Genomic DNA, 57671 nt, shown 5'->3' with positions numbered 1-57671 from the left:
GCGACCCGTACTCAGTTAAAATTTATGCGCTTTTGTCGATTGTCACTGATGAAACAGATGCAAAAGCACAGGCTAAGTTTAAAGAATATCAAAGCTATGGAAGCTACGATGGCGCTTTAACATTGCTGTCTGGTTGGTCTGGTGTGGACTTTTCACAATACCAGCCAACGGACAAAGTTGAATATATTCAAACGAATGCCATTCAATCTTTATTAGATTCTTATGTAAATGCAGACCCAGAACGTGTTTGGACCATTGAAGAAATTGCAAACTGGAACAGTTTAGGTGGTAATGGACCTGTGTTAGTGGGTTCAGCAGAAACTGTTTCAGATGCTCTACAACAATGGGTTGAAGATACCGATGTCGATGGCTTTAACTTAGCCTATATTTTGGCTCATCAAACCTTTGCGGATGTGGTCGAATTTATTGTGCCAGAGTTGCAAAAACGTGGGGTATATCAAACCTCATATGCACAAGGAACATTAAGAGAAAAATTATTTGGTGCTGGGCCATATTTGCCTGAAAATCACCGTGGTGCAAAATATCGTAATCTAAAAGAGTTAAAACTTGCTGAGGCGAGTTAATATTTTGGAAAGCCTTTAAATAAATAGCTGGTTAAATACCAGCTTTTATTTTGTCTTTTGATATCGGTTTTACTGCTGAGTTAATAATGAAAAGATAATTCTATAATTTAGATTAAAACATCAGATTAATTTGTTTTTATATGATGTGAATAATCATTATTTTGTTCCTGTTATTAAAATTCAGGAATTATTAAGTGAGCACACAAGAACTCGATCATAACCATCGTTATGAAATTAAATCTCCCGATGATGTTTCACAATTAATTTCCAAATTTGCAGGGAAGGGTAAATCGAATAAAGTTATTTGGTTGGCACTGATTGGGGTGTTTATTGATGCCTACGATTTAACAACGCTGTCTTTCGGTATTGAACAAGTTATCTCAGAGTTTTCTTTAAGCCCTGTCATGACCGGTGTGGTAGCTTCAGCAATTGTCTGCGGAACTATTGTTGGTAACCTGATTGGTGGTTGGCTGACAGATAAAATTGGCCGTTATAGGGTCTTCATGGCAGACATGGTGCTCTTTGTCATTGCTGCAATTGTTGCAGGCTTTGCACCGAATGTATGGGTTTTGATTTTAGCCAGATTTATTATGGGAATTAGTGTTGGTATTGATTTGCCGGTGGCAATGTCATACTTATCTGAGTTTTCCAAATTTAACGGTAGTAGCAACAAGGCAGCGCGTTTAGCTGCATGGTGCCCAATGTGGTATGCCGCTTCTTCGGTCTGTTTTGGTCTAGTTCTGGCGCTTTATTTTCTTTTACCACCTGAACATAGCAACTGGTTATGGCGAGCATCTTTAATTTTTGGAGCAGTGCCAGCGTTACTCATTATTTTTATTCGCGGTAAATATTTAACTGAATCACCAATCTGGCTTGCCAACCAAGGTGATTTAAAAGGGGCAGCTAAAGTTCTACAAGAGTCTTATGCAATTAATGCAGTTGCCACAGTCGAAAAAGTAGAAAGAACGGCTGAAAAGAAAAAGCGTGAGGGTTTTGCGGTTTTATTTAATAAAACCTATTTGCCAAGAACTATTGTGGCAATTGTGATTCATATTTCGGTGGCATTTCAGTACACCACCATTGCATTCTTTTTACCTTCGATTTTGACACGGTTCTTTCATACAGATGTTTTGACGACCATTACTACAACGCTCGGGCTCAATTTACTGTTTGCATTTACGGGTGGGCTATTAGGTGTATTTGTCGCCAGCAGATTTAAATCTCGTCACGTGCTACTCACAGGTTTTTTACTTCAGTTTATTGCCCTCATTGCATTGGCATTAATTGGTGAACCGGGTAATAGCTTTTTACTCTACACCGCTATTGGAATGCTCGGTTTATGGCTTTTTGCTGAAGGTTTTGGGCCAGGTGCGCAAATGATGGTTTATCCAACCATGGCTTATCCTGCTTCAATTCGTGGCGTTGGTGTTGGCTTTAACCGTGCGGTAACTGGTGTTGCTCAGGCAATTGCTTTGTTTGTGTTGCCAATTTGGATGGCGGGTTATAAAACGGATGTTTATCTGATTATTTCTATCTTTGCGTTTATTCCTTTAATTGTAATTGGACTACTGATTAAGTTTGAGCCTACTGCACAAGATGTCGATGTGATTGATGAAAACAGTCCAGAACTTCCACTTAATAATTCACCTGTAATTGATTAGCTAAATCTAAATCTTTAGATAAAAACAAAGGCCAACATGTGTTGGCCTTTATTTTTGAAGTTAGAAGTAATAAGCAAAAATCACAAACGCTTTTTTATTCCATTTATCATTGGTTCCACCAGCCGCAAGGCCTTCACTATCTCCTAAGTATGGGTCATGTTTGCCAACTAGCAACTCGGCTTGTACTGTTAATTTTTGATAGTTAAACGCAATGCCGGGTATAAAGCGGGTTGAGTCTTTAAAGCCATCTTGTTCTTTTCGATAAGAACTATAGTTTAGATAAGGGCGAACTGAGGTAATCGGGCCAAACTGCTGAGGAAATAAATAGCTCAGTTCGGCTGAATAAATCTGACCTTTGGTTGCCGAGTTAAATGAATAATCGAAACCACCCAAAGTTAGATGATCTTTATATTGGGTGTCGGCATTATCAATGTCTTGATAACCAGCCAAAAGCTGTAAATTCCATTGGTTATAATTGGTATTGCTAAAAACTGAATAGACTTGGCGGTCGCCATCTTGTCCTGAACGTTTGTTTTCAATGGTGGAATACCATGCAGAGGCACCAAGTTGGGTAGAGAAATTTTCTTGGCCTAGAACATTTTTAAAGGTGTGGGCACCGCGAACAACAATCGAGTTCTTTTCTTTGGTATTGGTGCCTTGCGGTACTGAGTCATCAGCATTGACAGGGTTGATACTAAATCGACTTGAGTCTTTGCTTTTACCTCTATAGGTGCCACCATCGGTCGGGTAAAAGGCGAGTTGTGCTTCATTGATTCCATCATTGAAGTCATATTTCACCCCTAGGTTGTGTACATCTTCCCAACCTGCACTATTGGCAATGCCTAAATAATAAGTATTTCCCCAAAAGCGACCCAAGCCAAAAGGAACTGGGTTTAAGCCCGCAGTAATTTTACTGTTGTCATTAATTTTATAACCCAACCACGCATCGGTAAGCCAATTGGCATCGCCTAAACGCCCGTAATATTCATAAACCCGATAATCTAGACGGCCTATCCATTTCGGGGAGTTGTAATCTAGCCATAGTACCGCGTCATTAAACGAAAATTTACTGGTAGTGGGATCAGAGTCAAAGTCATAAACATATTTAGCTCGAACAGTACCACTCACTTTAAGTTGACCTTCTTCAGCATTACCAAAGGTAAAGGCTGCATGACTTGAAAGGCTAAATGTAATTAAAGACGCTGTAATTAATGTTTTTTTCAAAAATTGAGAATGTTTAAACAAAAGAATTTTTCTCCTCTTAAAAATAAAAATTAAATTTGCGTCATGTATAAACCAGAAAAAGATTTGTCCAAATCTTAATATTTGCAGAAGTTTTAAGATAAAAAGATAATAAAATCTTAACTTTATATAAAAGAATGAAAATTAATTAGATGCAAAACTCTGGATGCGATAAGCAAAAAATAAAAATGACGAAATGAGTAGGATAAAATAATTAGAGTAGGCATGTTAGGTTTTCCTCATCATGTGTTTTTTGAATATCCTTTTTAATTATTGATATATAAGTATTTTAATTTTATGGCTAATCTGTAAGTTTGGTTGATATTTGCTTTTTACCAAAAGATAAAAACTTATATGAAAAAGTTATTTATCAAAAATAGATAAGCAACTCATATTTTTTTATTTTTCATTATAAAGCCAGCTGCATACCATGAGCTTATATTATTGAAAGATCATGAAATTATGAGCACAAAGACCAAACCGTTGATTATCACGGCAATTGTGGTTGTAGCAATTGTTGCATTTATCGTATGGCAAAATAAGAAAGACAATAATACAAGTGCTTCAGTTCGCGACAGCAAACCTGTCGTAATTGCCTACCAAACAGGGGTGGACCCAAGCAAAGTTGCGCAGGCCAATGGGGAATATGAAAAACATAGCCAACGTAACATTCAATGGAAAAAATTTGATGCGGGTTCAGATGTTGTAAACGCACTTGCTTCAGGCGATGTTGTACTTGGCAATATTGGTTCAAGTCCACTTGCTGCTGCGGCAAGCCGTGATTTACCGATTGAAGTATTCTTAATTACATCAAAACTTGGTGGGTCTGAAGCACTCGTAGTAAGTAATAAATCAGGCATTAAAACTCCTCAAGATTTAATTGGCAAAACCATTGCTGTACCGTTTGTTTCAACCACGCATTACAGTCTTTTGTCTGCACTTAAACATTGGAACATTCCAGAAGATAAAGTAAAAATTATTAACTTGCGTCCACCTGAAATTTCAGCGGCTTGGGAACGTGGTGATATTGACGCTGCCTATGTTTGGGAACCTGCTTTAAGTAAAGCCAAAGCATCTGGTACGGTTTTAACCGACTCAAAACAAGTGGGTGAGTGGGGTGCTCCAACTTATGACTTATGGGTTGTGCGTAAAGACTTTGCAGAGAAAAATCCTGATTTCTTAAAAGCTTTTGTTAAAACTACGCTTGAGCAGCTTGAAAAATACAATCAAGACCCAGCCGCTTACGTTAAAGATGCCGATAACGTGCAAAAAATTGCGCAGCTCACAGGTTCTGATCCAAAAGATATCCCACTTTTATTAAGTGGAAATATTTACCTAGACCATGCTCAGCAAAAACAAACTTTAGATGGTGAATTTGCGCAAAATATTTTTGATACAGCGAAGTTTTTAAAAGGTCAGGGCAAGGTCGATCAACTTAAAGCCGATTATAAAGGCAACGTGAATTCTTCATTTTTGCAGCCTTAAGGAGTTGTCATGAGTGTACTAGAAGCCAAACATATTCATCTGACTTTTCCTAAACAGCAAAAGCCAGTTTTACAAGACATTAACCTAACCATTGAAGAAGGTTCTTTAACCGTGATTTTGGGCGAGTCAGGTTGTGGCAAAACAACTTTGCTTAATATCTTGGCAGGGTTTCAAAAGCCGAGTTCAGGTGATGTGCTTGTAAATCATGAAGTAGTAAATGGACCAGATGTAACCCGCGCTGTCGTGTTTCAGGATCATGCACTCCTTCCTTGGTTGAATGTTGCAGATAATGTTGGCTTCGCTTTGCAGTTAAAAGGTTTAAAACGCGTAGATATCGAAGCACAAGTGAACGCAATTTTAAAAATTGTAGGTTTAAGTCACGTTGAAAAAGCCAATATTTGGGAACTTTCCGGTGGTATGAAACAACGAGTTGGTATTGCCAGAGCTTTGATTAGTCACGCGCCGTTTATTTTATTAGATGAACCTTTTGCCGCATTAGATGCTTTTACACGTGAAAACATGCAGCAGTTAGTGCTCGATTTATGGATTCAACAAAATAAAAGCTTTTTTTTAATTACTCATGACATTGAAGAAGCATTATTGCTCAGCAATCAGTTAGTTCTGATGACAGCGCATCCAGGCAAAATTGTAGAAACTCTACATCTCGATTTTGCTAATCGATATCGTCAGGGCGAGTCTATTCGCTCAATTAAATCGGACCCACAATTTATTCAGCTCAGAGAGCAGCTGTTTGAAAGTTTAAGGGCACAAAAACAAAGCGGTAAGGAGGCGTTAACCACATGAGTACTAAAGATAACGTCTATGAATATGACAAAGCAGGGCTAAAACTTAAGCCAGATGTGCAAACAGAAAATGCTTCATTTCTATCGTCATTTTTTGAGAAGCATCGCACTTTGGCAGTTAGCATAATTAGTGTGGGAAGTGTGGTCGCACTCTGGTTTCTCATTACTGCTTTGCATATCGTACCTGAACTGTTTTTACCGAGCCCACAGGCAGTCTGGCAAAAATTTATATCGGTCAGCCAAGAAGGCTTTATGAAGGCTACTTTGTGGCAACACTTGGCCGCTAGTATCTCTCGTGTGTTTTTGGCTTTGATTGCTGCCGTGGTGATTGGTGTTCCGCTGGGTTTGTGGATGGGGCTGAACAAATGGGTTCGTGCTGTTCTAGATCCTTTGGTTGAATTATTACGTCCAATTCCGCCGTTAGCGTATTTGCCGTTACTTGTTATTTGGTTCGGTATTGGTGAAACCACAAAAGTACTTTTGATTTTCTTCTCGATTTTGGCGCCTGTCATTATTAGTAGCGCGCATGGTGTGTTAAGCCATCAGCTTAATCGTGAGCGTGCAGCATTGTCGCTAGGGGCAAGTCAGACTCAAGTATTTTGGCATGTCATTTTACCAACAGCTTTACCTCATATTATTACCGGTATTCGTATTGGTCTTGGGGTGGGCTGGTCAACATTAGTTGCAGCAGAGTTGGTTGCAGCGGACCGCGGTATTGGTTTTATGGTGCAATCGGCAGCACAGTTCTTAATTACCGATACGGTGATTTTAGGCATTATTGTGATTGCGATTGTCGCAGTTAGTTTTGAGCTGTTTTTACGTTGGTTACAAAAACAGTTTTCTCCTTGGTATGGTCAGCAGTTGTAGTAAAGAAGATGAATACAGTAGTAGCAAACTTAAATATTGAAGTGATCAAGCCTACCATCGGCGCAATTATTCACGATATTGATTTGAATGCGTTGAATGAACAGACAACGCAACAAATCCAGCAGGCTTTGCTTGATCATCAGGTCATTTTTTTTCGAAAGCAACAATTAGCACCGCAAGCACAAGCAGACTTGGCACGCAGTTTTGGTAGCTTACATGTGCACCCGATTTATCCTTCAATTGAAGATGTACCTGAAGTGATGGTGCTCGACAGTTGGAAACAAGACTTGCGTGACAATGAACTTTGGCACACAGATGTGACTTTTAGTAAAAATCCACCTTTAGGTTGTGTGTTGCAAGCTATTAAAATTCCACCTGTAGGCGGTGATACGTTGTGGTCGAGTAATACAGCAGCTTTTAAAGGGCTTCCGCTTGAGTTACAGCAAAAACTACGAGGCTTAACAGCAACCCACGATATCCGTAAGTCTTTTCCGCTTGAACGTTTTGCCCATAACGAAGAAGAGCGTGAAAAGCTGTTGCAAACCTTTAAGCGTAATCCTCCAGTGGTTCATCCAGTGGTGCGTACCCATCCTGTCACAGGCGAGCCTTTGTTGTTTGTAAGTGAGGGCTTTACCACACAAATTAATGAGTTACCTGAACAAGAAAGTGAGCAGTTGCTTAATTTCTTGTTTGAGCATGCGACCCAAGAGCAGTTTCATTTACGCTGGAAATGGCAAGACGGTGACGTCGCGATTTGGGATAACCGTTGCACACAACATAAAGCATTATTTGATTATGGCGATGCCCATCGCATCATGCACCGTGCAACTATTAATGGCGATGTGCCATTTTATAAAGAAGAACAACAGCCAGAGTTAGCAGAGGCTTAATTCCTTTAATTATTCTTTGTTTCAATTCCAACGTAGCATTTTGAGTTGGAATTGAAACAGTAAGTTATCTCTATTGTGTTCCAAAACCCGACAATATACCTGTGTAGTTCTTTACAGGAGGTGAGGCCCAATCACCGACTTTGCTGGTTTTTAAATTTAATTGAACTAGCATTTCAGCTTGTTTAACGGCTGCAGCAACGCCGTCAATAACGATTACGCCTAACTCGTTTTGTAGCTTTAGACACAAATCACTCATACCTGCACATCCTAAAACAATCGCATCGCTTTTATCTTCAGCGAGTGCTTTTTTGCATTCATCTCGTATGGTTCGATAAGCATCTGAGTCAGGAAGCTCCAACTCTTCAACTGCAATGTCACAAGCTCGAACATTTTTGCAAAATGGTGTAGCCCCATAGCGATGAGCCAGATGCCAGCTCATATTCACTGTGCGTTGTAAAGTTGTCACCACACTAAAACCGGTACTGACATAACTTGCAGTTCTCATAGCTGCTTCGGCAATCCCAATCACAGGCGCTGAAGTCATTTCACGGGCAGCATAAAGCGCAGGGTCACCAAAACAGGCAATAATATAGGCATCTACATTTAGCTGTTCACCTTGGCGTATTTCTTCTAACACACCTACTGCACTTAGAGCTTCATCATAATAACTTTCAATTGTTGCAGGGCCCATTTGAGGACTCACTGCAAGAATTTGAGTACCAGAACCTGCGACTATCTTTGCTGATGCAGCAATTTTGTCTGTCATGCTTTGAGTAGTATTGGGATTAATAATTTTAATTTTCATTGTACTTTTACCTTAGTCATTGCTGATTTAGCATGGGCAAGCGGTTGGTTAAGAAATCGGTAAATGACAAAACCGAATCCCATACCGATAAACCATGTGAAATTAGCCAGCCCAGACAGTTGTGGTAAAAGTACGCAGAGAATAGGAATTAATGAAGCTGGAATTAAGGCATAAAAGGCAGAGTGGTTATAACCATTTTTGTACCAATACAAGCCTTTAGTATCTAAGGTATATAAATCATCTACCACGATTTTTTGTTTTTTAACGAGGTAAAAATCGGCGAGCAATACACCAAAAAGTGGGCCGATAAATGCGCCTAAAATATCAATGGTGTAATGGATCACTTGAGGGTTATTAAACAAATTCCATGGTGTAATGAAAATCGAACCAACTGCTGCAATCATTCCACCCATGCGCCAGCTAATTTTGCTCGGTGAAACGTTGGAAAAATCAAAGGCAGGTGAAACAAAGTTAGCGACAATATTAATCCCAATCGTGGCAATCATTAAGGTCAAACTACCTAAAATAACCACAAAAGTATTATCAAGTTTTCCAACCATCTCGACAGGGTCGGTAATGAGCTTACCGTAGACTGGAAGCGTTGCTGCAATACAAACTACAGTAAGTAAAGAAAAGCCTAAGAAATTAATCGGTAGTCCAAGAAAGTTCCCCATTTTAATCGCGTTAAAGCTTTTGCCATAACGAGAGAAGTCACCAAAGTTCAGCATTGGTCCAGAAAAATATGAAACAACGAGAGCAATAGCACCAATCATGACGGGTACAACCGCAAAACCGTCGTATTGAACACCGCTCAAGTTTAAATCAATATTTTGCCATCCAGCTTTCCAGATGAGCCATACTGCCATCGCAAACATCACGATGTAGACAGCTGGACCTGCCCAGTCAATGAATTTACGAATGCTGTCCATGCCAGACCAAAAAACAATCGCTTGAAGTAGCCAAAGCAGCATGAAGCCAACCCATCCTAAATAGGAAAGTCCAAGAAAGCCATAAGTTGAAATATCGGCATAGACCGACCATTCTGGAAAGAACTTTAATATGACCAATAAGAAAGCACTTGATGCCAAATAGGTCTGAATGCCATACCATGCAACAGCAATAAGCCCACGGATAACAGCAGGAATATTTGCACCAAGCACACCGAAGGTTGCGCGGCAAATAACAGGATAGGGCGTACCAGTTTGTTGGCTAGACTTGGCAATCAGGTTTGTAAAAAACTGAACTATGGCAATGCCGATGAGTAAAGATAAAAGTACCTGCCAGCTATTGAGCCCAAGTGCAAAAAGGCTTCCAGCCATGACATAACCGCCGACACTATGAACATCAGACATCCAGAAAGCAAAAATATTATAAGCGCCCCATGTTTGCTTTTTTAAAGGAGCTAAGTCTTGATTTGTCAGTTTTGCATCATAAGAAGGTTTAATTATTACTTCGGTATTATTCATCTTGAACACTCACTTCCCTTATGTTGGGCTGGCACGTTCTTCAGCAGCTTGAAATTCTGGCTAAAAGAATGAAATTAAAATTGTGCACAATGTGATATTTATATTGTGCACAATTTTAATTGAGCAAAAGTTATGCCAAATTTAAGAAGTAGCGCTTATGAGTTATTTAAACTGGTATGAATTTTGGATATGAAGAGACAAATTTATAAAATGAGAAGTGCTTAATTTTTTATAAAAAGTAAGTAAAGTTAGGTGTATAAGTGGATATTTAGAAGTCTAATATTGAATTGTTTAGCTCAACATTAGTGTTTTGGAAATGAGAGCAATATTCCAAAACGCTTAAGTTAAACTTACACTACAGTTATTAGATAAAGTTTTAGAAAGAGGAGGCGTTAATAAAAATGGAGAAATCAATGCCATCAAATGCACCAAAAAAAGCCGTAGAAATGAGCAATGATGAAATTGATGACCATATATATAACGCTATTGTAGATGCTATTTTAAATCGACAACTCGTTCCTGGCGCACGTTTAGTTGAAGCACCTTTGTGTGAGGCATTTGGTGTAACGAGGGGAGTGTTAAGACGTGTTTTCGTGAAACTTGCCCATGATAAGGTTATCGAAATTCAGCCCAATCGTGGGGCACTCATCGCAAAGCATAGCGTTCATGAGACAAAAGAGGTCTTTGAAGCACGCAGCATGCTTGAAATCGCCACTGTAAAAAAGCTCGCTCAAAAGTCACATAACCTAGATTTTAGTGAGCTTCGAGGCTTAGTAGATCAAGAGTCTCATGAGCGTTTAGCTGGCAATTGGGCCGAGTGGATTAAGCTATCGGGGCAATTTCATTTAAAGCTGATTGAAGCAAATCAAAATACGATTATGACCAGTTATTTGCAGACGCTTATTGCAAGGACTTCGTTATTAATTGGCTTATATGAAATTCCCAAACATAATAATTGTTCGGCAGATGAACATCGTGCAATTTTAAATGCCATTGAGCAAGGCGATGAAAAACGAGCCACTCAATTGATGGAAGAGCATTTAGAACACTACGCGACGACATTTGTTGAACAAGACGGCACAGCAACAGCAGAGCAAAATTTATTAAATTTATTTAAAAATAAGAAAATTGAAACCATTTAAACTAACTAAAAAATAATAGGCCATTTCCTATGGAAAAGGCCCAGATTAGTTATTTTATAGGAATGATTTGATGAGTTAAAAAATCAATAAATAGTTTTACTTTCTTCGACAAAATCTTACGGTTTGGCCATGTCACATATAAATGAAGTGGCTGACTGGTGTAGTCCTCCAAACATTTTTGTAATTTACCTTCTTTGTAGTAAGGTTCCGCAATAAACTCTGGAAGAAAGACGATACCGTGATTTTTCAAGCACATATCTAATAATAATTCACCATTATTACAGGTCATGACTGGGAAGCAATTAAAGGACACTTCTTTTTGATCTTTTTGGAAAATCAATTTCTTATGTCGACTATCCTGATAATAAATCAGAAACTTATGTTCTTTAAGTTCTTCTAATGAGTCTGGTAATCCATGCTGATTGAAATACTCAGGTGTCGCATATAGATAGCGCTGATAGGTATTTAATATTTTACTATTTGCTAAGTTTGGAGGAGAGCCATCTACGCGAATGGTTAAATCAAATTTATTATTATTCATGTCTAGTAGTTGATCAGTCATGAATAGATCAATTTTAATACTGGGATATTTCTCAATAAAGTCTGAAATGATATTTTGAAGAAAAATATTGCTAAAAGACATTGGCGTATTGAGCTTGAGTTCGCCTTCTGGGTACTGCTGATTATAGCTAATTTCGTAGGCAGCCCATTCAAACTCACTTAAAATGACTTTGCTATGCTGATAAAACTTTTCTCCACAAGAGGTGAGGTTCATCTGTCTTGTGGTTCGGGTTAACAGTGTAGTTTTTAGGTCATTTTCGAGGTAGCAAACACGTTTGGCCACTAAATCACGTGAGATGTCGAGTGCTCTGGCTGCGCTACTAAAATTCCCATGTTCTACGACACTTACAAAAGTGGAAATACAGTCTAATCGATCCATGGATAAGCAAAAGTTAAAAAAATATATATCAATGATTAAACTATAAAAATTAAAAAGCAATCATTGATTTTATTGTATTCGTACAGCATACAGATTCGTGCTGATTTGCTGTCTATGCTTTTACATTTTTATCTGTTTTGATAATGACCAGTAAGCAATTTTAATGCATTACTCATAAGGAATAATGGAGTTTACCCATGAATAAGTCACTTTTAGAACAACTTTCACCAACAAATTGTCAGGTTATTTTTATTGATCATCAGCCACAAATGGCTTTTGGGGTACAGTCAATAGACCGCCAAGTATTAAAGAATAATACGGTAGGATTAGCAAAAGCAGCTAAAACATTCAATATTCCTGTCACCATTACCACGGTTGAAACTGAAAGCTTTTCTGGTCATACCTATCCAGAACTTTTAGATGTATTTCCAGATGCTCCATTACTAGAACGTACTTCAATGAATTCATGGGATGACCAAAAAGTACGCGATTCGCTTGCAAAAAATAATCGTAAAAAAGTGATTGTTTCAGGCTTATGGACAGAAGTGTGCAATAACACCTTTGCTTTTGGCGCCATGCTTGAAGGCGATTATGAAATTTATATGGTTGCAGATGCTTCTGGTGGTACATCAAAAGAAGCACATGACTATGCCATGCAACGTATGATTCAAGCAGGTGTTGTTCCGGTAACTTGGCAACAAGTATTACTTGAATGGCAACGTGATTGGGCACACCGTGATACGTATGATGCAGTTATGGCAATTGTACGCGAGCATTCTGGTGCTTACGGTATGGGTGTGGACTATGCCTATACGATGGTACATAAGGCGCCTGAACGTACAACATCAAAACACGAAGTACTTGCACCAGTTCCTGCAAAATAAGAAATAGTTGAGTTAAGGGTATTTCGATATTTAAGTTGATTTATTCGATTTTTGACTATATTTGATAAGTGGAAAAGCCATCTGCAACTGTTCGAGGCAGGACAAAATCTGAAAAGATTGTAATTGAACGAGTTTTGCAGATGGCAATGGTTTTGGTTACTTTTCCCGAAAGAAAAGTAACAGAATTAACTCCTCTTATTGGATGTAAAACGGTCAGACTCCGTCGTGTAAAATCAAAAAGAATAATGAAATATATATGTTGCTATACCTTTATTTTTTAGAACGATAATTCACAAGAATGGAGTTCAGAATGACCGAAATAAACCTCATACTCATAAACGGTAAAATCACAACACTAGATCCTCAGAACCCCGAAGTACAAGCAATTGCGATTGCAGACGGTAAAGTCGTACGCACAGGCACAAATGATGAGGTTATGAAGCTCGCAACATCTATAAGCAAAGTCGTAGACTTAAATGGTCGTCGCGTTATACCAGGTCTAAATGACAGTCATCTGCATATTATTCGTGGTGGCTTAAATTACAATATGGAACTGCGCTGGGAAGGTGTGCCATCCGTTGCTGATGCATTACGTTTACTTAAGGAGCAAGCAGATAATACGCCAACTCCACAATGGGTTCGTGTCGTAGGCGGATGGACTGAGTTCCAGTTTGCCGAAAAGCGTTTACCGACTTTAGAAGAAATTAATAAAGCTGCGCCAGATACTCCTGTATTCGTTTTACATTTATATGCCAGTGCTTTGTTGAATCGAGCTGCGCTTGAGGTATTAGGCTTTAACAAAGACACGCCAGACCCACCGGGTGGCAAGATCGTACGAGATGAAAAGGGTGAGCCAACAGGTTTATTGCTGGCAACTCCATCCGCTATGATTTTGTATTCGACCTTAGGTAAAGCACCGAAATTGCCAGTTGAAGACCAAGTCAATTCAACTCGTCATTTCATGCGTGAGTTGAACCGATTAGGTATTACTTCAGCAATTGATGCGGGTGGTGGCGGTCAAAACTATCCTGAAGATTATGATGTAATTAAGCAATTGCACGATCAAAATCAAATGACGGTTCGAATTGCTTATAACCTATTTGCTCAGAAGGCAGGCCAAGAGCTTGATGATTATCGCCGTTGGACCGAAATGACATTTCCAGGTGATGGTGATGAGCTATTTAGAATGAATGGAGCAGGTGAGAACCTGACTTGGTCGGCAGGTGACTTCGAAGATTTCTATGAGCCACGTCCGGATTTACCGGAAAAAATGGAAGGTGAACTCGAAGCCATTGTAGAGCACTTGGCTGAAAAGAAATGGCCATTCCGTATTCATGCAACCTATGATGAAAGTATTAATCGTTTGCTCAATGTCTTTGAGAAAGTAAATTCAAAACAGCCGTTTGCAACTCGATTTATTATTGACCATGCCGAAACTGTATCTGAACGTAATATCGAACGTATTGGTGCGTTGGGTGGTGGTATTGCCATTCAACACCGTATGGCATATCAAGGTGAGATTTTCGTAAAACGCTATGGTGCCGAAGCTGCTCAGGCAACGCCACCAGTTAAGAAAATGTTAGAACTTGGTGTTCCTGTGGGGGCTGGGACAGATGCGACTCGTGTTGCCTCTTATAACCCTTGGGTGTGTTTGTATTGGCTAAGTACGGGTAAAACAGTCGGTGGTTTACCACTCTATGATGAAAAAAATCTATTAGACCGTCAGACAGCACTTAAACTCTGGACTAAAGGTTCGGCTTGGTTCTCAGGTGAAAAAGATGTCAAAGGTTCACTCACAGCAGGGGAACTTGCTGACTTGGTCGTATTGTCCGATGACTACTTCAAAGTGGAAGCAGAAGATATCCAGTGGATTGAGTCTGTACTCACTGTTTTAGGCGGAAAAGTGGTATATGCAGGGGCTGAGTTTAAGCAAGACGATCCGCCATTACCGCCAGCATCTCCAACATGGTCGCCAGTAAAACGCTTTGGTGGTCAGTGGCGTTTATCCGAAAATCGTAATGCACCTTCGAATCAATCATTACAGTCACAAAGTGCATTGTGTGAATGTACTAGCAGTTGTGGCATGCATGGACATAGCCACTCATGGATGCTTGATGTTCCTGTAAATGATAAGGACAAAAAATCTTTCTGGGGTGCACTCGGGTGTTCTTGTTTTGCATTTTAAATAAAACAGTTTGGGAACCTGCCTCGTTAAATGGCTTGCTTCTCTAAGGTATGTACGATGAAAATGTACTTGTTATCTTTGGCTGTAGGGTTGCTCGTTGGTGTCTTATATTACGTTTTAAATGTTAAGTCACCAGCTCCACCTCTTGTTGCATTAGTCGGTTTATTAGGCATGGTAATTGGAGAGCAACTGCTTCCTTTTATCAAATCCTATTTTTAATCCGTTTCATTCAAAAAAAGCTAAATGGTTCCATGCCATTTAGCTTTTTATATTAATAAGTATCTTCAATTACTTTATACGACTGCCTTGTTCATCAATAATCACTTCACCATCTTCTTTTGCAAAATAGCCTAAGTTTTTTGAATCTAAAATGTCGAGCACCACTTCAGAAGGGCGGCAAAGTCGTGTGCCTTTTGGTGTTACCACGAATGGGCGATTAATTAAAATTGGGTACTGCACCATAAAAGCAATTAACTGCTCATCGGTCCAATGAGCTTGTTCCAACTCTAAATCTTTATATGGATCAACATTTTTACGGATTGCTTCACGTACAGTTAAGTTTGAATCCTTAATGAGTTGGATTAGCTCATCTTTACTTGGTGGTGTTTTTAAATATTCAATAATACTGGGTTCAATCCCAGCATGACGAATAAGCGCCAATGTATTGCGTGAGGTTCCACAAGCAGGGTTATGATAGATTTTTACTTGCTCAGTCATGGCGTAAATTCAGCGTTGAATTAAGATATTGCTTTTATATATGGATATCCGTATATTTGCAATAACAAATATATTCTGTTGAAGATATGATCAACCAAGTCGATTTCTTTAAATGTCTATCTGACCAAACTCGGTTAAATATTCTTAAATTAGTTCTAAACAAACAAAATATTTGTGTTTGTGAGCTAACAGAACAGCTTGAGTTGAGCCAACCGAAAATCTCCAGACACTTGGCATTATTAAGAACTCATGGCGTATTACTGGATGAAAGAAAAGGCCAGTGGGTCTATTACAGCTTAAATCCTGATTTACCTGTCTGGGCTTTAGATATTTTAAAGGTGATCGGAAATGATGAGACTAAGACAAGAGTCAAACAACAAGATCAACCTTTCACTACTACAACGTGCTGTGATTAATCTTCCTAGTTTTTTGTCTTAAAAATTTGTTTTTTTAGTATCAGTACTTAGTCAGTTGTATGCATTGAACAACATTAATCAATTCTTTCATCGAGTAGAGCATGACCAAACAAGGGCTTTCCTTTTTAGATCGAAACCTGACGCTGTGGATTTTTATTGCGATGGCTTTAGGCTTAGCGATTGGAGTTTTCTTTCCTCAAGCATCTGTGTCTTTAAACGAATTAAGTGTAGATAACGTTAATATTCCAATTGCGATTGGTTTAATTTTGATGATGTATCCACCTTTAGCAAAGGTTGATTACGCTGCGTTACCAGAAGTATTTAAAGATAAGAAAACCTTAACTTTATCATTGGTACAGAACTGGATTATTGCTCCAGTATTAATGTTTATCCTTGCGATTATTTTCTTACATAGCTATCCAGAGTATATGACTGGCCTCATTTTAATTGGCTTGGCACGTTGTATTGCAATGGTATTGGTCTGGAATGGTTTGGCTTGTGGCGATAACCAATATGTTGCAGCGTTGGTTGCATTTAACAGTATTTTCCAGATCTTATTCTTTAGTACTTATGCATGGCTTTTCTTAACTTTCTTACCGCCTTATTTTGGTGTGGCAGGGCAAGTCATTGATGTGAATTTTTGGACCATCACACATGCGGTTTTGGTGTACTTAGGTATTCCATTCTTAATGGGGTTCTTGACGCGTTTGGTTTTAGTTAAATCAAAAGGGTTAGATTGGTATCAAACTAAATTTTTACCAAAAATCAGCCCGATTAGTTTAATTGCTTTACTTTTTACCATTGTGGCGATGTTTAGTCTAAAAGGTGGTGATGTAGTGAGCTTACCTTTAGATGTATTACGTATTGCGATTCCACTTACGATTTACTTTGTGGTGATGTTCTTTATTAGCTTCTTTATGAGTAAACGTATGGGGAATAATTACCCGCGTACAGCGGCAATTTCATTTACCGCGGCAGGTAATAACTTTGAGTTGGCTTTAGCTGTTGCGATTGCAACTTTTGGTTTAGCGTCACCTGTGGCATTTACTACAGTAATAGGACCATTGGTTGAAGTACCTGTGCTGATTTCATTGGTTTCAGTTTCGCTTTGGTTAAAGAAAAAGTATTACGCTTAAGAGATATAACAAAATTTATTTGATCAAAGTTTTATTAAAGTGCCTTTAGACAGGCACTTTTTTATTGTCTCGTTATTCACATTCAAGTCATCGTTGGCAAAAGTTTTTGCAATAGTTCAATAAAGTTTGAAACTTTCGCTGAATTTTCATTTTCACGTGTAATCAAGTAAATAGGCGCATTCATTTTTATAGAGTCATCAAACTCGCGATATACAATTTCATGTTCCCAAAAGTTATGCATTGAGGCTGGCACAATCGTTATACCAATTCCAGCAGCGACTAAATTTAATGTTGCAGTAGGGCGAGGTGCTTCCTGAATAATGCGTGGACTAAAGCCTGCTTGATAACAGCTATATAAAATATTGTCATATAAACCTTGTCCTGAAGAACGACGGTATAAAACAAAATTTTCATCTGATAAGTCATTTGAGCTAATTTTTTCTTTTTGTGTAAGTGGGTGGCCCATAGGCAATGCCACCATCATTGGCTCATCTAATATATGAAGATGTTTTAACCCGATATCACGGCTGATCGGCGCTCTCAAAAAAGCAATATCAAGTTTCTCGGAGATTAATCGATCTAATTGTTTTTGGCTGCCTGCTTCTTCAAGTTTGGTTTGTACGTTTGGATATATTTCTCGATATGAGCGCAATACTAGTGAAATAAGCGGATGCAAACCTGCTGAACTTGTAAAACCAATATTGAGTTGCCCAGTTTTACCTTGGCTAACATCTTGGACTAATTTGGGGATATGTCTGGCATGTTCTAATAAAAGTTGTGCTTCTTTAAATAAAGCTAAACCCGCTTCTGTTGGTTCAATTCCTCGAGGCTGGCGAATAAGTAATTGTGTACCGAGTTCTTCTTCGAGTTTTTTAAGTAAACGCGTTAAAGGTGGCTGTTGAATAAACAATCGGTTTGCGGCATGTGTAATATTCCTTTCTTCAATTACCACAACAAAGGCATGGAGCTTATGTAAATCGAGCATAGGAATACCTTTATGGTATGGTTAATGAAAATAAAAGCATTTGTAGATATATCACAAAAGTATCATTCTATCTTGGTCAGATAAAGTGAAAAGTAACGAAAATGAACCATGTTGAGATTGCCGTGCAGAAGGAGAGTGTCCCGACCTGCACAGAGTTATTTTTAGGTTTTTTAACATTAGGTTTAATTGGATTCGGTGGCGTGCTGCCTTTAGCCCGTAAAGTTATTGTAGAGCAGAGACAATGGTTAAGCCCTGAAAAATTCACTGAGTTGCTTGGTCTGTGTCAATTTTTACCGGGCGGCAATATTATTAATTTATCGGTTGCGATTGGCATGGAGTTTCGCGGTGTCCGTGGAGCAGTGACCTCCCTCATTGGTCTGATCCTTGCACCTACAATAATTGTTGTACTTTTACATTATGTCTATGAGCAGTTCCAAGACAACCTTATGGTTAAGCATCTTTTTGAAGGGTTAGGAGCAGCAGCAGCAGGGCTTCTGGTGGCAACTGGCTTAAAAATGTTGAAACCATTATTACGTAACCCAATAGCGATGTGTGTTGTCGTGGCAGCAATTGTTAGCATTGCTTTTCTAAAAATCTCTTTGCTTTTAACCATGCTGATTTTGTTGGCACTTTATTCAACTATTATTTGGAGACGTGTGTAATGGGCGCAGTTCTACTTACTTTAGCCATCATTTTTACTCAATTGTCTCTTATTGCATTTGGTGGCGGCAATACAATTTTGCCTGAAATGCAACGCCAAGTGGTTGATATTCACCATTGGATGACGGCACAAGAATTTAGTGCATTATTTGCCATGGCTCAAGCAGCTCCCGGTCCAAACATGATGATTGTACCGTTGGTAGGATGGCATGTAGCAGGGTTGTCAGGTCTACTGGTAACGTCTACTGCTAAATTTTTACCTTCATCAATTATTACTGTGTTTGTAATGAGAGGTTGGTCAAAATTTAAAGATAAGAAATGGCGCCGTGTTTTACAGCTTGCTTTACAGCCTGTCACTGTGGGAACAGTGCTTGCCAGTGCGTGGATTATTTCTGAGGCAGCAGCAATAAATACTTTACTTGTAATTATGGTCGTCATTGCAACTTTATTATCTTTAATTAAAAAAGTTCATCCCTTGCATGTATTGATTGCTGGAGCGGTATTTGGCGTGGTCTTACTTTAGTTTAACCAGTTTGCCGACCTGCGCTGGATGAGTTCAGGTTGGCTTTTTTTGATGAAGAAAATAACAATTAAATCTAAAAAACCGATTAAATCTATAAAAACATACTGTTTTACCTATTTATTGTTTTAACGTACTATGCATCTATTGAAAGAATTTGGATGCATTGGAGCAAAAACAGATGTTAGATCAAAACATTAAAACTCAATTAAAAGCTTATTTAGAACGTTTAGAAAGTCCAATCGAATTAGTTGCTGCTTTAGATGAATCAGATAAAGCTGCTCAAATTAAAGAGTTAGTGACAGAAATCGCTGAGCTTTCTGACAAGGTGACTGCCCGTTTTGATGGTAACAATACACGTCGTCCAAGCTTTGGTGTGGCTAAGGCAGGTGAACAGCCTCGTGTGTTCTTTGCAGGCTTACCGATGGGTCATGAGTTTACGTCTTTGATCTTGGCTCTGTTACAGGTGTCTGGTTATGCACCGAAGGTTTCTGATGAAGTGCTTAACCAGATTAAAGGCCTAAACCTCAAAGCCAACTTTGATGTGTTTGTATCTTTAAGCTGCCATAACTGTCCTGATGTGGTACAGGCGCTCAACCTGATCGCGATTTATAACCCGAACACCACAGCAACCATGATTGATGGTTCATTCTTCCAAGACGAAGTGGAACAACGCAAAATCATGGCTGTACCAATGGTATTCCAAGACAACGAACACATTGGTCAAGGTCGTATGACCCTTGAAGAGATTGTGGCAAAACTTGACACCAACTCAGCTGAAAAAGATGCAGCCGCACTCAATGCCAAAGATGCTTTTGATGTATTGGTGATTGGTGGTGGACCTGCGGGTGCAACAGCTGCAATCTATGCGGCACGTAAAGGTATTAACACAGGTATCGTGGCTGAACGCTTTGGTGGTCAGGTGATGGATACCATGGACATTGAAAACTTCACTTCTGTGCAAAAGACTCAAGGTCCTAAGTTTGCTGCTGAGATGGAAGCACATGTCCGTGAATATGATGTCGATATCATGAACCTGCAACGTGTTAGCAAGATCACAGGTGCCAACCAAACTGAAAATGGTCTGGTTGCGGTAGAACTTGAAAACGGTGCAAAACTTGAATCGAAAACTGTGATCCTTTCTACAGGTGCACGTTGGAGAGAAATGAATGTACCGGGTGAAGCTGAATACCGCACCCGTGGTGTTGCCTACTGCCCACACTGTGATGGTCCATTGTTCAAAGGCAAACGTGTTGCCGTGATTGGTGGTGGTAACTCAGGTGTTGAAGCTGCAATTGACCTTGCAGGGATTGTTGAGCATGTGACTTTGGTTGAGTTCGATACAAAACTTCGTGCTGACCAAGTGTTGCAAAACAAATTACATAGCTTGCCAAACACCACTGTAATTATGAATGCGTTAAGTACAGAAGTGTTAGGTGATGGCTCACAAGTGACTGGTCTTAAATATAAAGACCGTGCCACTGATGAAGAGCATGTGGTAGAGCTTGCAGGGATCTTTGTACAGATTGGTTTACTACCAAACACTGACTTCTTAAAAGACAGTGAAGTTGAGTTAACCAACCGTGGAGAGATCATTGTCAATGACCGCAACGAAACCAATGTTCAAGGTGTATTTGCTGCGGGTGACTGTACCACTGTGCCTTACAAGCAAATCATTATTGCTACCGGTGAAGGTGCTAAAGCATCACTCTCTGCGTTTGATTACATCATTCGTTCTGGGCAGTAAAATCTAGTCTAAAACAAAAGAGCCAAAGGATCACCTTTGGCTCTTTTTTATTTTTATGGTTTATATAAACCGTGTTCGACTAAATGCTCTCGTAAAATACGACGCAATTCTAATACCGCTTGGGGTGTGAGCTGGATTGAATGACCACCCGGAAGAACTTTCTCAGATTTTGCGCCTTCTAAGTGAGCGCTCTTATAAGGAACAATACCATCGGTAATTACATTTGGATCATCGCTCTTGGTAATGTTACCCATAATTGAGTGGAAGACTAATCCTTGGTGTGGGTTAATATTTTCCGTAAGCTCCATAAATTTAGATTGATGACTCAAATCACTTGGACCATTTTGAATCAAACCATTATCAATGTTATTCAAGAAATCTTTAACATCTAAATTTTCAGTGGTGAGTGAAGTGGCAACAGCCGATAAAAATGCACCCGGTAAACGAATAATTTTACGTGCTGCTAACGTAAACCAACGATCTGCATAATCTGTACCTCTGTGAGGCGATGCCAAGAAAATTGCACGATCAAAGTTAGCAATTGAATGCATTTGCAATCGCTCGGTAACCATAGGGTGTTTCTTGAAACGGTTCTGTTGACGTACAGTCATCAGTTTTAAGGCAGGTTTGGTAATATCACCATCACTGACCAGTAAACGGCTAATAATACCGCCCATACTATGACCTACAAGAACAGCATCATGTGCAGCAGGGTCACTTGGGTTTAGCGAACCAAACGCTTGTTTAAGCAGTGCATAAATTTGGAAGCGACTTTCCAAAATTGGCATGTTGGTCGAGTAGAAAACTTGCCAAACCTGATAGTTATCTCTTAAAACAGTATCGCCCATAACATCGTTGGTGAGAGCAATCCATGCCTCGGGGCTACTTGCCAAACCATGTACCAACACAATAATTTTTTTGTTTGGATTATAAGGTTCAAGCATATAGAGGTGCGGCATAGTTAAATGCTGATCACGATCAATCAGACTTAAATAAGCCGCTACGCCTAAGTTATTTTCAGCTAGCCATAAACCATAAGGTGCAGAGAAGTTCGCAGCTAGGGGGTATTGCTTACCTGCGACATTAATATTATCGGTACGATAAGGGTCATAAACTCGAATTACAAATTCTGGGTTATTTAGAATGTCTTGAACAGTTTTAGCATTTTTAGGCTCAGCCACAATCGTTGCTGCTAAATAACGGGCATGGTGAATATTAGGATTCACACCATTTTTATAACTGTAATTGAGTGGATCTAAAATATATTCATTAATGTCTTCTTTTCCTGAACTCGGAAAAACAGCCACAAATTCAGAACCGAAACCATCACGACGGTTGATTGTTCTTAAACCAGAGAAATTTAAGTTATAGCTCGAAATTAATTTCTCTAACTTTTGGCCAGTTAATTGTCTATGAAACTCAAAGTCTATTGAATAAACACTCTTACCAATATGGATTTGTGGTTCTACCACATTTTTTTTCGGGTATCTTAAATCATAAACACTCACCATTTTGGCAATGGCTTGATTATAAAAGTCGCGTATTTGAACTTGTCTGTTATCAAAAATACGGTCAGTCGGCTGACGTTTTGTTGAGAACAAATAGGCATAACTATAACGGATACTCTTGTCGAGTAAGTTCAATTGCTGGTCTAAGCAATCGTCATATTTATTCTGAATCGCTTTTTGTTCATCAGCCGCTTTGTGTTTAGTGAATCGACTAATTTTACACTCGGAAGAATCTGATAAAGCCATCGCTTTTGCCAGATACATTTCGCTTGCAGCAGATAAAAGCTGTTCGTCTAAAATTTGGGGAAGATTTTTAAGCTGATTAACACAGGTGTCAGGGGAGTCTGTACAGGTTTTGGCCTCTTGTCCTGACATAGACAAAACGTTAAGACTTGCTTCACTCAGTTTATCTTGGGTAAGAATACTATTACGTTCATTTGCAATAGTAACGTTGAGAGCTTGTTGCTTAACATTGACCACCTGACATCCGCTCAGAATTGAACCGAGGAGTATGACCGTGAAGAGCGCTGAGTTTCTTTTTCTAACAAACATTATGGTCAAATATGTGGATCAGTAATATGCTGATCATACAAATTTTAAAGTATTTTTCAATTGATCAAATATAAAAAAAGGGCTGTCAAATCAGCCCTTTTTAATAAGCTTATACTCTTACTTTTTTGCAGGTGCAGTTGGGGTAGCTGGTGCCATAGCAGGGTTTGTTAATACTTGCCATACATTCCAACGACCTTGTTTTTCAATTTCTTGAATTAAACGATCTGCAACTTCAGCTTCGTCAGGGTATTTAACCTTGTAATTTTTCAAAGTCTGAATCGCATTTTTCTTTTGTTCCATTGCAATATAGTTATTTGCAGCGGCTAAATATGCTTCTTGAACATTGCCTTTAATGGCTTTGTCTAAGTATGGAATAGCTTCACGTTGACCACCACCTTCAGACAAACCAAAACCAAACCAGAAATTCGCTTCGGCATCGTCTGGGTTAATTTTTAAAAGTCTTTGAGCATATTCTAAAGATCTAGTTGTATGCGCAGTACCTAAATCAAGGTTACGGGCAAGTACGCTTGCTTTAAAAGCACGAATAAGAATATCAAATGACGCATTTGGATTAGCAGCTAATGTATCTAAGCGCTGAGTGACTTCTTTAAGTTTGCTTTCAAAACCTTTACGTTCTTGACGGTCAGTAAAGCGAGGCGGGTAGTGACGAGCTTTACCTTCAACAAGTTGTAAGAAGTCATCAATTTCAGTCACATCAATTTCATTATCGCCCGCTAAAACTGCGTATTTCATTGAACGTTGTGAATTATTGATAGTAGGTACAATTAATTTATTTGTATCTAATGTAAGTGATTTAGTTGGATCGTCCTGACGAGTTACCACCATTTTAGTTACAGGCTGTGCTGCAGCTTCTTTTAAAGCGACTTCAAACGCAGGTGGAGCATCATAATTAAATGGATTTAACGCATAAAATGGAGGAGTAAGCTCTGGTTCCTTGAAAACAAAAGGTTCAATTTTTTGTTCTTTTACAGGTGCCATTGTACACGCTGTTAAACTAGAAGTTGCAAGGATTAAATACGCCAATGGCTTAAAATTCATAGGATCTTCCGTTCATTTTAGTAAAGTCAGATTTGGTACAGCTAAGTCTAGGAAAAGCTAAACCCACTTGCAAGGGTAAGCGTGTTACATTATGAATCAAGAATATTACGTTTTTGATGTCTTGTTTTGTGCACCGCATTCACGACGAACTTCTTCAAGAATTTTTAGCTCTTCATCACTAAAAGGCTGTTCATCTTGGCTTTCTTTTTTGAAAGTTGGGTCAAGTTCAGATAAGCGTTGGCACAAACTATTCATACGTGTTTCATTATGTTGAATACGGTCAAGTAAAACTCGCATTCCTTCTAAAATTGGGTCAGATTGATCAGCAGTAGTCGCATACGGAGCAAAACCAATACTCTGTGCATAATCACGGCGACGTTCTTCATCTTTATCTTTAGTTTTGTCAGCATCTTTATAAATATAGCGAGCAGGGTTTCCAACTGCTGTTACACCAGCAGGGACCGCTTTTGTCACCACAGCATTTGAACCAACTTTAGCACCTTTACCTACTGTAAATGGGCCTAAGATTTTTGCACCAGCCCCTACAACCACGCCATCTTCTAGCGTTGGATGGCGTTTGCCAGTTTTCCATGTGGTACCACCTAAGGTAACACCATGATAAAGCGTTACATCGTCACCAATTTCAGCAGTTTCACCAATCACAACGCCCATACCATGGTCGATAAAGAAGCGTTTACCAATTTTGGCACCAGGATGGATTTCAATACCTGTTGCAAAACGGCTAAATGATGAAACAAAGCGGGCAGTCCCTTTGCAGTCTTTTTTCCAAAGCTCATGTGCAAGTCTGTGCAAGAGCAAGGCGTGAATACCAGGATAAGTGGTGAGTACTTCAAATGTATTTCGTGCAGCAGGATCTCGCGCGAATACAGCCTGTATATCTTCTTTAAGCTGTTTAAGCATTGGATTGATCCTCCTTATCCGATGATGCTTTTTTCCATTTGCCGCTAGTCAGAGCTTGAACTCGACTAAAAATACCGCGAAGTAAATGATATTCCATACGATCTAATTGTATACGACCAAATAAACGACGCAAGCGTAAAGGTAATAAACGAGGATTTTCTGGATCTAAAAATTCAATTTCGGTAAGCATTTTTTCCAAATGAGGGTAAAACTCTTCCATTTGTTGCTGAGTGACTAAAGGCTCATCCCATTGCATGCTTTGGCCTTGGGCAAGTGGCATTTGTCCATCATCAGAAACAGACTCTTTTTGCTCTAATACCGACATGCGAAGTTCGTAACATACGACTTGAATCGCTTGAGCAACGTTAAGTACACCATAGTCCGAGTTTACAGGAATAGTAAGGTGATAGTTTGCTAAAGCTAATTCTTCGTTGGTTAAGCCGCGGTCTTCACGTCCGAAAACGATCGCAATCTGTTGACCTTGTGAAGCTGCCTTAATTGCTTCTTTGGAAGCAGGGCGTACATCAAGCAAAGGCCATGGAATAGTACGACTACGCGCACTTGTTCCAAAAACTAAATGGCAATCTTTAATCGCGTCTTCGAGTGTTTCAACAATTTCAACTTGTTCTAATAAATCTTGTGCACCAGCAGCAAGCGCCTGAATATCTGGATGTGGATAGGTCTTTGGTGAAACCAGAACCAACTTACTCAAGCCCATCGTTTTCATTGCGCGTAAAGCACTGCCAATATTAGCAGGCAAAGTGGTATTGACCATCACAATACGCACTTGTGCTAATTGTTTTGACACGGCGGTGTCGTCAAACAAACTCATAAGATTTCCAGAAATTACGAATATTGAGAAACTTCGCTTTGGTATGAATCCAATGCATCATCAATAGTCATGTCCACAGGAGGTGAGGCAACAGGTTGTGGACGAACAGGTTCTGCTGCTTTAGCTGCCTTAGATTTTACCTGATATTCAATATGAATATTATCTTTACCAAAGTAATCTCTCAGTTTGGTAAGAAGTTCATCTAAAGGAGCGACTTTCCATTGCGGGCCAAGCTGAAGTTCAGCTTGAGCATATGGTTGGTCAATCTGTAGTTGTATTGCAATATGCTGATGCATATCGACATTACAATAAGGCAATAATATATTTTGTAGATCTTTGGCCAAACTTGGTTGCATTAAATCATTGGTTAATTTGATTTGAATACTATTGGCACGTTTTTGTCTGATTTCATTTAAGTTAAATGCTTTGTTTAATCGCCCCATTGGACGATCAAAGCCTTCACGCTCATAAATTTCGCCTTCAAAGACCACTACACGTTCAACTTGAATGATATCTTTAAAGCGTTGGAAACGCTCATGGTTACAGCTTACTTCAATACGTGCTGTTCCATCGTCGAGTACGATAACAACACGGTTTGGGAAGTTGGCTACATCAAGAACAAGACCTGCATAAACAGTCGTTACGCCACGACGAGTTGCTGTAATTTCATTAAGTTTTGCAGGAATAAAGGCTTTGAGTTCTTGACGGTAAACATCAATAGGGTGACCTGTTAAATACAAACCCAGTGTGTCTTTTTCACCCTTAAGACGAACTTCATCGCTCCATGGCTTAACTGGCTTGGCAGGTTTACGTTGAACTTCTTCAACTTCACCAAATAAGTCCATAATGCCGCTTTCACGGTTACTACGTGCTTGTTCAGCAGCTTGTACGGCTTCAGGCAATTGAGCCATTAAACTAGAACGTTCAATACCTAAACAATCTAGCGCACCAGCACGGATAAGTGCCTCTAAAGTTCGTTTATTGATTTTTTTCAAATCAATACGGTGGCAGAAGTCGAATAGGTCGGTATAAGGACCTTGTTGACGACGTGAGTCAATAACAGACTGCATTGCCTGTTCACCAACACCTTTAATTGCACCTAAACCATAAACAATAGTTTTATCATCACTGGCATGGAAATGATAAGTCGACATGTTAACCGATGGAGGTAAGACCTCGAGTCCATTATTTCGACAGTCATCAATCAAAAATACGACACTGTCAGTGTTCTGCATTTCCGATGACATTACTGCTGCCATAAATTCGGCAGGATAGTGGGCTTTTAACCATGCTGTATGGTATGCAACAAGAGCATAAGCAGCTGCGTGCGATTTGTTAAAACCATAGCCTGCGAACTTTTCCATATAGTCGAAGATATGGTTAGCTGTGCTTTCATCAATACCTTTTTGTCCAGCACCCTCAAGGAAGATTTGGCGCTGTTTCACCATTTCTTCAGGTTTCTTTTTACCCATCGCACGGCGGAGCAAGTCAGCGCCACCGAGCGTATAACCCGCACAAATCTGTGCAGTTTGCATTACTTGTTCTTGGTAAACCATAATCCCGTAGGTTGGCTCTAATACGCCTTCAAGCAAAGGATGAAGATATTCAAAATCTCCACCATGCATACGGTGAATAAAGTCAGGAATCAGGTCCATCGGGCCCGGACGATACAAAGACACGAACGCAATAATTTCTTCGAATTTACTTGGACGTGCTTCTTTCAGCATTCGTTTCATACCGACGGATTCAAACTGGAATACCGCGGTTGTATTTGCATCGGCAAAGACAGAATAAGCTTTAGGATCGTCAAGAGGGACGTGAGAAATGTTTAATGGGTCATTGCCACGATTTTTATTAATATTTTGAATAGCATCTTCAATAACCGTTAAGTTACGTAAGCCCAAAAAGTCGAATTTTACGAGACCTGCAGCTTCTACGTCATCTTTATCGTATTGAGCTACACGGTTAGTACCGTCGGCGTCACAAAGTACCGCAGAGAAATCGGTAATTTTACCGGGTGCAATAACAACACCACCGGCATGTTTACCAGTATTTCGGGTAATACCTTCTAACTTTAATGCCATTTCCCAAATTTCACTGGCATCATCATTATCGGGGTTTGAAGGATTGGTGACGATATCTTTAAGCTGAGGTTCCATCTCAATCGCAGTTGCCAAATCTACACCGAGTGGTTTAGTTGGAACCATTTTTGAAATACGGTCAGCTAGACCATACGACTTACCTAAAACACGGGCAACGTCACGAATTGCTCCTTTTGCAGCCATTGTACCGAACGTGGCAATCTGCGAAACCGCTTCACGGCCATAAGTACGTGATACATAGTCAATAACACGGTCACGACCTGCGATACAGAAGTCGACGTCAAAGTCGGGCATCGATACACGTTCTGGGTTTAAGAAACGTTCAAAGAGTAGATCGTAACGAAGAGGGTCAAGGTCGGTAATTTTTAAGCTATATGCAACCAATGAACCAGCACCAGAACCACGGCCCGGGCCTACAGGGACACCATTATTTTTTGCCCATTGAATGAAGTCCATGACGATAAGAAAGTAGCCGGGGAATCCCATTTTAAGAATGATTCCGACTTCATAATCAATTCGCTCATCATAAGGCTTACGGATTTCTGGCCAGTCTTCACCACGTTTTTCAACTGGGTAAAGATAGTTTAAACGCTCTTCCAAACCTTCTTTTGATAAGTGCTCAAAATAGCTGTCGATGGTAAAACCATCAGGAATTGGGTACTCAGGTAAGAAGTAAGTGCCGAGTTTTAAGCTGACATTACAGCGTTTAGCAATATGGTAGGTGTTTTCAATAGCACTTGGGATATCTGAAAATAGCTCGATCATTTCATCTGAGGTTTTGAAATGCTGTTCCGGGCTATATAAACGTGGACGTCGGTCATCTGCTAAAACATAACCATCTGCAATACATACACGTGCTTCGTGTGCTTCGAAGTCTTCTTTTTCAACAAAGTGCACATCGTTATGTGCAACTACACCAATTTTGTATTTAGCTGCAAGTTTGGCAGCTTCTTGAATAAAGTCTTCTTCGCCCGGACGATCAGTACGTGTTAAAGCAAGATAAACACGATCGCCAAATTTCTCGATCCACTCTTCAAGTAACGGTTCAGCTTTTTGTGGGTTAGATGAGCAAAGCATTTGTCCAACATCGCTGTGCTGACCCAGTAAAACAATAATATCTTGGTGTTGTTCTAGAACCCATTCTTTTTGTACGCAAGGGATACTGAGTTGCTGACCTTCAATGAAGCCACGTGAAACAATTTCAGTCATACCTTTCCATCCAACCTCACTCATTGCAAGTAACGTTGCACGATGCTGGGCATCGTTAAGACGGATGGTGCTACCTAAAATAGGTTTAATACCCTTTTTTAGACAAGAGTTATAAAACTTTACAGCAGCATGCAGGTTGGATAAGTCGGTAAGTGCCAGCGCAGGCATTTCATCCTTTACAGCAGCCTTGACCAAGTCGGGTATGCGAACAATCGACTCTGTAATCGAAAATTCTGTGTAAATACCGAGATGAACAAACTGCATAAACCAATCCTTAATGCGACCGAAGCATAGTTTAACACGCAAAGTTCAAACGAAATGCTTAATATTTTGGCAACTGTTATGGATTTTAGTATTTAAACAGAATGTTGAGAACACGAAAGTGGAGGATTGACCAAAGATGGAGTGTATTTTCAAGGAGAGAATTAAGGAGAAAAGAACCAGCCCAAATCAGTTTGGGCTGGTTGAAAAACTTAGTACTGCCAGAACATACGTTGAATTTCTTTAGCATCATTAGTCTTAGTAAGAGCTAAAGCTGCAAGAAGACGTGCTTTTTGTGGGTTTAAGTCATGAGCAGCTACCCAACCATATTTATCATCAGGTTGTTCAGCATTACGTAATACGAAACCTTGTGGTACACGTGATGAACGGATAATTTGAATACCGTCTTTATCATGAAGTTTTTGTAAAGTTGGAACGATATAGTTCGCAACAGAACCGTTACCTGTACCCGCATGGATAATCGCTTTAGCGCCAGCTTTTGCATATGCTTCATAAGCATCAGGAAGCATAGAGTCTGAACCGTAAACGATTTGTACGAGTGGAAGTGCATCACCTTTAATATTTTCAATATTAAATTCTGAAGCATTTGCAAAACGTTTAACAGACTGTCTGAACCAGTATGGTTTACCTTCAACTAATGTACCTAAAGCACCCCATTGGCTAACAAAAGCATTTGTATGAATGTTAATGCCTTTAGTTACATCACGTGCAGCAAAAATAGAGTCGTTCATGAGAACCATAACGCCTTTATTTTTTGCTTCATCAGAAGCTGCTAAAGCAACTGCGCTATAAAGGTTAAGTGGTCCATCTGCTGAAAGTGCAGTTGAAGGACGCATTGAACCAACAACAACAATTGGTTTGTCAGTATGAACAACAAGATTTAAGAAAAATGCTGTTTCTTCTAAAGTATCTGTACCATGAGTAATTACGACACCATTCACAGATGGCTTCTTAACAAGGTCGTTTACTTGACGAGCAATTTGTAATAATTCCTTGTCAGTAATACTTTCAGAAGCAACCTGTAATGCTTGAATGCCGCTTACATTTGCCAAATCTTTGATTTGTGGCACTGCATTGATTAAAGCATCAACTGGAACTTTTGCTGCTGTGTAAGTTGCACTATTTGCTGAGCTTGCACCAGCACCAGCGATTGTACCGCCAGTAGCAACGACAACAACATTGTTTTTTGCGTAAAGTGGGAGAGAGCAGGCCAATAAGCCCATAGCTAAACCGAAAGATTTAACAGTTTTAGTCAACATCGAAAATATCCTTATGAAGTGACGAAGTAGAAGTTTGCTGAATACGCCTGCTTGTCCTAAGCAAAATACATACCATGTAAAACATATTCGCAACTTGTTTGAATAAGAAGCATCCCTGAATATCATTTTGTTTCGACAACAATCATTTAGTCATTGCTCTTATTCAGCGCTAATAAATATCATGAAAAAAATAAAAAATCTATTAAGTTTTTCTAATTTATCTCTCTTTTTTTACTTTTTTATATAAAGATTACAAATGACTTTTTTATTATTATAAAAATAGAAAATAACAGGTGGTTTTGAAGTTTTATTTACCATGTGATAATTTTATATTGTTGATTTTTAATGTTATAGTTAAAATTGTAAATAATATTAAAATTCATATAGTTAAACTCAATAATAATTTCAGCTATTTAATATAAGTAATAAGCAATAAATTGAATTAAAAAGTAAGCAATTGATCTATATTTTTAAAAATATAAATTTTGATTGTTTGGTTTTTATTCTTTTTTTAAGGTTTGGATTTGAGAAATTTAATAGGAGTTAAAATCTATTTTTGAGACTATTATTTAATATAAAAATGTCCGTAAATTTTGATTGTTTAATTTTAGAATAAAAAAAAGAGCAATTTTATTGGTCATATAAAATTGCTCTTTAGTTGGGAGAGTGGGAGAAAAGAGAAACTTAAGCGATCGTTTGTTCTTGTGTTGTTTTAATTAATACAGGTTCTGGTGACTCTTCAATATCAGCAACTTTGTCACCTTCAAGTTTTGCGACGACTGCGGTAGCAATACTATTGCCAACCACATTTGTAGCGGTGCGGCCCATATCTAGGAATTGGTCAATTCCGAGCAATAACAAAATGCCAGCTTCAGGTAAATGGAACATCGTCAGGGTTGCTGAAATCACCACAATAGAAGCTCTCGAAACACCTGCAATACCTTTACTTGTCACCATAAGCGTTAATAAAATTAAGATTTGTTGGGTGAAGCTCAAATCAATATGGTAAGCCTGAGCAATAAAGAGTACTGCAAATGTGGTGTACATCATTGAACCATCTAGGTTAAATGAATAACCTAAAGGTAAAACGAAACTGGTCACTTTTTTAGGCACACCGAACTTATTTAGGGCATCCATAACTTTAGGATAAGCCGATTCGCTCGAAGCTGTAGCAAAAGCAAGTGTTACAGGTTCACGAATTAACTTACCTAAACGGAAGATATCTTTTTTAAGTACGATTGCACCAACAGAGAACAAAATGATCCAAAGTAATAAAAGGCCGAAGTAGAACTCTGCAATTAAAATACCGTAGTCAACAATTAAGCCTAGGCCTTGTACAGTAATTGCAGATGCAATCGCGGCAAACACTGCTACAGGTGCAAATTTCATGACGTAATCAGTAATACGGAACATGATTTTACTGAGTTCATCCGTTAGACGAATAATAACGGAGTCTTTTTCTTTACCCTGATTGACATAAGCAAGTGCTGAACCAAAGAAAATAGCAAATACAAGTACTTGTAAAATATCATTATTCGCCATGGCTTCTGCAATACTGCGCGGGAATACATGGCTTAAGAATGACTGTAGTGTAAAGCCAGTAGTCGCTGGGAGAGTGGCGCTACTGAGTTCTTGAGCTGTTGGTAATACTAAATTTAATGCTGCGCCAGGCTGGAAAAAGTTGACTAAGCCCATACCGATTGCAAGCGATACAAACGACGCAGTAATAAACCAAGTCATTGACTTAAGCGTGATACTACCAATAGAAGTTGATTTACCCATAGATACAATGCCAGACACAATTGTGGCAAATACCAATGGTGCAATAATCATTTTGATGAGACGTAAAAAGATATCTGTGACGATATTAAAATAAGAAGCGATTTGCTTCAGTTGCTCACCTTCGTTAAAGAAGTGGTGACAGATCCAACCCGTCAATACTCCTAATAAAATAGCAACCACAATATACTTGAGCAATTTCTTTTGCTTCATATGAACCTCTATCCTTTGGGTTCAATCATCTTTTAGATGGGCTAGAGATGATTGAAAAGCTTTCCTTGTAAGTTCAGTTCGATCCTTTAACTGATTTCATCTTCCTAAATCTGCATCAGTGTTAACCGAATCGAATATGATGATGTTGTTATGGAAAGGGATTGTTGCTCTATTTTGAAGTAGTGTGAAATGCAAAAAAATATCAACTCATGCATTTTTTGCATAACAGCTAAAATGGAAAATGAGGAAAATTATAATAATTTAATCGAATGGTAAAAAACATGAGTTTATTTTTAATTGGGAACTAATATAAATTAAATTTATTAAAAATTAATGAAAATCAAAATATTGTGTCAGTTTTTAATGATATTTAAATTGGGTCTTATGTATTTTTAAATATATGCATGGATCATATAAAAATCAAAAAGGCATCTAATTTAAGATGCCTTTTTGATTATGCATTTTTTTAACGGCGATTGGCTAAGAAACGACCTAAACGACCAATTGCTTCACGTAATTCATTTTCTGCTGGTAAGAAAACAACACGGAAATGGTCTGGAGTTGGCCAGTTAAAGCCTGTTCCTTGCACTAAAAGTACTTTTTCGGCACGAAGTAAATCTAACATTAACTTTTCATCGTCTTCGATTGGGTAAATATTAGGATCAAGTCGTGGGAAGCAATACATTGCACCTTCTGGTTTAACACAGCTTACACCTGGGATTTCATTTAACATTTCCCAAGCGATATTACGCTGTTCATATAGGCGACCACCCGGGCGGATTAAGTCATTAATAGACTGATAACCACCAAGCGCAGTTTGGATTGCATATTGAGCTTGTACGTTTGCGCATAGACGCATAGACGCCAACATATCTAAGCCTTCAATATAATCTTCTGCACGGCTTTTATCACCTGTAATTGCCATCCATCCTGAACGGAAACCCGCAATACGATAAGCTTTTGATAAACCATTGAATGAAATACATAGCTGATCGCCAGCTAAAGAGGCAACTGAAACGTGCTCAATTCCGTCATAAACAATTTTGTCGTAAATTTCGTCAGCAAATAGAATGAGATCGTATTTCTTGGCAAGAGCCACAATTTGTTCAAGCACGTGACGTGGATATACTGAACCAGTTGGATTATTTGGGTTAATAATCACAATACCACGTGTATTTGAAGTAATTTTACTTTCAATGTCAGCAATATCTGGATACCAGCTATTTTCTTCATCGCATTTATAGTGAATGGCAGTACCACCCGAAAGATTAACGGCTGCTGTCCAAAGCGGATAATCTGGCATTGGAATTAGCATTTCATCGCCATCATCAAGTAAGCCTTGCATCGCCATGACAATCAGTTCAGATACGCCGTTACCAATATACACGTCATTTACGTGCATATTTAGGATACCTTTTTGTTGGTAGTACTGACAGATCGCTTTACGTGCTGGAAAGATACCTTTCGAATCAACATAGCCAATTGCATTTGGTAGGTTTAAAGCAACGTCATTAATAATTTCTTGTGGTGCTTCAAAACCAAATGGAGCAGGGTTGCCGATATTTAGCTTAATGATTTTATGTCCTTGCTCTTCCATTTCATTGGCGGCTCGTAATACAGGTCCGCGAATGTCATAGCAAACATGCTCAAGCTTCGATGATTTTTTAATTTCCCGAGAAGTTGGCATGGATTGGAGAGTAGCAGTATTTTTAGACATAGCTGGATTCACTTTTGCATATCGGTATAAATAACTTTTAAATGTTTTAACTGTTACCAAATTTAGATCATGTTGATCTTTTAGTAGTTCAACAATTCTTTCGTGGGTAAAACCCGATTGCTGATACTGTTTGATAACTGGTAATAGTTGCTGGAAAAGCACACTTTTTTTCTGAGACATGTTTTGTCCTATACAACCGTGCCAAACAAGAATAGCACCATCTTTGCTTCCTTGGAAGGAAATAAAACATAATTTTGCTTACTTTTGTTTTTGTAGTTTGCTTACTTTTTGCTTACTGTTACTTAGATGATTAAATTCCAACAAATTTTACGTTCAGAGACTAGTGTTTTTTTGACGAATGGCGTAAATATAAAACACGATTATCAATTTATGTTTACATCAGAATAAAAGGTGCATGTCATGGGAAAAGTTAATAAAACAGACCGGGAATGGCAAAGAGAGTTATCACCAGAAGAATATCGGATAACACGACAAAAGGGCACTGAACCAGCTTTTACGGGGCAATACTGGAACACTAAGCAACATGGTACCTATGTTTGTCGTTGCTGTGGCGCTGAATTGTTCTCGTCAGATGCAAAATATGATAGTGGTTGCGGTTGGCCAAGTTTCTTTCGTCCAGTAAATGGAACGGTCATTGAAGAACATGAAGATTTAACGCATGGTATGGTCAGAACAGAAATTGTTTGTCATGATTGCGAAGCTCATCTTGGGCATGTTTTTGAAGATGGACCACAGCCGACAGGTTTGCGCTATTGTGTGAACTCGGCATCATTACAACTTAAAACACAAGAAAAAAATGACGAGGAAACTTATCCATGAGTAACATTTATCAGTTTGAAGCTGAATTGTTAGAAGGTGATATTAAGCAATTTTCTGATTACAAAGGTAAAGTTTTATTAATTGTAAATACCGCCAGTAAATGTGGTTTTACTCCACAGTTTGCTGGCCTCGAAAAACTTTATGAAAAATATAAAGATCAAGGTTTAGAAGTTTTAGGTTTTCCCTGCAACCAGTTTGGTGGGCAAGATCCAGGAAATAATAAAGAGATTGGGGCTTTCTGCCAGCGAAACTATGGGGTTAAGTTCCCTATGTTTGCGAAAGTCGATGTAAAAGGGCCTGAAGCGCATGTAATTTTTAGATATTTAACACGTGAAGCTAAAGGGATTTTAGGCAGTAGTACGATTAAATGGAACTTTACCAAGTTTCTGGTCGGTAAAGATGGTTCAGTTTTGAATCGTTATGCACCTACGACTAAACCTGAAGCTTTAGAAGCTGATATTGAAAAAGCATTAGCAGGCTAATTAATTTAATGAATGCTATTCCTCAAACTTTCGAGTTTTGGCAAGATCGGCGAATGCCTTATGTTGAAACTCGAAAGTCGTGTCGTAGCCGGACATGTTATAAGTCTCATAGCCATCCAACATTTTCAATTGGTGCAGTAGACGAGGGGAATAGCATTTTTCAAAGTTCTTTTGGCACTGCTCAAGAGATTTCGGCGGGTACTTTAGTTATTGTACCTGCCCATATTGAACATTCTTGTAACCCTAAGCCAAATGAGGCTTGGAGTTATCAAATGCTGCATCTGGATATAATGTGGTTAAGTCAGTTGTATTCTGAATTTCAACAGCAAGGTTTTGATTTACATCTACCTCAACATAAGCCTCTCATTATAAGGGATGAAACTTTCTATAAAGCTTTTACTGAAATGAATGATGCGCTTTTTGATGAACAAAAGCTAATTCTTGAAAAGGAACAATCACTTCTTGATTGTCTTATCGGCTTGTTGTTGCCGCATTTTATTTTAGAAGAAATACAAAAACCGCAGTACCTATATAAAGATTTTCTAGATTTAGTTGAGGTCGTTACTTCTTCTGAGAGTTTTATTTCTCTTGAAGAACTTGCACAGCAGGTTGGCCTGAGTCGTTATGCAATCATTCGGCTATTTAAAGCAAATGTCGGTCTAACTCCGCATGCATTTCAAATTAATTTAAAGATTAACCAAGCTCGGGAACTCCTTAAACAGGGGATTTCACTTGTAGAGCTGGCTGTTAATTTAGGCTTTAGTGATCAAAGTCATTTTCATAAAGCATTTAAAGCCCATACAGGAGTTACTCCTCGACAGTTTCAACTTGCAGTCGCGCAATAATTTACAAGAAATAATAAGTTCCTATTTTTAAGATTTTCCATACTGTTTTATAGATGAAGCTGTTATGGACGTTTTTTTAGTTATTGCATTTACTCATTTTTTAGCACTGTTATCACCGGGACCAGATTTCTTTCTTATTCTCACGAGCCTTTTGCAAAAAGGACGCCATTATACTTATGGGGTTATTTTAGGAATCACTTTAGGGAATGCATTAATTTTAGCCGCGTGTTTGTTTGGTTTTATGTTGCTTGGAGATTTGAGTAGTGGCCTCCTTACACTTTTTAAATGGCTTGGTGCGGCTTATCTGGCATATTTGAGTTTTCTTTGCTTTAACGCTGCTAGAGCAAGTGACTTATCATTCTCGACTGAAGAAAACAATTTAATTGATCAAGCCAATATTAAGCAGAACAAAATTAAAAGTTTAATGTTAGGTGTGCAGTCTAGTCTTCTAAATCCAAAAAATATTATGTTTTATAGTAGTTTGATGCTGCTTATTCAATATAAGTTCAGTTTAATTCAAAAACTGCTCATGAGTACATGGATGGTTGGTGTTGTTCTTGCTTGGAATATTTTGCTGGTTGGATTACTTGCTCAGGGGCGGGTTTTAGACAAAATTAAGCGTTCTGCGACAGGTTTGTACTATTGTTCTAGTATTGCTTTTATTATTTTTGCTGTGCTTTTAATTACATATAAATAGTGTATAGCCCAGTTGTATAGTCTTAATCGTTAAAAGACTATACAACTGGTAAGAGGAGACTTAAAGAATCGTTTTTAAGCGTTTAACTACTTCTTCACATTGTGCTAAATCTGCCACTAAAGCCATGCGTACATGGTTAGCTCCTGGGTTGCCTTGCTCAGTATCACGAGATAAATAGCGACCCGGTAAAACTTTAATGTGTGCTTTTTCCATCAGCATTTTGGCAAAAGTTTCATCATTATCTACTTTTAACCAGTAGTAAAAACCAGCATCCGGTTTTTGTAATGGCAACAAATGGCCTAGCTCAGATTGGAATAAGTCAAATTTTGCACGATACTGCTTACGGTTTTCTTCAACATGGTCTTCATCATTCCATGCTGCAATTGAAGCAAGCTGGTGTTGTACTGGCATTGCCGCACCGTGATAGGTACGATATTGCAAATATGGTTTTAATAAATCAGCATCACCAGCTACAAAACCTGAGCGTAGACCCGGTAAGTTAGAACGCTTTGAAAGTGAGTGGAATACGATACAGTTTTTGTAGTCATCTCGTCCAAGTTCAGCACAAACTTCTAATAAACCTGTAGGCGCTTGGTCAAACCAAAGTTCTGAGTAGCATTCATCAGAAGCAATCACAAAATTATATTGATCTGATAAAGCAATCAGCTTTTTAAATTGCTCTTTAGAAAGCACCGTACCTGTTGGATTACCCGGAGTACATACAAAAAGAAGGGCTGTCTTTTCCCACACTTCGGCTGGCACAGCATCAAAATCGCCTAAGTAACCGTTTTCTTCTGTGCAATTAATGAAATATGGCTTTGCACCTGCAAGTAACGCTGCACCTTCATAAATTTGATAAAACGGGTTAGGCATTACCACATATGGTGCATCTTCACGATTAATTAAAGCTTGAACAAAAGAGAAAATCCCTTCACGTGTACCAGACACAGGCAAGATGTGGTTTTCAGCACTAATACTATTCAGTTTAAAGCGCTTAGTTAGCCAATCTGCAATGCTTTGGCGAAGCTCTGGTAAGCCTTTACTGTTTGGATAAGTGGATAGATGGTTAAAGTTATCAATAATAGCCTGTTTAACAAACTCTGGTGCTGGGTGCTTCGGTTCACCAATTGATAGAGGAATCAAGGGAAGGTTAGCTGGGGTAATATCCTTAAAAAGTTGGTTTAACTTTTCAAATGGATACGGATGTAATAACGACAAGCTAGAGTTCATTAAACAGTTACCAAGTAGTTGAGTTTCAGTGCTGACAAATTTGATTAGATGCTTCATCTAATGCAGCTTTCAGTTTTTCCGAGAAGAGTTTAACCTCTTCGTGATTCAGCGGTTTTCCATCTTTTTTGGTGACAAAGAAAATATCTTCTGCACGCTCACCTAAAGTTGCAATTCGAGCTGAATGGATGTCTAAACCTTGCATCATAAATAAACCACCTACACGTGCAAGTAGACCAGGATGGTCAAGTGTTGAAATTTCGACCATGTTTTGCTGTAAAGCTTCATTCAATGTAACGTCGACTGTATTTTCAATATCGAAGTGACGTAATTGACGTGGAATACGGCGTTGCATGAGTCCCGGGTATTGGTCTGGTTGGCTAAGTGCTTTCACTAATGCATTTTTAACCGTTTCTTCGCGTTCTGGGTCGGTAAGTAATGTACCGAAACGATCGAGTACAACATAGGTATCTAAACTAAATGCCGTACTTGCCGTGATAATTTTTGCGTCCTGAACGTCTAGGTTCATTCGGTCTAAAACGGCAACAGTTGTGGCAAACAGGTTAGGTTGATCGCGTGTATAAATAAAGATTTGCACGGCATCTTGAGCTGCTTTACGGTGAGCACGCAAGAGGACTAATGGCTCTGGGTTATCACCGTGTTTTAAAATCGCTTGAGTATGCCAAGCAATTTCATCGGCCGATTCTTTAATGAAGTATTCATCACCAAGTTCTTGCCATACTTTTTCGACATCAGCCAATGCAAAGTTATTTACTAGTAATTCACTTGCTGCAAATTTGGTGTCTTCAATCAGCATTTGATAGTCAACAGGACGACCTAAACCAGTACGGATTACATCACGGGCATGCGTATAAAGCTGACGCATAAGTGATGCACGCCATGTGTTCCAAAGTTTTGGATTTGTCGCATTAATATCGGCAACCGTTAAGGTGTATAGATAATCGAGATGCTCCATGTCGCCAAGTTTTTCAGCGAAATCTTTCACGACATCTGGATCAGAAATATCTTTTTTCTGTGCAGTGAGTGACATGAGCAAATGGTTCTGAATCAGCCATGCAATTAACTTGCATTCACGCTCTGTAAAGCCATGTGCACGCCCAAACTCAATTGCATCTTCGGCACCGAGTTCGCTATGGTCACCACCACGACCTTTTGCGATGTCATGGAATAAAGCAGCAATAAACACAATATCTTGACGGGCAAGACGTTGGAAAACCGAACTTACAACAGGGAATTCTTTGGCAAATTCAGGTTCTCTAAAACGGTTTAAATTGCGCAGCAATAATAAAGTATGAGCATCGACTGTATAGATATGGAACAGGTCATATTGCATAAGACCCATAATTTGACCAAAAGCAGGAATGTAATTTCCTAAAACACCATAACGTTTCATCGCAACCAAGGTATCGTATAGACGATACGGTGAGCGAATAATCGACATAAACAATGCTTGGTTTTCTGGGTTATTACGGTAACTTTGATTAATTCTTTTCGCTGCAAGAATCAGTAAGCGCAAAGTACGAGCACGAATACCTTCGATATCTGGTCTATTCGCTAAAATATAGAACAACTCTAAAATCGCACTTGGATGTTCTGCAAATATTTTATGATGCTGTACGGCAAGTTTATTATCGACAATTTTAAAGTGATCGTTAACAACTTCAATTTTGCGTTCGTAGTTGGGTAGTCGAGGGGTAATCACCGATTCGCTAAAATACGCCAGCAACATTTCATTCAGTGTTGAAACCTGCTGTGCAGTACGGTAGTAGCGTTTCATGAACTGCTCAACGCCGTAATTTACAGGTTGACCTTCTTGACGAACATAGCCAAATTTTGCGGCGATTTCTCTTTGATGGTCAAAAAGTAAACGGTTTTCGTCACGTTTCGCTAAACGGTGTAAGTGGTGACGAATTTCCCAAAGAAAACTTTCTGCTTCTTCTAAAACGCCCAACTCAAATTCTGAGATAAAGCCTAAATGTACTAAGTCATAAATACGGTTTACACGGAAGTGGCGTTTGGCAATCCAACCAATCTGATTAATATCGCGAATACCGCCAGGCGCATTTTTAATGTCAGGTTCTAAATTGCTTTCAGTATTGTTGTGTTGGTGGTAACGCTTAGCTTGTTCTGCCATTTTTGCGTCATAAAAGGTTTTATCTGTCCACGTTTGTGAAACAATGCGGCGAGGCCATCTCGCAAGTTGAGTATTACCTGTAATTAAACGAGCTTCAATGAGTGTAGTTGCAACGGTTAAATCGGTAGCAGCCTGCTCAACACAACTTTGAATGGTACGAACGCTAATGCCGGGTTTAAAGTTTCCAACGTCCCATAATGAAGAAATAAAGGTAGAGATACGTTTTTCATTTTCTTCACTGATTTCATGTTCTGACAAAATCATGATATCGACGTCAGAGTAGGGCAGCATTTCACGGCGCCCATAACCACCTACAGCAAAAAGACCCAATTCAGTCTGATCGAGTTCAGCATGTTTCCATAAAAAGATCAGTGCCTCATCAACTAGATCTGAACGGGCTTTAATAATTTCACGAATAGATTGCCCATTTTCATATGAATCTTGCAACTGCTTTTCTACATCCGTTCGCCACTGATTAATGGCTTTAATATCATGATGACTTGAGACATAGTTCAACAATGGCGATGTATTGATCATGAAAATGGGTCTACCAATAAGTAAAAATTAAGAGTTTGTTTGAACGCTTACTTGATCAGCGGTTTCTTTCGCTAAAGTACGAGCAAGATCTGTATTTTCAGCACGAGCAGTTGCGACACCCATACGACGTCGTTTGAAGCCTTCCGGTTTACCAAACAAACGTAAGTCGGTATCTGGATGAGCTAAAGCTACATTCAGATTGCTATAACTTAAATTGTTTGCATCTACACCCGCATAAATTACGGCACTTGCGGCCACACTGTGGCGTGCTGTATTTACAGGTAAACCTAAAATGGCACGTGCATGCAGTTCAAATTCACTTTGATACTGAGACGCTAAAGTTACAAGTCCTGTGTCGTGTGGACGAGGGGAAACTTCACTGAACCAAACTTTATCGCCCTTAATAAACAGTTCTACACCAAAAATACCACAGCCACCAAGTGCTGTTGTCACTTTATTTGCAATACGTTTTGCTTCTTCAAGTGCGGCAGGTGTCATTGGTTGAGGTTGCCAGCTTTCTACATAATCACCTGCATCTTGGCGGTGGCCAATTGGGTCACAGTAGTGAGTTTCAATTTCACCGGTTTCAGGGTTTTTAGCACGAACGGTAAGTAAGGTAATTTCAAAATCAAAATCAATTTGAGATTCAATAATGACAGTGCCTTGGTTAACACGACCACCTTGCATCGCATATTCCCAAGCCGCATCGACTTCATCGAAACTTTTTACACGAGACTGACCTTTACCTGAAGATGACATGACTGGTTTTACAAAGTTCGGATAACCAATATCATCACACGCAGCGCGGAAACTTTCTAAAGAGTCAGCAAAACGATAAGCGGAAGTAGGTAAACCAAGCTCTTCAGCCGCAAGGCGACGAATACCTTCACGGTTCATGGTGAGGTTTACAGCTTTAGCAGAAGGAATGACAGTTGCTGTTTGGTTAGCTTCAATCTCAAGCAAAACTTCTGTCGCAATTGCTTCAATTTCTGGAACAATTAAATTCGGTTTAACTTTTTCAATGAGCTGTTTTAATTGAGCAGGATCAGCCATGTTTAACACATAAGAAAAGTGTGCAACTTGCATGGCAGGTGCGTGATCATAACGGTCGGCTGCATGTACTTCGACACCAAGGCGTTGTAAAGAAATTACAACTTCTTTGCCAAGCTCTCCTGAACCTAACAATAAAACTTTAAATGCAGAAGATTGAAGTGGGGTACCGAGTGTCACGCTCATGCGAATCATCCTGACAAAATTATTTTTTTAAGCATAGCAGAACTTATGGTGGAGTTAAGCCTTATAACGCATAAAAAGATGAATTTTGTCAGACAATGCGTAAGTCGTTTTTAAACGTTAACTTGATAATTTAAACGTAATTCATCTGCGTTTTGACCACGGATGCCCCAATTTTCTTTAGGGGTTTCAAAAATAGTGATTTCAATGTCTTGTGGGGCAATTCGGCAATACTGTTCAATATTACGAAATAAAGTTTGAATTAGTCTTTTCTTGGCTTCGTTACTTCGGCCAGTAAACATTGAAAGTTCAATAATAACGTAGTGCTGGCTTCGATCTGATGGATAGATAAAGTTTTCCGGTTTAAGGCTAATAAACCTTTGAAATTTTTTCTCGATGGGATATTTCAACTCTTCAATCAGCGCTTGATGAACTGCATGAGAAAGCATTTCTCGATATTGCATGATGGTTTGTTCATTTGCATAAATTTTAACTTGTGACATTTTTATCTCTAATCGCTAGATGGATTTATCTTTTAATAAATTTCAAAAATGAATTTTTATGCTAGAAGTTATTATTCTTAATCACTTCTAGCATTTATATATTATATAAGGTTGATAAGTTTATCTATTTATAAAGGTAAATAAGTGTAGATCAAGCCATAAACGAGCGCAGCAATTAACGTTGCTGGAACAATTTTCTTAAATTTAAAATAAAGACCTGCTAAAACCAGAAAGCCGATGAGCATAGCTAAACTTTTATCTGGATTTTTAAGAAGTGGTGGAAGAGTTGCTACCACAAGCATGGCGCTAATTGCAGATATACCAATACTTCCTAAAGCAATTTTTATCCAGACAGAACCACGTTTTTGATGAGTGCCTTGTAGTTTTTGTATAACGAAAAATGGTCCGAAGCGTGAAGCAAAATTGGCAATACCAACAATAATACCGACCAAAATAATTTCTAAGTTCATATTAGGCTTCAACCTCATCAAGCTGTTTCAGCACATAATGTTTAAATAGACCCGCTAAAATGCCTGAAAAAATACCAATAAAAATAGCAGCAGATAAGTTAATCCAATAACAGGCTAAGGTTGAAACCACTAAAGATACAGCGACAACCAAAGTATGTTTACGTTCAAAAGCCGCGAGTAAAAAACTTAAAAATAAAGCTGGTAGTAAAAAGTCTAGAGCTGCTTGTAAAAATTTTGGAAGATGAGCGACTTGATCTGCAAATAAGCCACCTAACAACGAACCACTTGCCCAAGACATCCAGCTGAACAGACTTAAACCTAACATCCAAGATTCAGACCATTGCTGCTTGCGCTGTGAAAGCTGAATCATTCCACTCGCAAAAACTTCATCTGTAAGACCCCAAGCCCAAACAGCCGTCTTTTTTAAGTTCAGTTTATTTGGAATTAGGTTATAGAGCGCTGGACCATAAAGGACATGGCGAATATCAAGTGCAATAACCGTTAGGGCAGTTAACCAGATAGATGAACCACTTGCTAAAAGAGCCACCACTAGAAATTGGCTAGCACCGGCATACATCGAACAAGAAAGAAAAAATGCTTCCCACGGGCTAAAACCAAATTGAGATGCAGAAACACCAAAAGCAAAAGAAACAGGTAAATAAGTGAGTACGATGGCTTGACTATCTTTGGCACCCTGCCAAAAAGTTGCTTTTTGAGCAGCCATCTGTTGTTGATTTGACACAAAACACCTTGGCAGTAAACCAATTATAAAAACTTGAAAGATTGAGTATTGTAGCCGAATTTAATAGCATAGTGCCGAAATGTTTAATTCGGCAGTTTGATATGTTCAAATCAAAGACTCGTTTAGTTTATATCGCCATCCTGAGTGCGAGCGTATTTATATTGCAAGGCTGTGATAATGGGAATCAGAGCACGGATAAAAAAGTTGAAATTAAACCAGCGCCGAAATTAACCAATGATGCAACGGTCTATGCAAATAAGGCATGGACATTAATTAACACGGTTGATCCTTTAGTCTATGGAAAACAGCTTAGTCAGATAAATGATAAGGTTCGTAAACCGCTACGTCAGCTCAGTACGGATTGGCGTATTAATGTAAAAATGACAGATTCGGTAACTGAAGGAAAATATGCACTTTGCCGCAAAGCCTTAACAAGTCTAGATGTATGGGCAAGAGAAACTGTGGAACATTCAAATTCTGTTGCTCAAAAACAGGCTGATTACGAGCGCGATAAACAGCAGTGTAAGGATGCAATTGCAAATCCAAATTTAGGAAATACATCTCCGAAATAAAATCACTGCATATAAAAAAGCGAGATTTTGAATCTCGCTTTTTTTAACTCATAAATTAATCAATATTAATTATGGTTTTGTTGCAGTTTTAGCAGTGTTCGCAGTTTTTACAGCATCTTGTTTCATTTGGTGAGTAGCTTGATTTGCTTCTTGTTTAGCATGAGTTGCGCTAGTCATTGCAGCATGTTTCTGCTCATTCATATCTTTTTTAACATCTTGTTTTGTTTTTTCAGCTTCTTTTTTTGCTTTTTGAGCAGTAGGTTTGCCGCTTACAGCAACACATTTACCGCCTTTATGATGTGGTCCAGTTCCTCCTTGGAGTTGAGTTCCTTTTGGACATGCAAATGCCGAAACACTTAACATTGCCAATACGCCAGCTGTAAGAATTGTTGATAATTTTTTCATGTTAATCAGCGCCTTGTTGAGTTTTTGAGTATTATTGCTCAGTCTGAGTGTAAAATGAAAATTTCTGTTTTGGAATACTTATTTTGTGAAATAGAGTTTGAACAATGTTTTATTTTGCAGTGTTATCTGATTTTTTAATTTAATTTTAAGTTTTTATTATATAGCGCCTTTAAGTATTAGATTTTGCAATTAAACTTAATTTTTCGATATCTAAAATTTCAATTTTTCTAAAGGCAATTTTAATAATATTTTGTTTTTCTAACAAGTTTAATTCGTGATTAATGGTCTGTCTTGAAGTAGTTAGCATATTAGCTAATTGCTCTTGAGAAATGTGAATTTGCTTTTCTTGGATAAAAATGTGATTGCCATAACCCTCTAAAATAAACAGCAGACGTTGAGCAAGTCTTTGAGAAATACTGCGTGTTTGGATAGCGATCTGTTCTAAAAAAACATATCTGAGCTTTTGACTAGTTAAGCGCGCGAAGTAGTACCAATAATACGGATTGTCCTTGAGTAGCTCATTTAATGGTTTTGCAGGAATATGTAGAACGATACTTTTTTTCAAAGCAATCGCATCGTGCGAACGCGGTTCATGGTCAATCAGCGATATTTCACCAAACCACATAATTGGCTCAGCAATTGCAGAAAGGGCTTCATTCCCGTTTACATCGACATACCCCAAGCTAATTGAGCCTTCGAGCACAGTATAAATACCATCAAACTCATCTTGAGCACGAAACACATAATTGTTTTTTTCAAAGGTTCTTTGCTTACCATGCTCTAGAATAAAGTTTTGGAATGCTTCTGGAAGCAAACTAAACCATGTATTTTCTCTTAATCGATTAATATAAATAAGATCCAAGATCAGCCCATCCATGAAAAAATCATTACTTTGTCAAATAGCTGACAACTTTAAGTTTTCCTTATTTGTACAGTATGACTATAGATAGATGAATAGGGAACAACTCATGTCAAATCTGGAGCAACAGCTTAGCAAATATGCGGCTTACCACTTAAATCATAAGAATATTTTGACGCATTTTGTTGGTATTCCACTTATTGTATTTTCAATTTTATGTTTAACAGTGAGAGCTGGAGTTGATATTGGCAGTTTTAAACTGACTTTAGCTATGGTGTTGATTGCAGTTAGTACGATCTATTACTTCATTTTAGATAAAGTATTTGGTTTACTCATGCTGATTATTTTAGTTGCTGTGTATCCATTGGCAAGCCAAATTGCCGAGCTTTCTTTAGGACAATGGTTAGCGGCAAGTATTGGTTTCTTTGTAGTGGGTTGGGTCTTTCAGTTTGTTGGACATTATTTTGAAAAGAAAAAACCTGCTTTTGTTGATGATGTAATAGGACTTGCGATAGGGCCATTATTTGTATTGGCAGAATTTATATTTATGCTGGGTTTTAGAAAGCCTTTGCATGCGCGTATTTTACAAGAGGCGCGTAGTAAACGAGAGGCGATGGATTTAAGTCATTAACAATAAAAAAAGCCCCAACACATTGGGGCTTTTTCTTTCTTAAGCTTTAACTTATACGTTAAAACGAAAGTGCATTACATCGCCGTCTTGAACAACGTAAGTTTTACCTTCTAAACGCCATTTACCAGCTTCTTTAGCGCCGTTTTCACCGTTGTATTGTACGAAGTCATCATATGCAACAACTTCAGCACGGATAAAGCCTTTTTCGAAGTCAGTATGAATTACACCAGCCGCTTGAGGAGCAGTTGCACCAACTTTTACTGTCCAAGCACGTACTTCTTGTACACCGGCAGTGAAATAAGTTTGTAAACCTAAAAGCGCATAACCTGCACGAATAACCACATTTAAGCCAGGTTCTTCCATACCCATTGCTTCTAAGAATTCAGCACGATCTTCATCTTCTAATAATGAAATTTCAGCTTCGATCTGGTTGCAAAGAGGAACAACAATTGCGTTTTCTTCAGCCGCAAGTTTTTTAACTGCGTCTAAGTGGGGGTTGTTTTCAAAACCATCTTCAGCAACGTTTGCAATATACATGGTTGGTTTTAAAGTCATTAAACCAAAACCACGAACTAATTTACGCTCGTCATCAGACAAATCAGCCGCGCGAGCTGGTTTACCTTCGTCAAGTAAAGGTTGGATTTTCTCTAAAACTGCTTTAGTTGCAACAGCTTCTTTGTCACCGCCTTTAGCAACTTTAGTTAAACGTAAAATTGCTTTAGCAACAGTTTCAAGATCAGCAAGCGCAAGTTCAGTATTGATGGTTGCGATGTCATCTAATGGATCAATTTTACCATTTACGTGAATTACGTTTTCGTCTTCGAAACAACGTACAACATGAGCAATCGCATCAGTTTCACGGATGTTAGCAAGGAACTGGTTACCCAAGCCTTCACCTTTTGATGCACCAGCAACAAGACCTGCAATGTCCACAAATTCCATTGTAGTTGGCAAAATACGCTGTGGTTTAACAATCGCAGCAAGTTTGTCTAAACGAGGATCTGGTACAGGAACAATACCTGTGTTTGGTTCAATGGTACAGAAAGGGAAGTTTTCCGCTGCAATCGCTGCTTTCGTTAATGCATTGAAAAGGGTAGATTTCCCTACGTTTGGCAGACCAACAATACCGCAATTAAAACCCATGAAAACCACTCACAAATGTGTAAATTAAAAATTGTCGCTGATTTTACATGAAAGCCATGACAAAGTCATGGCTAGAGCGGGGTTGTATTGCTTTTAAACTTTACGTTTATCAAGTTGCTGGGCTAATGCATCACCAGTCGCTTGTACTAACATGACTAAAACAATCAACACTAAAATTACAGCTAACATAATTTGCATATCAAAACGTTGATAACCATATCGATAAGCAATGTCTCCTAAGCCACCTGCACCAATGGCCCCTGCAATTGCTGATGAGTTAATCATAGTCACAATAGTCACGGTAAAGCCTGCCACAATACCCGGTAAAGCCTCGGGTAAAAGTACATGCCAAATAATTTGTTTACGGTTACAACCCATGGCTTGTGCTGCTTCAATTAAGCCTTGATCGACTTCACGTAAGCTGACTTCTGCAATACGCGCAAAGAAAGGAATTGCAGCAATAGTCAGCGGAACAACGGCTGCCCAGACCCCATAACTTGTCCCGACAATCCAGCGAGTTAATGGAATCAGAGCGACCATTAAAATTAGAAAGGGTACAGAACGAGTAATGTTGATGACCCAACCCAAAGCTTGATTAATCTTTTGTGACGGATGAATGCCGTGCTCAGAAGTGCTGACTAAAACAACAGCAATCGGTAAGCCAATTAAAAAAGCAATAAATGCAGATGCACCTACCATGAGTAAGGTATCTACAGTTCCAGTAATTAATAAATCAATGAGCTGGTCGTGCATAGCCAAGTACCTCAAATTGTGCAATTGCAGTTGATGCATCTTGTCGTATAGATGAAATATCAATTTCTACGTTAGGAATACCGACTAAAAGTGAACCAATAATGTGCCCTTGAATGGTATCGACCTGACTTTGATATAAATTGACGGGTGCTTTAAATCTAGCAAGTATCTCTTGTATATCGGGTACTTGATGTGCTTCAGCTTCATATTTCAGTTTTACAATAATATGAGTTGAATCTTCATCGGGTAGAGGACTGATTTCAAAAGGCAGAGTGATCTGCTCAAGGTTTAACAATTCTTGAGTAATTTGTTGCTCTGGTCGTGAAAATACAGACCAGACTTGCCCAACCTCTACAATTTCACCTTGGTCAATCACCACAACTTGATCACAAATTTCTCGAATGACCTGCATTTCGTGTGTGATGAGTACAATCGTTAGACCAAGTTCCTGATTAATCTTTTTAAGTAAAGCCAAAATAGTAGCGGTACTTTCTGGGTCAAGTGCTGAGGTGGCTTCATCACACAGTAAAATTTCAGGATGATGGACAAGTGCACGTGCGATACCGACACGTTGCTTTTGTCCGCCCGAAAGTTGTGATGGATAATGACCAGACTTATCTGCAAGACCTACGAGTGCCAGAACTTCATTTACACGCTCATCGATATCTGCTTTGTTGTAATTGGAAACTTTTAAGGGCAATGCCACATTTTCCCAGACCGTTTTTGCAGACATCAAATTGAAATGTTGAAAAATCATTCCAATTCGTTGGCGAGTTTGAATAAGCTTGGCATGACTCAATTCAGCAATGTTTTGTTGATGAATATGAATACTGCCTGTATTTACTTGTTCTAAGCCATTTAAAGTGCGGAGTAGGGAAGATTTTCCCGCACCACTTTTTCCAATAATGCCTAAAATCTTACCTTGAGGAATATCAAGGTTAATCTCTTTTAAAGCATGCAGTTTTTGACCCTGCGATTGGTAAAACTTATTTAAACCACGAATTTTGATATGGGGTAGAGAAAAATCAACTTGTGATCCAAAACTCACCATCGTCATTCTCCTTATTTCCAGCCTTGAAACCACATACCTTGGCCAAAGTCTTTATCCAGAATATCTTGTGCTTGTTTTGAGTTCTGGAATGCTTTAACAAAGGTTGCAAGTTTTTGGTTTTTATCTTGATAATCGCGACGGGTCACAAACAAAATTGCATATTTTTTATCGATTGGATCTAAAAATAATACGCTATGTGGGTCGGTTACCTTTGCCATTTTTAAGTAGTGAGGGAAGCCGAAAATTAAATCGACATCGTTATATGCATGTGCTGTCTGTGGTCCTTCAACTTCAACGAAGCTCAGCTGTTTCGGATTAGCAATAATGTCTTGAGTAGTTGAAAGTTCATTATTAATATCTTTAAGCTGAATTAAGCCAGCACGATGCAATAAAATTAAAGCACGGGCTAAATTGACCGGATCGTTTGGAATAGCAACACGTGCATTTGAAGGTAAGTCTTTAAGTGATTTATATTTTTTTGAATATAAACCCACATGACTTCCTGAACCCACACCAAATGCGTGTAAGTCATAGCCAGTTTCTTTAACAGCATTACGTAGAAATACGCTTTGCTGGAAAAAGTTTGCATCAATATCACCGTTTTGTACGGCAACATTTGGTGCTCGCCAGTCAGAAAATTCAACGAGTTTGACATGAACGCCTTGCTTTTCTACTTCATTGGCAACGCTTTGTAATAATTCAGCATACGGTGGGCTAATGCCAATCGTTAAAACATCATCGGCTTGTTTATTTTTAATATAGCGGTAACCGACAAGGCCCAGAACTACGATAACAATCGTAATTCCGAGTAACCAAGGCTTATGCTGTTTGAACTGAATCGCCATAATCTTTCCGTTATTACTTCCAGCCAGGGAACCAAAGTTTTGGCCCAATTTCAGCATCTAACACAGCTTTAACTTTTGGTGAGTTTTGATAGATCTCAACAAATTTCTTTAATTTGTCGCCCTTATCTTGATAGTCGTCACGTACTACAAACAAAATGGCATAACGTTTATTGGTATTGTCATCCAGTAAAAGCGCACTATTAGGGTCAGCTGTTTTTGCTAAGCGTAAGTAGTGTGGGTAGCCAAAAGCCAAGTCAACATCATCAATTGCACGAGCAGTTTGTGGTCCTTCAACCTCGATGAATTGCAAGTTTTTAGGGTTTGAAACAACATCTTTAAGTGCAGATAAATGATTGTTTGAATCTTTAAGCGTAATTAATTTAGCTTGCTGTAAAAGTAGTAGAGCACGACCTTGATTCACTGGATCATTTGGGATGACTACGCGTGCGTTTTGTGGCAATTCATCTAAGCTTTTATACTTTTTTGAGTAAAGTCCCACATGTGATGCAGCACCTACTGCAAATGCCTTTAACTTAAAGCCAGTTTCTTTAATTGCATTGTCTAAGAAAGGTTGATGCTGGAAAAAGTTCGCATCAATATCCCCATGATTTAAGGTAATGTTTGGTGTGTTCCAGTCAGAAAACTCAACCAGTTTTACATTTAAACCTTGTTTCTTTGCTTCATCGGCAGCAGCTTGTAAAGGTTTTGCAAATGGTGGACTAATACCAATCACAAGTTCATTTGAGCCACTTTGACGATGTTTATTCCATAAGAATAAAGCAATAAAAAGCACTACAACGACTAAGCCTACGCCTAGCCATTTTTTTGAGGCTGTTTGAGCCATGTCTATCTCCAAATTTAAGCGATTATTTCTTCAATTTTTGTTAGGTTTTTGCTGTTGTTATAGGGACTACATCGGAACGCTTGAACAGGGTGCTGTTCTGGTAATTGATCACCCCGATTAAAAATTTTGTTCCGTAATGAACCCGTTTTATATGCAGTTTTATAGCGACCACGTTGTTGTAGCTCAGGAATGACCAAGCGAATAAAGTCGTGGTGAGACTCAGGTGCAACTGTACGTGTCAAATTAAAGCCATCAATATCGGTCTCATCTAAAAGATGAATTAAGTATTCAGCAACTTCTTCGCCACTACCCACGATGAGGGGATAACGACCACCTAAAACATGCTGAGCTTTTAAGTCATTTTTCGTGATTTGTTGCTCTTTAAATTTTTCGGTAATCGAAACAATACTGTTACTTTTTTGGTAAGGAATCGCTTCATCGTCGGCAAATTTACTTAAGTCAATGCCTGTTGAACTCGCATAATGTGCGAGGCCTGCTTCAGGACTTGCATATTGACGATATTCATTAAGTTTTTGTACGGCCAGATCATGTGTTTCGGCAACAACAACGGTTATACCGACAAAGACTTTAATGTCATCCGCTGAACGGCCTTGTTGTTCTGCAAGATCACGAATCTTTTTCACTTGTTCGCGTATTTTTTCGGGTTTGTCACCGCCAATAAATACACACTCAGCATGACGAGTCGCAAACTGCATGCCTTTTGGTGAAGCACCTGCTTGAAATAGTGTTGGGGTGCGTTGCACAGAAGGAGATACCTGAAATACCCCTTCACTTTGGTAATATTTTCCGTGATGGTGAATGGTGTGAACTTTAGATGGATCTGTAAAAACACGCTGTACTTTATCTTTTTTAACTGCGTCGTTTTCCCATGAACCTTCCCAATATTTATAGCAGAGCTCTAAAAACTCTTCGGCTTGTTCATAGCGAGCATCGTGGTCTTTTAAACCTTTTTGACCAACTAAGCGTTCGGCACTGTCTAGATAACCTGTCACAATATTCCAGCCAATACGACCTTGAGTTAAATGGTCGAGACTCGCAAAGCGGCGGGCAAATTGATAAGGATGCTCATAGCTCAAATTTACAGTGACTCCAAAACTTAAGTTTTGAGTGACTGCTGCCATAGCTGAAATAAGTGTAGATGGATCATGGCTCGGAAGCTGAATGGACTCTTTTAAAGTTAAATCAATACCATTTTGATAGACGTCATAGACACCTGTAATGTCCGCAATAAACAAACCATCAAATAAACCACTTTCTAAGATTTTGGCTTGTTCTGTCCAATAGCTCAGTTCATTAAAGCGGTGTGATTCATCACGTGGATGTGTCCATAAGCCATGATTGATATGACCAACACAGTTCATGTCAAAGGCGTTTAATAAAATTTCTTTTGCTTTGAAATCTGCCATTACAATGTCCCCCGACGAGGTGGTAGAACACCGTTAAGAACATAGTTCCCAATAAAGTAATATTTCCATCGTGCGGCATCATGTAACGTATGTACACGCGCATTGCGCCAGAAACGGTCTAGACCATCTTGTGACTGACTACCACGGCTTCCTGCAAGTTCAATCAGCTTAGACGATGCTTTGAGTGCGATATCAGTACTATGAGCACGCACTTTGGCCACATCAATTGAAGCTTTTGCAATGCTTTCAGGTGTGGTTTCAATTTTTGCGGCATCAATTGATTGAGCTGCTTGTTTTAATAACACTTCACTTGCCCGTACATCTACAGCAATGCGTCCTAATTCATAAATTGTTAAAGGATCTTGGTTTGCTGTTTCTACATTTGAATCAATCCATGGGCGGGCCTGATGCACTCTTTGCAAGCTTTCTTCAAAGGCTGCACGTGCAATGCCTACTTCAATTGATGCATGCATAATTTGGGCAAAAGGGCCCACTAAGGTTGGTTGTAAAAATGCAGTATCAAAAGGAATAACATCATCTGCATCTACAAAAACCTGATCAAATTTAACTGTACCGCTACCTGTGGTTTTCTGCCCAAAGCCAGACCAGTCATCAACAAGTTTTAATCCTTGTGAACCACTTTTTACAAAGGCTAAATATTCTCGGCCTGCATCATCTAAAACTAAGGTTGGAATACGGTGAGCAAATAAACTTCCTGTGCAGTAAAACTTTTCACCTTGAATGAGATATCCATTTTCGTGAGGGCGAATATTGGTTTGTTTATGAGTTGAAGTTTTGGTTTTAAACTCAGCAAGTGCATTACCAAAGCGAGTGCCATTTAAAACTTCGCCGTATAAACGTTGTTTTTGAGCTTCTGTGCCCGTATTGCGCAATACTTCTAAAGCATAGAAATGATTTTGTGGAATTTGTCCGATTGAACCATCTGCACCGCTTAAAAGTGCAATCACTTTAGCAACAGTATGACTTGAAACTTCAGCACCGCCATATTGCTTTGGCACTGTAATTGCCCAAAGACCAGATTGGCTCAAAGCATCAATTTCGGTATACGGTAAAATTCGTTTAGCGTCTCGCTCAACTGCGGTTTTTTTAAATTGCTCAGCAAATTGTTTGGCAATTTCTAATGCTTCAGCATCATTTTGAATAATGTGCGCTTGGCCAGATGCCGATGTTTGTTTAGTTTGAACCGATTGATATGAAGTCATGACAATTGCTCCTTAAATCCAGGCATGACGGGCAGGGAAATGACCATTAAGGTAATAATTGCCAATGGCATGTAATTTCCAGCGAACAGGGTCGTGTAAGGTATGTACACGGGCATTTCGCCAATGTTGATCTAAATTATGTTGGCTTAAGCTTGAACGACTACCACCTAGCTCTAGTAGTTTTTCAGAGATTTGTAGGGCAGCATCATTGGCATAGACTTTTGCTTCAGCAACCAAAATTGAAGCTTTAGCTACTTGTTCATCAGTCACAGTTTCAAGTTGGTCAAGTTCATCTAAATATTCAGCAGCGTCATCAAGCAGTAAAATTGCAGCATCGAGCAAAATATTTAACTTACCTACCTCTTGCAGGGTGTAATGTTCAAAGCTGGCTTTTTCAACGTTTGCATCAATAATTGGACGTGCTTTATGAATAGTCGATAAAGTATCTTCAAAAGCAGCTTCTGCAATACCGACATCAATCGCTACTTGTAATAGCTGTGAATAAGCACCGCGATAAGTAGGAACCTGTGTTAATAAACGTTCATCAAAAATAAGCTCAGGATTAACTTCAACATGATTTAATTTAACTGTGCCGCTCGCTGTCGTACGTTGCCCAAAACCATTCCAGTCATTAATGACTTCAATACCTTGAGCCTCCCGGTTAACAATGACTAAAACAACATGACCTTCGGGATGAACCGCTTTAATTGCGAGCCAATGCGCAAAACTTGTTCCAGTCGAATAAAATTTTTCACCGTTTAAAATGTATTTACCGTTTTCAATGGTAAGCGTTGTTTTTAGTGTTTTTGAGTCATGTGTATTACGCTCTGGACCGCCGTTAGCAAGACGTTTGCCTGCTAATATTTCTGAAAAGATAAATTGTTTTTGTTGTTCTGTACCCAAGATTTCGATGAGGTTTAACAGGCTAATCTGATTTTGTGGAATTTGACCAACATTGGCATCGCCTTTACTTAAAATACGGAAAACTTGAGCCAAAGTTTTATTGGAAACAAATGCACCGCCGTATTTTTTTGTGATGCGAATTCCGCCTAAACCTTTTTGGCTAAAGCTTTCGATTTGCTCATGCGGCAATAAGCGTTGTTGATCACGTGTATTACGACCCTCTAAAGCAAAATCAGCCACTTGATAAGCGGCATTAATCGCTTGTTGATCATTTTGAATGACTTGGACGTATCCCGTCGTTTTAGATAGAGAATTAGACATAATGACACCTTGTATTGCTGTCATTACCTTACAAAAGAAATATTTTTCCACTAAACGAGGACTTATGCTCAGCTTATGAATAAAAATGCAAAGCACTTTTTTTGATTTTTAATAGATAAATATAGATATGGAAATGTATTAAAAATCAAATAATTATGCTTTTTGTTTGCAAAATGAATTACTAAAGTAGTTTTAATATGAAAAAGAGCTATAAGTACGGTAAAAAAAGATATAAAAAATATAGACCTAACTGTCAGTGAAAAATGAGCACAATATCCATTGTTTTCATTAAAAATAGCTTCTAAAGTATCTATTTACCGAAGACGATTTTTGTACGAATAGTCAAATAAAAATAAACGTGGAGATTTTATGCGGGTTTTGTATCAGTTTCCTTTATCTCATTATTGTGAAAAAGCTCGCTGGTTGTTAGACCATAAAGAACTTGATTACGTTGCACATAATTTGATTCCTGGCTTTCATCGTGCTTTTGCACAACTCAAAACAGGGCAAAATTTATTGCCAATTTTGAAAGATGACCATCGCTGGATTGCTGAATCAACTAAAATTGCGCTTTATCTGGATGATACCTATCCAGAACATGCACTTTTACGCCGAGATGAGCAACTTAGACAGCAAACACTTAAGATTGATAGTTTGGCAGATGAACTGGGTGTACATGTACGTCGTTGGGCACTTGCCCATACTTTAGCCCACGGCGACCATGCTCTAGAGATTATGATGGGTGAACAGGGTTACTTGCGCCAGTTTGAAAAAATATCAAAACCTTTCCTCAAGACTTTAGTAAAGAAGAACTATAAGCTTGAAGGGGAAGTGGTGAGCCAGTCAAAAAAACGTATGGATGAACTCATCAGTGAGTTGAATCAGTACCTCATTGAAAACCAAGCACGTTATATGGTTGGCGAACGCTTGAGTCTCGCTGATATTTCGGTTTGTTCTATGCTTGCACCTTTATTAGAAATAAAAGGTACACCATGGGAACCCGAAGAGGATGAAGAGGTGTCGCCAGAGTGGAGAAATTATCAAAAAAGTTTACTTGATTTGCCGCTTGGACAATATGTTTTAAGAATTTATCAAACTGAAAGAAATGCGCGAGTTGATTGGCGAGGCATTTAATCTATAGGTTTTATAAAAAGGCTCGAAATAAATCGGGCCTTTTTTCTCATATTCCCAAAAACATTTTAATTGTAAAAATATTACTATCAATTTTATAAATGGATTTTATTAAAACATTTATAAATATTATTTTGATGCTTTATCTTCTTTTTTAGAAAAATAATCTGCTTCGGTCTAACTGTTTAATAAGTTTAATTTTTCTTTTTATCAAAATAGTAATCTTTTTCTAAAAACAGTTTTTAGAAAAATTTAAGCCACTTTATTGTGCATGTGTTTACATTGTAATCAATAATTGCCACATTTAAGTGTAAATAGATGAGCTTAATAATAGACAGAAGATTAAAACTTAGATTAAAGTAGAAACATGTGAGCAGTTTTAAAGGTATTAATTCTGCGAAACAGATGAATAATAAGTGAAGCAAATGGATGGAGTCCTGCTTGGAAAAGTTGGCTCGATAATTGCAATTTAATAATAAATCGCTCTATTTCTCTATAAGAATGATTCTTTAGACAAATAGAGAGAATGATCATCAAGGAGTTCTTATGAAACGTTCTGCAACCTCTCTCATTGTTTCAACAGTTATGCTTTGTACGGTTGGTGCTACTTCTCAAATTCAGGCAGCAGATACATTAGCTAAAATTAAAAGTACTGGAAAAATCGTTATTGGTCACCGAGAATCATCCGACCCAATTTCATACGTTGTTGGAGGTAAACCAGTAGGTTATGCAGTCGACATTTGTAACCAGTTCGCAAATGATATTAAAAAAGAATTGAAAATGCCTGGTTTAAAAGTTGAATACAAGGCAGTAACTTCATCAACACGTATTCCTGAGCTTTTAGCCGGCAATATTGATATGGAATGTGGTACCACTACAAACTCTAAACAGCGTCAGCAGCAAGTTGGTTTTTCAACGAACTACTATGCAACAGAAGTGCGTATGGCTGTTAAAGCAAACTCTGGTATTAAGAGTCTAGCTGATTTAAATGGTAAAGCAGTTGTAACGACTCAAGGTACAACATCAGACAAGTACATTAAAATGAATGAAAAAGGTCAGTCACTTAATGTACAAAACATTTATGGTAAAGATCATTCTGACTCATTTGCCATGATGGCATCTGGCCGTGCTGCAGCATTTGTAATGGATGACAATATCTTAGCTGGTCTAATTGCCAAGTCATCTACACCAAAAGCATTCGCAATTGTAGGGCCAGTACTTTCATCAGAACCTTATGGCATCATGATTGCAAAAGATGATCCAA

At 38.6% G+C, this 57671-nt stretch carries 53 protein-coding genes (2 of these 53 running past the window's edge); 23 read left to right on the top strand and 30 right to left on the bottom strand.

Annotated elements, in window-relative coordinates; translation table 11 throughout:
* Both RMA95_RS14510 and RMA95_RS14505 read left to right on the top strand, forming a co-directional pair.
* Nucleotides 1–584, top strand: the 3' end of a protein-coding gene (locus RMA95_RS14510) for an LLM class flavin-dependent oxidoreductase (RefSeq protein WP_311071500.1). It extends 808 nt beyond the left edge of the window; only the last 584 of its 1392 coding nucleotides appear in the window; the start codon falls outside the window, past its left edge; the stop codon is at nt 582–584.
* A gap of 194 nt (nt 585–778) precedes the next feature.
* Nucleotides 779–2245: an MFS transporter gene (locus RMA95_RS14505; protein ID WP_005041326.1), complete on the top strand. Its 1467-nt coding sequence runs from the start codon at nt 779–781 to the stop codon at nt 2243–2245.
* A 60-nt stretch (nt 2246–2305) separates the two neighbouring features.
* Here the strand turns inward: RMA95_RS14505 and RMA95_RS14500 are convergent, their stop codons facing one another.
* Nucleotides 2306–3490, bottom strand: a complete 1185-nt coding sequence (locus tag RMA95_RS14500; protein ID WP_311071496.1) for a hypothetical protein — start codon at nt 3488–3490, stop codon at nt 2306–2308.
* A 441-nt stretch (nt 3491–3931) separates the two neighbouring features.
* Here RMA95_RS14500 and tauA point away from each other — a divergent pair, with 441 nt between their 5' ends.
* The 4 genes from tauA to tauD are packed head-to-tail and all read left to right on the top strand — an operon-like array spanning nt 3932 to nt 7532.
* Nucleotides 3932–4972, top strand: a complete 1041-nt coding sequence (gene tauA, locus RMA95_RS14495; protein ID WP_081038546.1) for a taurine ABC transporter substrate-binding protein — start codon at nt 3932–3934, stop codon at nt 4970–4972.
* A gap of 9 nt (nt 4973–4981) precedes the next feature.
* On the top strand, nt 4982–5776 hold the full coding sequence (locus RMA95_RS14490) for a taurine ABC transporter ATP-binding protein (protein WP_005304415.1): 795 nt from the start codon (nt 4982–4984) through the stop codon (nt 5774–5776).
* Entirely contained in the window at nt 5773–6642 is an 870-nt protein-coding gene (gene tauC / locus RMA95_RS14485; RefSeq protein ID WP_311071493.1) for a taurine ABC transporter permease TauC, read from the top strand. The genes RMA95_RS14490 and tauC overlap by 4 nt, the downstream gene beginning before the upstream one ends.
* An 8-nt stretch (nt 6643–6650) precedes the next feature.
* Nucleotides 6651–7532, top strand: a complete 882-nt coding sequence (tauD, locus tag RMA95_RS14480; protein ID WP_311071491.1) for a taurine dioxygenase — start codon at nt 6651–6653, stop codon at nt 7530–7532.
* 70 nt (nt 7533–7602) lie between these two features.
* Here the strand turns inward: tauD and RMA95_RS14475 are convergent, their stop codons facing one another.
* Both RMA95_RS14475 and RMA95_RS14470 read right to left on the bottom strand, forming a co-directional pair.
* Nucleotides 7603–8337 (bottom strand): aspartate/glutamate racemase family protein, encoded by a 735-nt coding sequence (locus RMA95_RS14475; protein WP_311071489.1) that lies wholly within the window; start codon nt 8335–8337, stop codon nt 7603–7605.
* Entirely contained in the window at nt 8334–9803 is a 1470-nt protein-coding gene (locus tag RMA95_RS14470) for an NCS1 family nucleobase:cation symporter-1 (RefSeq protein ID WP_311071487.1), read from the bottom strand. The genes RMA95_RS14475 and RMA95_RS14470 overlap by 4 nt, the downstream gene beginning before the upstream one ends.
* Nucleotides 9804–10204: 401 nt before the next feature.
* Between RMA95_RS14470 and RMA95_RS14465 the strand changes: the two genes are divergently transcribed.
* Entirely contained in the window at nt 10205–10945 is a 741-nt protein-coding gene (locus RMA95_RS14465) for a GntR family transcriptional regulator (RefSeq protein WP_311071486.1), read from the top strand.
* A gap of 49 nt (nt 10946–10994) precedes the next feature.
* Here the strand turns inward: RMA95_RS14465 and RMA95_RS14460 are convergent, their stop codons facing one another.
* The gene (locus RMA95_RS14460; RefSeq protein ID WP_311071484.1) at nt 10995–11885 is read right to left on the bottom strand and encodes a LysR substrate-binding domain-containing protein; all 891 of its coding nucleotides are present in this window, start codon (nt 11883–11885) and stop codon (nt 10995–10997) included.
* Between the two features lie 197 nt (nt 11886–12082).
* Between RMA95_RS14460 and RMA95_RS14455 the strand changes: the two genes are divergently transcribed.
* From RMA95_RS14455 to RMA95_RS14445, 3 genes are all read left to right on the top strand, one after another.
* Nucleotides 12083–12769 (top strand): hydrolase, encoded by a 687-nt coding sequence (locus tag RMA95_RS14455; protein WP_001043290.1) that lies wholly within the window; start codon nt 12083–12085, stop codon nt 12767–12769.
* 310 nt (nt 12770–13079) lie between these two features.
* Nucleotides 13080–14954: an amidohydrolase gene (locus RMA95_RS14450; RefSeq protein ID WP_311071482.1), complete on the top strand. Its 1875-nt coding sequence runs from the start codon at nt 13080–13082 to the stop codon at nt 14952–14954.
* 57 nt (nt 14955–15011) lie between these two features.
* The gene (locus RMA95_RS14445; RefSeq protein ID WP_000784879.1) at nt 15012–15173 is read left to right on the top strand and encodes a DUF1427 family protein; all 162 of its coding nucleotides are present in this window, start codon (nt 15012–15014) and stop codon (nt 15171–15173) included.
* Between the two features lie 69 nt (nt 15174–15242).
* Here RMA95_RS14445 and arsC read toward each other — a convergent pair whose 3' ends face one another.
* Nucleotides 15243–15671, bottom strand: coding sequence for an arsenate reductase (glutaredoxin) (arsC, locus tag RMA95_RS14440; RefSeq protein WP_198307714.1), 429 nt, complete (start codon nt 15669–15671; stop codon nt 15243–15245).
* 86 nt (nt 15672–15757) lie between these two features.
* Between arsC and RMA95_RS14435 the strand changes: the two genes are divergently transcribed.
* Nucleotides 15758–16087, top strand: a complete 330-nt coding sequence (locus RMA95_RS14435) for a metalloregulator ArsR/SmtB family transcription factor (RefSeq protein ID WP_192833504.1) — start codon at nt 15758–15760, stop codon at nt 16085–16087.
* Between the two features lie 101 nt (nt 16088–16188).
* Nucleotides 16189–17223 (top strand): ACR3 family arsenite efflux transporter, encoded by a 1035-nt coding sequence (gene arsB / locus RMA95_RS14430; RefSeq protein WP_013198160.1) that lies wholly within the window; start codon nt 16189–16191, stop codon nt 17221–17223.
* Between the two features lie 82 nt (nt 17224–17305).
* Here the strand turns inward: arsB and RMA95_RS14425 are convergent, their stop codons facing one another.
* Entirely contained in the window at nt 17306–18208 is a 903-nt protein-coding gene (locus RMA95_RS14425; RefSeq protein WP_311071476.1) for a LysR family transcriptional regulator, read from the bottom strand.
* A 101-nt stretch (nt 18209–18309) separates the two neighbouring features.
* On the opposite strand from RMA95_RS14425, the gene RMA95_RS14420 reads away from it, so the two are divergent.
* The 3 genes from RMA95_RS14420 to ahpF all read left to right on the top strand — a co-directional run bounded on the left by RMA95_RS14420 (nt 18310) and on the right by ahpF (nt 21135).
* A complete protein-coding gene (locus tag RMA95_RS14420; protein WP_311071474.1) occupies nt 18310–18870 on the top strand; it encodes a chromate transporter in 561 nt (186 codons plus the stop codon).
* Nucleotides 18870–19391 (top strand): chromate transporter, encoded by a 522-nt coding sequence (locus RMA95_RS14415; protein WP_009388239.1) that lies wholly within the window; start codon nt 18870–18872, stop codon nt 19389–19391. Before RMA95_RS14420 ends, RMA95_RS14415 begins: the two co-directional genes overlap by 1 nt.
* 178 nt (nt 19392–19569) lie before the next feature.
* Nucleotides 19570–21135 carry an alkyl hydroperoxide reductase subunit F gene (gene ahpF / locus RMA95_RS14410; RefSeq protein WP_311071470.1) on the top strand — a complete coding sequence of 522 codons (1566 nt, stop codon included), beginning with the start codon at nt 19570–19572 and terminating at the stop codon, nt 21133–21135.
* 53 nt (nt 21136–21188) lie between these two features.
* Here the strand turns inward: ahpF and RMA95_RS14405 are convergent, their stop codons facing one another.
* From RMA95_RS14405 to RMA95_RS14370, 8 genes are all read right to left on the bottom strand, one after another.
* Nucleotides 21189–23195 carry an alpha/beta fold hydrolase gene (locus tag RMA95_RS14405; protein ID WP_311071468.1) on the bottom strand — a complete coding sequence of 669 codons (2007 nt, stop codon included), beginning with the start codon at nt 23193–23195 and terminating at the stop codon, nt 21189–21191.
* Nucleotides 23196–23312: 117 nt separating this feature from the next.
* Nucleotides 23313–24254, bottom strand: coding sequence for an ABUW_2363 family tetratricopeptide repeat lipoprotein (locus RMA95_RS14400; protein WP_263613517.1), 942 nt, complete (start codon nt 24252–24254; stop codon nt 23313–23315).
* Nucleotides 24255–24359: 105 nt separating this feature from the next.
* A complete protein-coding gene (gene cysE, locus RMA95_RS14395; protein ID WP_311071465.1) occupies nt 24360–25175 on the bottom strand; it encodes a serine O-acetyltransferase in 816 nt (271 codons plus the stop codon).
* Nucleotides 25168–26007, bottom strand: coding sequence for an RNA methyltransferase (locus RMA95_RS14390; protein ID WP_004887591.1), 840 nt, complete (start codon nt 26005–26007; stop codon nt 25168–25170). The genes cysE and RMA95_RS14390 overlap by 8 nt, the downstream gene beginning before the upstream one ends.
* 14 nt (nt 26008–26021) lie before the next feature.
* The gene (gene dnaE / locus RMA95_RS14385; RefSeq protein ID WP_311071463.1) at nt 26022–29582 is read right to left on the bottom strand and encodes a DNA polymerase III subunit alpha; all 3561 of its coding nucleotides are present in this window, start codon (nt 29580–29582) and stop codon (nt 26022–26024) included.
* A gap of 209 nt (nt 29583–29791) precedes the next feature.
* A complete protein-coding gene (locus RMA95_RS14380) occupies nt 29792–30859 on the bottom strand; it encodes a type II asparaginase (protein ID WP_022574713.1) in 1068 nt (355 codons plus the stop codon).
* Nucleotides 30860–31543: 684 nt separating this feature from the next.
* The gene (locus RMA95_RS14375; RefSeq protein ID WP_263613521.1) at nt 31544–32851 is read right to left on the bottom strand and encodes a dicarboxylate/amino acid:cation symporter; all 1308 of its coding nucleotides are present in this window, start codon (nt 32849–32851) and stop codon (nt 31544–31546) included.
* 466 nt (nt 32852–33317) lie between these two features.
* Nucleotides 33318–34748 carry a pyridoxal phosphate-dependent aminotransferase gene (locus RMA95_RS14370; RefSeq protein ID WP_311071459.1) on the bottom strand — a complete coding sequence of 477 codons (1431 nt, stop codon included), beginning with the start codon at nt 34746–34748 and terminating at the stop codon, nt 33318–33320.
* 240 nt (nt 34749–34988) lie between these two features.
* Between RMA95_RS14370 and msrB the strand changes: the two genes are divergently transcribed.
* From msrB to RMA95_RS14350, 4 genes are all read left to right on the top strand, one after another.
* Nucleotides 34989–35408: a peptide-methionine (R)-S-oxide reductase MsrB gene (msrB, locus tag RMA95_RS14365; protein WP_004702186.1), complete on the top strand. Its 420-nt coding sequence runs from the start codon at nt 34989–34991 to the stop codon at nt 35406–35408.
* A complete protein-coding gene (locus tag RMA95_RS14360) occupies nt 35405–35890 on the top strand; it encodes a glutathione peroxidase (RefSeq protein ID WP_311071457.1) in 486 nt (161 codons plus the stop codon). The genes msrB and RMA95_RS14360 overlap by 4 nt, the downstream gene beginning before the upstream one ends.
* Nucleotides 35890–36735, top strand: coding sequence for an AraC family transcriptional regulator (locus tag RMA95_RS14355; RefSeq protein WP_311072297.1), 846 nt, complete (start codon nt 35890–35892; stop codon nt 36733–36735). Before RMA95_RS14360 ends, RMA95_RS14355 begins: the two co-directional genes overlap by 1 nt.
* A 64-nt stretch (nt 36736–36799) precedes the next feature.
* Nucleotides 36800–37432 (top strand): LysE family translocator, encoded by a 633-nt coding sequence (locus tag RMA95_RS14350; RefSeq protein ID WP_308964526.1) that lies wholly within the window; start codon nt 36800–36802, stop codon nt 37430–37432.
* Between the two features lie 60 nt (nt 37433–37492).
* Here RMA95_RS14350 and dapC read toward each other — a convergent pair whose 3' ends face one another.
* From dapC to RMA95_RS14320, 6 genes are all read right to left on the bottom strand, one after another.
* A complete protein-coding gene (dapC, locus tag RMA95_RS14345) occupies nt 37493–38662 on the bottom strand; it encodes a succinyldiaminopimelate transaminase (RefSeq protein WP_311072295.1) in 1170 nt (389 codons plus the stop codon).
* A gap of 25 nt (nt 38663–38687) precedes the next feature.
* Nucleotides 38688–41351, bottom strand: coding sequence for a [protein-PII] uridylyltransferase (gene glnD, locus RMA95_RS14340; protein ID WP_263613524.1), 2664 nt, complete (start codon nt 41349–41351; stop codon nt 38688–38690).
* A 27-nt stretch (nt 41352–41378) separates the two neighbouring features.
* Nucleotides 41379–42596, bottom strand: coding sequence for a formate-dependent phosphoribosylglycinamide formyltransferase (purT, locus tag RMA95_RS14335; RefSeq protein ID WP_311071455.1), 1218 nt, complete (start codon nt 42594–42596; stop codon nt 41379–41381).
* Nucleotides 42597–42697: 101 nt separating this feature from the next.
* Complete coding sequence (locus RMA95_RS14330) at nt 42698–43087, bottom strand: tautomerase family protein (RefSeq protein WP_311071453.1); 390 nt, start codon at nt 43085–43087, stop codon at nt 42698–42700.
* Nucleotides 43088–43215: 128 nt separating this feature from the next.
* The gene (gene ygaH, locus RMA95_RS14325; RefSeq protein WP_311071451.1) at nt 43216–43557 is read right to left on the bottom strand and encodes an L-valine transporter subunit YgaH; all 342 of its coding nucleotides are present in this window, start codon (nt 43555–43557) and stop codon (nt 43216–43218) included.
* Nucleotide 43558: 1 nt separating this feature from the next.
* Nucleotides 43559–44281, bottom strand: coding sequence for an AzlC family ABC transporter permease (locus tag RMA95_RS14320; protein ID WP_311072293.1), 723 nt, complete (start codon nt 44279–44281; stop codon nt 43559–43561).
* 119 nt (nt 44282–44400) lie between these two features.
* On the opposite strand from RMA95_RS14320, the gene RMA95_RS14315 reads away from it, so the two are divergent.
* Entirely contained in the window at nt 44401–44871 is a 471-nt protein-coding gene (locus tag RMA95_RS14315; protein WP_263613528.1) for a hypothetical protein, read from the top strand.
* A gap of 69 nt (nt 44872–44940) precedes the next feature.
* Here RMA95_RS14315 and RMA95_RS14310 read toward each other — a convergent pair whose 3' ends face one another.
* Both RMA95_RS14310 and RMA95_RS14305 read right to left on the bottom strand, forming a co-directional pair.
* Nucleotides 44941–45276, bottom strand: a complete 336-nt coding sequence (locus tag RMA95_RS14310; RefSeq protein ID WP_263613529.1) for a hypothetical protein — start codon at nt 45274–45276, stop codon at nt 44941–44943.
* Between the two features lie 169 nt (nt 45277–45445).
* A complete protein-coding gene (locus RMA95_RS14305; protein ID WP_263613530.1) occupies nt 45446–46153 on the bottom strand; it encodes a Crp/Fnr family transcriptional regulator in 708 nt (235 codons plus the stop codon).
* A gap of 91 nt (nt 46154–46244) precedes the next feature.
* Between RMA95_RS14305 and RMA95_RS14300 the strand changes: the two genes are divergently transcribed.
* Nucleotides 46245–46766: an Mpo1-like protein gene (locus tag RMA95_RS14300; RefSeq protein WP_263613531.1), complete on the top strand. Its 522-nt coding sequence runs from the start codon at nt 46245–46247 to the stop codon at nt 46764–46766.
* A gap of 51 nt (nt 46767–46817) precedes the next feature.
* Here RMA95_RS14300 and ychF read toward each other — a convergent pair whose 3' ends face one another.
* The 8 genes from ychF to RMA95_RS14260 all read right to left on the bottom strand — a co-directional run bounded on the left by ychF (nt 46818) and on the right by RMA95_RS14260 (nt 55300).
* Complete coding sequence (ychF, locus tag RMA95_RS14295; RefSeq protein WP_004642544.1) at nt 46818–47909, bottom strand: redox-regulated ATPase YchF; 1092 nt, start codon at nt 47907–47909, stop codon at nt 46818–46820.
* 93 nt (nt 47910–48002) lie between these two features.
* Nucleotides 48003–48662, bottom strand: coding sequence for a methionine ABC transporter permease (locus RMA95_RS14290; RefSeq protein WP_005069679.1), 660 nt, complete (start codon nt 48660–48662; stop codon nt 48003–48005).
* Nucleotides 48643–49719 carry an ATP-binding cassette domain-containing protein gene (locus RMA95_RS14285; RefSeq protein WP_311071443.1) on the bottom strand — a complete coding sequence of 359 codons (1077 nt, stop codon included), beginning with the start codon at nt 49717–49719 and terminating at the stop codon, nt 48643–48645. The genes RMA95_RS14290 and RMA95_RS14285 overlap by 20 nt, the downstream gene beginning before the upstream one ends.
* A gap of 5 nt (nt 49720–49724) precedes the next feature.
* Entirely contained in the window at nt 49725–50558 is an 834-nt protein-coding gene (locus RMA95_RS14280) for a MetQ/NlpA family ABC transporter substrate-binding protein (protein WP_311072292.1), read from the bottom strand.
* A 13-nt stretch (nt 50559–50571) separates the two neighbouring features.
* Complete coding sequence (locus tag RMA95_RS14275) at nt 50572–51402, bottom strand: MetQ/NlpA family ABC transporter substrate-binding protein (RefSeq protein WP_022574700.1); 831 nt, start codon at nt 51400–51402, stop codon at nt 50572–50574.
* A 14-nt stretch (nt 51403–51416) separates the two neighbouring features.
* Nucleotides 51417–52829: an LLM class flavin-dependent oxidoreductase gene (locus RMA95_RS14270; RefSeq protein ID WP_311071440.1), complete on the bottom strand. Its 1413-nt coding sequence runs from the start codon at nt 52827–52829 to the stop codon at nt 51417–51419.
* The gene (locus RMA95_RS14265; RefSeq protein ID WP_065184751.1) at nt 52829–54052 is read right to left on the bottom strand and encodes an SfnB family sulfur acquisition oxidoreductase; all 1224 of its coding nucleotides are present in this window, start codon (nt 54050–54052) and stop codon (nt 52829–52831) included. Before RMA95_RS14265 ends, RMA95_RS14270 begins: the two co-directional genes overlap by 1 nt.
* Nucleotides 54053–54064: 12 nt before the next feature.
* The gene (locus RMA95_RS14260) at nt 54065–55300 is read right to left on the bottom strand and encodes an SfnB family sulfur acquisition oxidoreductase (protein ID WP_311071437.1); all 1236 of its coding nucleotides are present in this window, start codon (nt 55298–55300) and stop codon (nt 54065–54067) included.
* Between the two features lie 345 nt (nt 55301–55645).
* Here RMA95_RS14260 and RMA95_RS14255 point away from each other — a divergent pair, with 345 nt between their 5' ends.
* Both RMA95_RS14255 and RMA95_RS14250 read left to right on the top strand, forming a co-directional pair.
* A complete protein-coding gene (locus RMA95_RS14255) occupies nt 55646–56410 on the top strand; it encodes a glutathione S-transferase family protein (RefSeq protein WP_311071435.1) in 765 nt (254 codons plus the stop codon).
* A gap of 543 nt (nt 56411–56953) precedes the next feature.
* Nucleotides 56954–57671, top strand: partial view of an amino acid ABC transporter substrate-binding protein gene (locus RMA95_RS14250; protein ID WP_002049815.1) — the 5' portion only. 176 nt of this gene lie beyond the right edge of the window; 718 of the gene's 894 nt are visible here — the first part of the coding sequence; it begins with the start codon at nt 56954–56956; the stop codon falls past the right edge of the window.

Source organism: Acinetobacter sp. V110_1, assembly GCF_031798975.1.
GTDB classification, from domain to species: Bacteria; Pseudomonadota; Gammaproteobacteria; order Pseudomonadales; family Moraxellaceae; genus Acinetobacter; species Acinetobacter nosocomialis_A.
The sequence above is the reverse complement of the archived record's forward strand: the minus strand, read 5'-3'. Positions and strand labels throughout refer to the sequence as shown.

Coding starts and splice junctions, on each gene's coding strand:
- RMA95_RS14490 (WP_005304415.1), top strand. CDS start 4,982: ATGAGTGTACTAGAAGCCAAACATATTCATCTGACTTTTCCTAAACAG.
- tauC (WP_311071493.1), top strand. CDS start 5,773: ATGAGTACTAAAGATAACGTCTATGAATATGACAAAGCAGGGCTAAAA.
- tauD (WP_311071491.1), top strand. CDS start 6,651: ATGAATACAGTAGTAGCAAACTTAAATATTGAAGTGATCAAGCCTACC.
- RMA95_RS14475 (WP_311071489.1), bottom strand. CDS start 8,337: ATGAAAATTAAAATTATTAATCCCAATACTACTCAAAGCATGACAGAC.
- RMA95_RS14470 (WP_311071487.1), bottom strand. CDS start 9,803: ATGAATAATACCGAAGTAATAATTAAACCTTCTTATGATGCAAAACTG.
- RMA95_RS14465 (WP_311071486.1), top strand. CDS start 10,205: ATGGAGAAATCAATGCCATCAAATGCACCAAAAAAAGCCGTAGAAATG.
- RMA95_RS14460 (WP_311071484.1), bottom strand. CDS start 11,885: ATGGATCGATTAGACTGTATTTCCACTTTTGTAAGTGTCGTAGAACAT.
- RMA95_RS14455 (WP_001043290.1), top strand. CDS start 12,083: ATGAATAAGTCACTTTTAGAACAACTTTCACCAACAAATTGTCAGGTT.
- RMA95_RS14450 (WP_311071482.1), top strand. CDS start 13,080: ATGACCGAAATAAACCTCATACTCATAAACGGTAAAATCACAACACTA.
- RMA95_RS14445 (WP_000784879.1), top strand. CDS start 15,012: ATGAAAATGTACTTGTTATCTTTGGCTGTAGGGTTGCTCGTTGGTGTC.
- arsC (WP_198307714.1), bottom strand. CDS start 15,671: ATGACTGAGCAAGTAAAAATCTATCATAACCCTGCTTGTGGAACCTCA.
- RMA95_RS14435 (WP_192833504.1), top strand. CDS start 15,758: ATGATCAACCAAGTCGATTTCTTTAAATGTCTATCTGACCAAACTCGG.
- arsB (WP_013198160.1), top strand. CDS start 16,189: ATGACCAAACAAGGGCTTTCCTTTTTAGATCGAAACCTGACGCTGTGG.
- RMA95_RS14425 (WP_311071476.1), bottom strand. CDS start 18,208: ATGCTCGATTTACATAAGCTCCATGCCTTTGTTGTGGTAATTGAAGAA.
- RMA95_RS14420 (WP_311071474.1), top strand. CDS start 18,310: ATGAACCATGTTGAGATTGCCGTGCAGAAGGAGAGTGTCCCGACCTGC.
- RMA95_RS14415 (WP_009388239.1), top strand. CDS start 18,870: ATGGGCGCAGTTCTACTTACTTTAGCCATCATTTTTACTCAATTGTCT.
- ahpF (WP_311071470.1), top strand. CDS start 19,570: ATGTTAGATCAAAACATTAAAACTCAATTAAAAGCTTATTTAGAACGT.
- RMA95_RS14405 (WP_311071468.1), bottom strand. CDS start 23,195: ATGTTTGTTAGAAAAAGAAACTCAGCGCTCTTCACGGTCATACTCCTC.
- RMA95_RS14400 (WP_263613517.1), bottom strand. CDS start 24,254: ATGAATTTTAAGCCATTGGCGTATTTAATCCTTGCAACTTCTAGTTTA.
- cysE (WP_311071465.1), bottom strand. CDS start 25,175: ATGCTTAAACAGCTTAAAGAAGATATACAGGCTGTATTCGCGCGAGAT.
- RMA95_RS14390 (WP_004887591.1), bottom strand. CDS start 26,007: ATGAGTTTGTTTGACGACACCGCCGTGTCAAAACAATTAGCACAAGTG.
- dnaE (WP_311071463.1), bottom strand. CDS start 29,582: ATGCAGTTTGTTCATCTCGGTATTTACACAGAATTTTCGATTACAGAG.
- RMA95_RS14380 (WP_022574713.1), bottom strand. CDS start 30,859: ATGTTGACTAAAACTGTTAAATCTTTCGGTTTAGCTATGGGCTTATTG.
- RMA95_RS14375 (WP_263613521.1), bottom strand. CDS start 32,851: ATGAAGCAAAAGAAATTGCTCAAGTATATTGTGGTTGCTATTTTATTA.
- RMA95_RS14370 (WP_311071459.1), bottom strand. CDS start 34,748: ATGTCTCAGAAAAAAAGTGTGCTTTTCCAGCAACTATTACCAGTTATC.
- msrB (WP_004702186.1), top strand. CDS start 34,989: ATGGGAAAAGTTAATAAAACAGACCGGGAATGGCAAAGAGAGTTATCA.
- RMA95_RS14360 (WP_311071457.1), top strand. CDS start 35,405: ATGAGTAACATTTATCAGTTTGAAGCTGAATTGTTAGAAGGTGATATT.
- RMA95_RS14350 (WP_308964526.1), top strand. CDS start 36,800: ATGGACGTTTTTTTAGTTATTGCATTTACTCATTTTTTAGCACTGTTA.
- dapC (WP_311072295.1), bottom strand. CDS start 38,662: ATGAACTCTAGCTTGTCGTTATTACATCCGTATCCATTTGAAAAGTTA.
- glnD (WP_263613524.1), bottom strand. CDS start 41,351: ATGATCAATACATCGCCATTGTTGAACTATGTCTCAAGTCATCATGAT.
- purT (WP_311071455.1), bottom strand. CDS start 42,596: ATGATTCGCATGAGCGTGACACTCGGTACCCCACTTCAATCTTCTGCA.
- RMA95_RS14330 (WP_311071453.1), bottom strand. CDS start 43,087: ATGTCACAAGTTAAAATTTATGCAAATGAACAAACCATCATGCAATAT.
- ygaH (WP_311071451.1), bottom strand. CDS start 43,557: ATGAACTTAGAAATTATTTTGGTCGGTATTATTGTTGGTATTGCCAAT.
- RMA95_RS14320 (WP_311072293.1), bottom strand. CDS start 44,281: ATGGCTGCTCAAAAAGCAACTTTTTGGCAGGGTGCCAAAGATAGTCAA.
- RMA95_RS14315 (WP_263613528.1), top strand. CDS start 44,401: ATGTTCAAATCAAAGACTCGTTTAGTTTATATCGCCATCCTGAGTGCG.
- RMA95_RS14310 (WP_263613529.1), bottom strand. CDS start 45,276: ATGAAAAAATTATCAACAATTCTTACAGCTGGCGTATTGGCAATGTTA.
- RMA95_RS14305 (WP_263613530.1), bottom strand. CDS start 46,153: ATGGATGGGCTGATCTTGGATCTTATTTATATTAATCGATTAAGAGAA.
- RMA95_RS14300 (WP_263613531.1), top strand. CDS start 46,245: ATGTCAAATCTGGAGCAACAGCTTAGCAAATATGCGGCTTACCACTTA.
- ychF (WP_004642544.1), bottom strand. CDS start 47,909: ATGGGTTTTAATTGCGGTATTGTTGGTCTGCCAAACGTAGGGAAATCT.
- RMA95_RS14290 (WP_005069679.1), bottom strand. CDS start 48,662: ATGCACGACCAGCTCATTGATTTATTAATTACTGGAACTGTAGATACC.
- RMA95_RS14285 (WP_311071443.1), bottom strand. CDS start 49,719: ATGACGATGGTGAGTTTTGGATCACAAGTTGATTTTTCTCTACCCCAT.
- RMA95_RS14280 (WP_311072292.1), bottom strand. CDS start 50,558: ATGGCGATTCAGTTCAAACAGCATAAGCCTTGGTTACTCGGAATTACG.
- RMA95_RS14275 (WP_022574700.1), bottom strand. CDS start 51,402: ATGGCTCAAACAGCCTCAAAAAAATGGCTAGGCGTAGGCTTAGTCGTT.
- RMA95_RS14270 (WP_311071440.1), bottom strand. CDS start 52,829: ATGGCAGATTTCAAAGCAAAAGAAATTTTATTAAACGCCTTTGACATG.
- RMA95_RS14265 (WP_065184751.1), bottom strand. CDS start 54,052: ATGACTTCATATCAATCGGTTCAAACTAAACAAACATCGGCATCTGGC.
- RMA95_RS14260 (WP_311071437.1), bottom strand. CDS start 55,300: ATGACAGCAATACAAGGTGTCATTATGTCTAATTCTCTATCTAAAACG.
- RMA95_RS14255 (WP_311071435.1), top strand. CDS start 55,646: ATGCGGGTTTTGTATCAGTTTCCTTTATCTCATTATTGTGAAAAAGCT.